Origin of the sequence: Spirabiliibacterium falconis, assembly GCF_014885015.1 — a bacterium.
In the GTDB taxonomy this organism is placed as follows: Bacteria; Pseudomonadota; Gammaproteobacteria; order Enterobacterales; family Pasteurellaceae; genus Spirabiliibacterium; species Spirabiliibacterium falconis.
Map to the genome: position 1 here is coordinate 1 of NZ_JABMIJ010000016.1, position 57,671 is coordinate 57,671.

The following is a 57,671-nucleotide window of genomic DNA, read 5'->3' on the forward strand; positions in this document are numbered from 1 at the left end:
TAAGTGGCTTTTTTATTATGAGAAAGTCAAAGCATAGGGCGTTTTTGGTGAATTAAATTCGATATGTTGTTAGAGCAAACATTAAAAAGTTTATCAACGCAAATACCTTGATCGAGATATTATAAAGTGCGGTTTTTTATTCGGAGCAAACACGCTATACTAGCATCAACAACAAGAGAGGTTATTTTGAGCGAAATTTTACAGAGAACATTTACCCTTGATGAACAAGATAACGCACGTTTGCAGTCGCTTTGCGGTGCGTTCGATGCTCATTTGAAACAGATTGAAGAAAGTTTTTCGATTAGTGTAGCACGTTTTAATTTCACATTTACGCTGAAAGCCCATTCGGATGCACAGAATTATATCTTAAGTGCGGTTGAGGATTTGATTAAACAGCTCTACCTCGAAACTGCACCTGTAAAAGGTAAAGTAAAAGAGCTGGATATGGAAGATATTCATATTGCGATCCAAGAAAGTCGTATTTTGTTGCAAGATAATACGACGATTTCGCGTAATGAAACGCCGAAAGTCTATGCCACGACCATTAAAACTAAGCGTGGCGTCATTAAGCCGCGCGGTGAAAATCAAGTTAACTACTTACATAATATTTTGCGCCACGATATTACTTTTGGGATTGGTCCAGCGGGCACGGGAAAAACATATCTAGCGGTTGCAGCAGCAGTGGAGGCATTGGAACGGCAAGACATTCGCCGTATTTTATTAACCCGTCCTGCGGTTGAGGCTGGGGAAAAACTGGGCTTTTTGCCTGGTGATTTAGGGGCAAAAATTGAGCCTTATTTGCGTCCATTATATGATGCGCTATTTGAAATGCTTGGCTTTGAAAAAGTGGAAAAACTGATGGAACGCAAGATTATTGAAATTGCGCCGTTGGCATATATGCGAGGGCGTACATTGAATGATGCGTTTATTATCCTTGATGAAAGCCAAAACACCACGATAGAGCAGATGAAAATGTTTTTAACTCGTATCGGTTTTAATTCAAAAGCAGTGATTACAGGAGATGTAACCCAAGTGGATTTGCCTCGGGGTCAAAAATCGGGTTTACGGCATGCGATGGAGGTTCTCAGTAACGTTTCTGAACTGAGCTTTAACTATTTTGAAAGCCGTGATGTGGTGCGCCATCCAGTGGTAGCGAAGGTCGTGCAAGCGTATGAAGTCTGGGAGCGAGAAGATGAACAACGCCGTGCAGCGTTAGCCGAAGAACGCCGTCGGCAACGAGAGATGGAATAAGCATATGATCGAGATTGATTTGCAAGTTGCTTGTAGCGATGAGCAGGGGCTGCCGAGTTGTTCGCAAATTCAGATGTGGGCAGAAAGTGCGGTCAGCAAAGAGGGGTTAGAGGTAACAGTGCGTATTGTCGATGAAGCAGAAAGCCAACGGCTTAACCGAACTTACCGTGGAAAGGATTACCCAACCAATGTGCTTTCTTTTCCATTTGAGAGCCCGCCCGAGGTACAATTACCGCTACTTGGCGATTTGGTTATTTGTCGCCAAGTAGTGGAACGAGAGGCGCAAGAACAAGGTAAAACCGCACTTTCACATTGGGCGCATATGGTCGTGCATGGTTGCTTGCATTTACAAGGCTATGATCATATCAATGATGCTGAGGCGCAGGAAATGGAAAATTTAGAGCGAGAGATTATGGCTCGCTTAGGTTTTGCTGATCCCTACCTGGTGGAGAAGGCATGAGTAAATTCGCACGTCGGTGCGTTATTGCTTATGGCAGTGATAACGCACTTGATGCGGCACGGACACATATTTTGACACAATCTAATGCAACATGCTTATTTTGTGCTGCCCAATTAGATCGCTCTTTGCCTGATAATGTCCATTTTTATCCATTTAATCAAAGCCGTAATGTTCTTGGGCAAGAATTTGATATGGCAATATTGGATTTTGCACCACAGCATACGTTGCATTTTCATTTAGACAGCTTGGCAATAGTATCAGCCTGCATTAAGGCAGGCGGGACGTTGCTTATTCTTCTGCCAGCATGGGCAACCTTAGCCGAGATGCCTGATCATGATAGCTCTCGTTGGAATAACCAGTGTACTATTGCCACACCGCACTTTATCCATTTTTTTCAAACAAGCGTAGCAGATTATGATTGGCAAGTGCTTGATTTAGATACGAATACATTGCCAAGACTTACTGCTAGTCATGGGGTTCCCCCGCCAGAAGCTGCGATACGCGATCAACGCAATGTGCTGGCTCAACTGAAGCAAGATAAGACTCCTATCACACTGATCACTGCAGCACGTGGACGTGGCAAGTCGGCGTTATTAGGGCAGCTGATTACGCAGTTGGGGGAGAGTGTGGTTGTCAGTGCTGTAAATAAACGTGCAGTAACTACACTGTATCGTTTCACAACGCAGAAACCGCACTTTATTGCCCCCGATGCTTTGCTTGAACAGTATAAAAAATCTGCAGAGCCACCATTGAATTGGTTAATTATTGATGAAGCCGCTATGTTGCCAATGGCTATGCTGGAACAATTGGTTTTTTGTGCTAAACAGTGTGTGCTTGCCACGACGCTTGATGGCTATGAAGGCACAGGGCAAGGCTTTAGCATAAAATTTATGCAACGTTTCCCATTGGCACAACACATTCAGCTACACACACCACTGCGTTGGATTGAAAACGATCCTTTGGAACGATGGGTCAATGAAATGCTGTTGGGGGGGCATGCGTCAAGAGAATCTCACTCTGCGATTGGGGTTGGAGTGGCGCACAGTATGGTAGAGAAAATAGCCTGTTATCAATTACTGCGTCTTGCACATTACCGCACAACGCCATTGGATGTGCGTCGCATAATGGACGCAACGGGGCAGCGACTTTATCAGTATCAGCAAGATAACCGCTGTGTAGGGGCATTGTGGGCGGTAAATGAGGGCGGTTTGCCATCAGCCTTAGTACAGGCGATTTATCGTGGTGAACGTCAGCCTGCGGGGAATTTGGTGGCGCAAATGCTTTGTTTTCAAGCCGCATTGCCTGAAGGTGCAAAACTGATGAGTGTTCGCATTTCACGCATTGCTGTGTGTGAGCAGTATCGTCAGCGTGGTTTTGCGCGTGCGTTGATTGTAGCGTTGCATACGATGTCAGTGGATTTTCTCTCGGTGAGCTTTGGTTACACTCCTGAACTTGCGACATTTTGGCAAAAGTGCAGTTTTGAGGTCGTTCACATCACACGATTTAAAGAAGCAAGCAGTGGATTATTTAGTGCGGTGGCATTGTGTGGGTTATCACAGGCTGGGCAAATATTCGTGCAAAAAGCGAAAGTGCGGTTTATGCGTGATTTTCCACTTACAGAGCATCCATTGTTATTCCATTTTTCTTTACCACAAAATTGGGCGTTGACGGACGATGATCGTAGGATGCTATGGGATTTTGTGCAAACTAACCGCACTTTTTATGCCATCTTGCCCGCATTAAAACGGTATTTAAACGCCTTTCCTGATCAAGCATTGGCGGCAGCGTTGCGGAATATTCAACAAGCTACGCATCATCAAAAAGCTGCGTTGAAACAATTAAAAGTGCGGTTGCTTCACTGTTTACAGGCATAAAAAATCACGAACCGAGATTCGTGATTTTTTTTGCATTTAATGGCTTTTATAGGAATAAATTGGCAAATAGAAAGCCAAATACCAGACTAAATACCATACTTAATAGACCAGGGATCATGAAACTATGGTTGAAAATGAACCGTCCAATTTTGGTGGTACCAGTGGTATCAAAGTCAATTGAGGCGATAATTGGACCGTAGTTTGGAATGAAGAAATACCCGTTAACCGCCACAAAGGTGGCAATGATGACATGGGCAGGCAAGCCTAATGCAATACCAACAGGTACTAAAACCACGGTAGTTGCCCCTTGACTATTGACCATTACAGACAATGCAAATAACGCCAATGCAAATGTCCAAGGTGCAGCGTGTACTAAGCCTTGTACCGCTTCGATAATTTCAGGTTTATGGGCTGCAACTAATGTGTCACCAAGCCATGCAATCCCGAAAATCGCAATAATAGCACGCATACCAGCATGGAATACGGAGCCTTGTGTGATTTCGTTACCATCTGGTTTACAGGTTAAAATAATCAATGCACCGATGGTTAGCATCACGATTTCAATGGTGTGCGCCATCCCCATCGGTTGACCATCAAAGTGCGGTCGAATGCCAGGGAATGCCCCCATGATAACCACTAACAATGCACCGAATAAGAATAGTGCTACAGAGCGCATAGCTGTCGGTGTTACTTGCATGGTTTCAATATCGGTGGTTTTGGTCGTATTGTGTTTTTGATAGTTAGGATCTTGTAACAGGCGTTGATAATTTTCATCTTCGCTAAGTTCTTTACCCATTTTATTTACAAACACACACGCCAACGCTAAGCCTAAAACAGTGGCAGGAATGGTGACCATCAGAACGTCAGTCAGTTTGATGCCTTGTGGTTCAAGTAGTTTCACAATAGTAACCACCGCTGCCGCGATTGGGCTGGCAACAATTGCAAATTGTGATGCAATAACCGCCATGGATAATGGGCGTTCTGGGCGAATGCCATTGTGGCGGCTGACTTCAGCAATAACAGGTAATACAGAATAGGCTACATGCCCAGTTCCTGCGAGAAAAGTGAACACGTAGGTTACAATTGGGGCGACGAAGGTAATGTGTTTTGGATTTTTATGCAAAATTTTTGTGGCGATTTTAATCATATAATTTAAACCACCAGCAGCTTGCATCGCTGCCGCCGCAGATACGACAGCCATGATCATAAACATCACATCAATTGGTGGGCTGCCTGGTTTTAAATCAAACACAAAGGCAAGTACGGCAAGCCCCATTCCGCCCATTACACCAAGACCGATTCCGCCGATACGCGCACCGATCAAGATACATAGTAATACTATTGCAAATTGAATCAGAAACATAATTGCTCCGTTGAATACATAAAGAAAGTTGAACGCTGATTGTTCAATTGATTTGATACCCTAAAATTTTCTCATAAGAGAAACGAGCGTATTTTAGCAATTTGTAGGAAAAAAATAGAGTAAAAAAATAGCTAAAAAGGCGTTTTAAATCAAAATTAAGTGAAATTAATAATAAAAAAGGGGCGAAAGCCCCTTGAAAGCGAAAAAAGTGCGGTCTATTTTGCCGTGTTCCGAGGCTTTTTCTTACGCAATTCATATACATCTTTACGGCGGTCTTTCAGATTACGCACACTACCAAATTGGTGTAGCTCTCGTAAATCATCAATATTCACATCTGCAATCAGTACCATTTCGGTATTTGGGGTGGCTTCGCTTTTAATACCATTAGTTGGGAAAGCAAAGTCGCATGGCGTAAAGATCATGGATTGTGCATATTGAATGTCCATATTATGCACATTTGGGAGATTTCCCACCGAACCTGCAATCGCAACAAAGCATTCATTTTCAATGGCACGAGCCTGCGCACAATAGCGTACACGTGAGAAACCATTTTGTGTATCAGTTAAAAATGGTACGAACAGAATATCCATTCCGTCATCAGCTAAAATACGACTGAGTTCAGGAAATTCAGAATCATAACAAATTAAAATCCCAATTTTACCACAGTCGGTATCAAAAGATTTTATCTGATTGCCGCCAACCATACCCCAAACACGTTCTTCATCTGGCGTGACGTGAATTTTTTCATAGCGATCTTGTGTACCATCACGTTTACACAAATACCCTACATTGTATAGGCTTCCATCGCGTAACTCTGGCATTGAGCCTGTGATGATGTTGATGTTGTAAGAAATGGCAAGTTCAGCAAATTTATCAACAATTGGTTGCGTATATTTTGCTAATTTGCGAATAGCTTCAGGTTCGGATAAATGGTTGTATTTCGCCATTAATGGTGCGTTGAAAAATTCAGGGAATAGGGCAAAATCACATTGATAATCTGAGACGGCATCAATGAAATATTCTGCTTGTTGCATTAATTCATCGACGTTTTTATATGACCGCATTTGCCATTGAATTAGCCCTAAACGAATATCTTTTTTATTTGTAGTTGCCTCATCCGTTGGTTTTTCGTAATAAATGTTATCCCAGCGTAATAGCACCGCATAGTCATTAGAGCCAGTATCGCCTGGAAGATAGCGACGCAAAATTTTACGCGGGTGAAAGTCATTGGCAAGTTGAAAGTTAAACACAGGATCGTGAATTTCTTTCATTTTGACTTTTTCAATATATTGTTTCGGTGTCAGTTCATCACTGTATTTATGGTAGTTTGGAATACGACCACCGAAAGTAATGCCTTTCAGATTGAGTTTTTCACATAGCTCCTTACGATAATCATATAAGCGACGACCTAGGCGTAGCCCACGAAATTCGGGGCGTACAAAAATATCAATGCCATAGAGCATATCACCATCGTTGCTGTGAGAATCAAAGGTTTCATTGGCGGTGATTTGGTTATAAGTATGGTTATCGTCATATTTTTGATAATCGACAATAATGGATAATGCACACCCTGCTAAATCGCCATTAACCTTAATAATCGCTTGCCCTTCTGGGAATTTTTCAATCAATGCTTCAATTTGTTCTTCTTTCCAGTAAGCGTCTTCCAATGTGGCGTAGGATTCGATCATAGCTTGTTTGAGCTGGGGATAATCGTCCATCGTGAGATAAGTGAGTTCAATATTTTCAATTTCTTGATAATTCATGGATTCTCCTGTTTTTGAACGACAAAGTGCGGTTAAACCGCACTTTTGTGTATGAGATGGCATCAAACATGCCAGTAGATATGCTTAAATTGTTAAAAATAGTTTACAATTAAATGCGTATAATTGCAAATCACGGACAAAAAGTGGCGAACGTGGTCGGATTCGAACCGACGACCTATCCCTTAGGAGGGGATTGCTCTATCCAGCTGAGCTACACATTCGCAAATATTATTTTTGGTGATGTTTGAGTGAGCGATGTTGAATTTGCACCTGTTTGCCACGCCCTTGAAAATATTCACCAAGTTGTTGGGCAATATATACAGAACGATGCTTGCCGCCAGTGCAACCGATGGCAATGGTTAAATAGCTACGATTATTTTGCTCAAGCATCGGCAGCCACGTTTCGATGTAATTACGTGTGGTGTAAATAAAATTGTGCACTTCACTGTGACGGTTTAAAAAATCAATAACGCCGTCATCTAGCCCCGTTTGTGGACGTAAGACGGGATCCCAATGGGGATTGGGTAAAAATCGTACATCGAAGACATAATCTGCATCAATTGGAATCCCATATTTAAAACCAAATGATTCAAAAACAATATTGAGTGGTTTCTCGCCAGATCCTTGAACAAATTGACGCAATTTTTCTGCTAAATCGTGTGTCGAAATCGCACTTGTATCAATCACTAAATCAGCGTGCTGAAAGAGAGGTTCAAGACGCTCGCGCTCAAGGGCAATCGCACTATCAAGCGGAATATTTTCAAGGGATAATGGATGTAGGCGACGAGTATCACTATAACGGCGCACCAGAACATTTTTGTCTGTATCAAGGAAAATAACCTTGAGTGCCACGCTTTCAGGCAGTTGCGAAAGCACATGATGAAGGGTGTCTGGTGATTGTGGCATATTGCGAATATCAAGGCTAATGGCAACCGCACTTTGGGTTTTTGCGAGAATATCCACCAGCTGATTAAGCAATGAGAGCGGTAAGTTATCTACGCAGTAGTAGCCGATGTCTTCTAATGCCCGTAGTGCAACCGATTTGCCCGAACCTGAACGTCCACTAATAATGATTAATTCCATATTATGCCTCGCTTGCTTGTGAACGCTGTTCATCGTAGTTCTCGCTTGTTGCCAAGTGATGATCGAGGTTTTCGAAAATATGCCATAATTCATCGTCTGATGTCGCACTACGAAGCTGTTTAGCGATTGTTTTTTGACAAAGTTGTTTAGCAATCTCAGGCAATAAAGGGGCATAGTGGTGTGCATTTTCTTCGGGAAGAAAAAGGGCGAAGATTAAATCAACATCTTTATTATCATTGGCGGCATAATTAATGCCATTAGCAAGTTGTAAAAATACCCCTTGTGGTGCACTGAGGTGCTCTATTTTGATATGCGGTAGTGCAATGCCAGCGCCAAGTGCGGTGCAACCGACTTTTTCACGCTCACATAATGCTTCTAGCAGCGGATATTTTTCTTGTGCTTTGTCTTGCTGAGAGGCAAAAATGTCGCAGACAATTTCCATCAAGCGTTTTTTGCTTGATGCTAATACACCTTGGCGTACCGTTTGAGGGCTGAGTAGTTGCGTAAATTGCATTGTCTTGTCCATTACAATTTAAATTGGTCACCAAGATAAAAGCGTTTTACATCTTCGTTCGTAAGCACTTGTTCTGGTGTGCCTGTTGCCATCATTTGCCCTTCACGGACAATGTAGGCTCGTTCGCACACATCCAGTGTTTCACGCACATTATGATCGGTAATCAAGACACCCAAACCACGCTCTTTGAGATGCAAAATAATCTTTTTAATATCGATGACCGAAATGGGATCAACGCCAGCAAATGGTTCGTCGAGTAAAATAAATTTCGGGTTGACAGCCAATGCGCGGGCAATTTCAACGCGACGACGTTCACCGCCAGAGAGCGATTGCCCAAGGTTGTTACGAATATGCTCAATATTAAACTCATTGATTAGCTCTTCTGCTCGCTCTTTGCGTTCAGAATGATTCAGATCGTTGCGCACTTGTAACACTGCCATCAGATTATCATATACACTTAAACGGCGAAAAATTGAGGCTTCTTGTGGCAGATAACCAATGCCTTTTTGCGCGCGATTGTGCATCGGCAGTAGTGTAATATCTTGCCCATCGATGTCAATTAGCCCACTGTCGCTTTTGATTAAACCGACAATCATATAAAATGTGGTGGTTTTACCTGCGCCATTTGGCCCCAATAATCCGACAATTTCGCCAGAGTGAATATCCAAACTCACATTTTGCACAACTTGTCGCCCTTTATAGGCTTTAGCGAGATTTTTTGCGGTTAAAATAGCCATCGTTGCGCCCTATTTCTGTTGGAGTTGCGCTGGGTAAAGTACGGTTTTTACACGCCCTTTGCCGCTATTTTTTGCAATCATTTGCTGTTTTTGCACATCATAGGTAATGATTTGTGCTGTAATTTGGCTATCTTGCTGTTTTAACGTGGCATTTCCAGTTAATTTTAGAAATTGTGCATTTACATCATAATTCACTTGATTGGCACTGCCACTGATGAGTTTTCCATTGTCTAGTTTTTGTTGGAATGTTACAGGCGAGCCGTATGCAGCCACTTTTTCTTGCCCATTTTTTTCATTTTCACCTGGGCGAGTGATGGTTACTTTACCTGCTTTGATTAAAATAGATCCTTGGGTGATCACGACATTATCAGAAAATGTTGCCACGTTATTTTCAAGATCCAATGATTGATTGTCAGATGTTACATTAATGGGTTGTTTGGTATCGTCTTTCAATGCGAAAGCTGACACCGAACACAGTAACGCAAAAGCGAGAGTAATGGAGTTATTGAGTGTTAATTTCATATTGTGTTTTAACCTGCTCTTTTAATGTCGCAATTTGTTGGCGCAAATTCCCCGTTAGCACATTGCCCGTGGTGGTGAATTGTTGCCCTTGAATACTGACCATTGTATCAGATGTTATATCTTGTGTCGTTATATTGACAACCGCACTTTGTGTTTTTAAGGTTTGAATACGACTGTCAGGCAATAAGCTTTGTACCAACACATTGTCTTTGAGATATAAAATCTTATCTTTGCTTAATGTTGCAACATCAGCACGTAACCGCCAGCTTTTTACCAGTTCACCCGTTTGTTTATTTTTTTGATACAAAAATACCTCGGGCGATGTGAATTGCGTTTCGCCATTGGTTTGAAAATAGGTTACGTTGTCGGCATCCGCCACATATTGCTTCGTGCCGTCAATCGCATAAACGGTGGTTTGCATGGCAGTGGCGATATAATCTGGCGCATCTTGTGGCTTGATTTTAGCAAGTGCGGTATCGTCATCTTGTTGATTTAATGTGAAATACCATCCGCCTAGCCCAAGCGCAATGATAAATAAAAAAATGTTCCAGCGCGAGCTCACATGATTTTCCTTTCACTAATTCATTTTCGCCCCATTCTAGCACAAAGCATCCCAAATGTGCGTAGTACTTTTATGAAATGATGTGTGATTAAGTTGACATTAATGTTTATTTCATAGAATATCAACGCACATTTTGCCTAATGCGTGCTTTATGAAATAATAGACGCAGGCAGACAAAGGAAAACTATGGCAGATTATTTAGTGGAAGTGAACAATCTCAGCTTCAACCGTGGTGAGCGTGTGATTTATGACAACTTGAATTTAAAAGTTGAAACGGGAAAAATTACCGCCATTATGGGACCGTCAGGGATTGGAAAAACCACACTTTTGAAATTGATTGGAGGGCAAATTGCCCCTGATTCAGGGACTATTTTATTTGATGGTGTGGATCTGAGTTCACTTTCAACCCGTAAACTCTATCAGCTACGCAAGCGAATGGGCATGTTGTTTCAATCGGGAGCATTGTTTACAGATATGACCACATTCGATAATGTTGCGTTTGCGTTACGGGAGCATACGAATTTACCAGACGAATTGATAGCCCAACTTACATTGATGAAATTACACGCGGTAGGGTTGCGTGGTGCAGCACACTTGATGCCGTCTGAACTCTCAGGAGGAATGGCGCGGCGGGTAGCATTGGCTCGTGCAGTTGCTCTAGATCCTGATTTGGTGATGTATGACGAACCATTTACAGGACAAGATCCCATTAGCATGGGAGTGATTTTAAGTTTGATCAAACGTTTAAATCACACGTTGAAGTTAACCTCAATAGTCGTGTCTCATGATGTACAAGAAGTATTGAGTATCGCTGATTATGCTTATATTGTGGCAGACAAAAAAGTGATTGCCGAAGGCACGCCTGAACAATTAACGCGAAGTGATGATGCGCGGGTAATTCAGTTTTTAGCTGGGAACGAAGATGGACCAGTGCAATTCCACTATCCTGCTGCATCATCTTATACAGATGAGTTATTTTTATGAAACATGTAATCGCCATGCTCGGGCGTTGGGCAATTAACTCGCTAAAATCACTAGGGCGTTCAGGTATGATGCTATATGGAGCCCTAATTGGTGTACCTAATCCGAAAATCTATGCGCCACTGTTTATCAAGCAGCTTTATGTGCTTGGGGTGCAGTCTATGTTGATTATTCTGCTCTCAGGGCTATTTATTGGAATGGTGCTCGGGTTGCAGGGCTATGTCGTTTTATCGGGATTTTCTGCTGAAACAAGCCTTGGGCAATTGGTGGCGTTATCCTTATTGCGTGAGCTTGCACCTGTTGTGACCGCACTTTTATTTGCAGGGCGTGCGGGCTCGGCGTTGACAGCAGAAATTGGTTTAATGAAAGCGACCGAACAATTATCTAGTATGGAAATGATGGCAGTCGACCCATTACGACGTGTGATTGCCCCTCGTTTTTGGGCAGGTGTAGTCAGTATGCCATTATTAACATTATTATTTATGGCTGTTGGTATTTGGGGCGGTGCGTTGGTCGGCGTGGATTGGAAAGGTGTGGACAGCGGCAGTTTCTGGTCGGTTATGCAAAGTGCGGTGAGTTGGGGCACGGATATTGGCAATGGCATGATTAAAAGTGCGGTTTTTGCAATTACTGTGGTATGGATTGCCCTCTTTAATGGTTATGATGCCCTCCCCACTTCTGAGGGCATTAGCCGTGCAACAACGAAAACCGTCGTGCAGTCATCCTTGGCGGTGTTGGCATTGGATTTTATTTTAACCGCCATGATGTTCGGCGGGAATTAAGACGAAGGATAAAAAAATGCGTCAAGCAGTAAAATATGAATTTTGGGTTGGATTATTTCTATTGTGCGCTATTGCAGCACTCGTATTCTTAGGCTTAAGAGTTGCTAATGTGCAAGGATTTGGAGAAAATAAAACCTATACGATACAGGCAACCTTTACCAATATTGGTGGTCTAAAATTGCGTTCACCCGTTAAGGCGGGGGGCGTTGTGATTGGGCGAGTGAGCGACATTAGCCTTGATGCGCAAACGTATCAACCGTTAGTCAAAATCAACATTGATCAAGCCTATAACCATATTCCTGAAACCAGTTCATTGTCGATTAAAACCGCAGGTTTACTGGGAGAGCAATATATTGCACTCAATATTGGTTTTGACGATGGCAGTGTTGCTATGTTAAAAAATGGTGATACGATCCATGACACCACCTCGGCAATGGTTTTAGAAGATTTAGTCGGGCAGTTTTTATACGGTGATAAACAAGCCAGCCCTGATACTGATGAAAAATAAGACAAGAATTTAAAGGAGAAGTTATGTTAAAACATGCACAAACATTATTGAAACTTGGGGTGTTGCTATTGGCAGGCTTGCTTGCATTAAATGTGGCACAAGCACAAGAAACACCGTATTCGCTGATGAAAAATGCAACAGATAAATTATTTAATGACATTAATTCAAATCAAGCCAAAATTAAGCAAGATCCAAATTATTTACGTACAATCGTTCGCAATGATTTAATGCCATTTGTGCACGTCAATTATGCGGCATCACTGGTGTTAGGGCAACATTATCAAAGTACAACGCCAGAGCAGCGTACACGCTATTTTAATGCGTTCGGACAATTTATTGAGCAAACCTATGCACAAGTATTAACGCTTTATAAAGGACAAAAAATTCAGTTGGAAAAAGAAAAACCACTAGCAAATCAAACTATTGTGACCCAGCGTGTCAATATTTTACAACAAAATGCTGCACCGATTCGCTTGGATTTTAAATGGCGTAAAAATACGAAAACAGGGCAATGGCAAGCCTATGATATGGCAGCCGATGGCGTGAGTATGGTTGAAACGAAGAAAAATGAATGGAGTAATATTTTACGCACCAAAGGTATTGATGCCCTTATTAGCCAAATTGAAAAAAGTGCGGCACAGCCGATAGTGATTAAGTAGGCATATTTTGGTATTGCAATGGCGTACAGCCCCAACAGCGATTGGGGCGAAATTGACATTAATAGGTGATTTGACGCGTGATAGTTTGCTACCGCTATGGCAAGCACGTGAGACGTTGACCGACACGGTTGAATGTTTAGATATTGAACTTGCAGAACTTGCTACGCTGGATTCGGCGGGGTTTGCTTTGTTATGTGATATTATTCATTTTTATGCGCAAAAAAGCCAAGTGCGGTTACACCATGCACCTGCGATTTTGCGTGATTTAGCATTATTATATGAGTTAAATAAATGGCTAGATGCCTTTATTGTGGAGTAAAAATAAATGGATGCCTCTGAGATTGAACAGCTTTTGCGCCAATCATTAAGCCTTGATGAAGTGTATGTAGAGGGTGAAAATGCACACTTTAATGTGGTTGCGGTTAGCGATCAATTTGCCCAAATGAGCAAAGTGAAGCAGCAACAGCTCATTTATGCACCCTTGATGGAACATATTGCGCGTAATGATATTCACGCATTATCAATAAAAACATATACTAAAGCAAAATGGAAGCAGGCTTGCATGCTTAACGGTGTGAAAGCGTAATTAACACGTGTAAGGATTGAAAATGGAAAAGTTTCGGGTTTATGGAAAAAGTTGTTTAAGTGGTGATGTTGAAATATCCGGTGCAAAAAATGCAGCATTGCCTATTTTATTTGCGGCGATTTTAGCCGAAAAACCTGTAACCTTAAGTAATGTACCGGATTTGCGTGATGTAACCACAACATTAAAAATTTTAACAACCCTCGGGGTCAACGTTGAAAAACGGGATCGCAATACCATCACACTGGATGCAAGTGCGGTCAACCATTTTGTGACCCCCTATGAACTCGTAAAAACGATGCGGGCATCAATTTGGGCGTTAGCGCCATTAGTTGCACGTTTCGCCCAAGGACAAGTTTCCTTACCTGGCGGTTGTAATCTCGGTGCGCGTCCTGTGGATATGCACATTTCTGGATTGGAAAAATTAGGCGCAGAGATTAAACTGGAAGACGGTTATGTTAAAGCCACTCGTCATGCGCGTTTAAAGGGTGCGCATATTATTATGGACAAAGTCAGTGTTGGTGCGACGCTATCTATTATGATCGCAGCAACATTAGCAGACGGAAAAACCGTCATTGAAAATGCCGCACGTGAGCCTGAAATTGTTGATACGGCTGATTTTTTGAATAAACTGGGTGCGAATATCCAGGGTGCAGGCACGGATATGATTACTATTGTTGGCGTGGAACACCTTGGCGGCGGCGAGCATAGTATTATCCCAGATCGCATTGAAACAGGAACATTTTTAATTGCAGCAGCAGTATCTGGCGGCAAAATTACCTGTCATGGTACGCGTGCAAATACGTTAGACGCTGTGTTGGCAAAGTTACAAGAAGCAGGTGCGAAACTTGAGATCAGTGATGATACGATTACGCTCGATATGCAAGGTAAACGCCCAAAATCTGTTAATGTACGTACAGCACCACATCCAGGATTTCCAACGGATATGCAGGCACAATTTACGTTATTAAATATGGTGGCTGACGGCACAGGCATTATTACTGAAACGATTTTTGAAAACCGTTTTATGCATGTTCCAGAATTGGTACGAATGGGGGCAAAAGCGGATATTGAAGGGAATACCGCTATTTGCCATGGCGTAACCGATTTGCAAGGCACAGAAGTGATGGCAACCGATTTACGTGCGTCTGCAAGTTTAGTGATAGCAGGCTGTATTGCGCAAGGCGAGACAGTTGTGGATCGAATTTATCATATCGATCGTGGTTACGAGCGCATTGAAGAGAAATTACAAAAGCTCGGCGCACGAATTGAGCGTTTTAGTTCGTAAGAATGAAAAATATTAAAAGTGCGGTCATCACCGCACTTTTTACATTAATCGCTATCAATTTCTCAAAAGCACATTAAACTACGTAAAAATCACACTATAGGCTTGAGATTACAATCTTAGCCCCCATATAGCCTTAACTAACGACCATTTTTAAGAGAGAAGAATAATGAGTGCAAGAACAACCACCAAAAAACAGATTCCCGTTCTACCACTGCGTGATGTTGTGGTATTTCCCTTTATGGTGATGCCATTATTCGTCGGGCGCGATAAGTCGATCAATAGCCTTAAATATGCGATGGATAATGGCAAAGAATTACTATTAGTTGCACAAAAAAATGCCGAACAAGAGAACCCACAGCGTGATGATATTTATGATTACGGCACATTGGTACATGTTATTCAGTTGCTTAATTTGCCTGATGGTACTGTAAAAGTACTTGTTGAGGGCAAAAGTCGTGCAAAAATCAAACAATATTATGATGACGATGAGCGTATTAGTGCTGATGTTAGCATCTTAGCTGATGAATTAGGCGATGAGCAAGAGCTCGCTGTACTCAGTAAAAGTGCGGTTGATGAATTTGAATCTTACATTGCCATCAACAAAAAAGTGCAACCTGAAGTTGTGGCAGCATTGCGTAAAATAGATGATCCTGTGCGTTTAAGCGATACGCTATCTGCACATATGCCGATCGCATTAAAACATAAGCAAACATTGCTTGAGAAAAACAGCGTTATAGCACGTTTTGAATTTCTTATTGCGACAATGCATTCTGAGTTAGATATTTTGCAAGTGGAAAAACGTATTCGTAATCGCGTCAAAAAACAAATGGAAAAGAGTCAGCGAGATTATTATCTTAATGAGCAGATGAAAGCCATTCAAAAAGAGTTAGGCGACAGCGAGGGCGGTAGTGACGAAATAGACACGCTTCGTCAAAAAATTCTTGATGCAAAAATGCCGAAAGATGTGCAAGAAAAAGCAGAAACTGAATTGCAAAAATTACGAATGATGTCGCCAATGTCGGCAGAAGCAACCGTGGTACGCAGCTACATTGAATGGTTGATACAAGTGCCATGGCATAAGCGAAGCAAAGTTAAAAAAGATTTAGATAACGCTCAAAAAGTGCTTGATGCTGACCATTATGGCCTAGAGCGTGTGAAAGAGCGGATCTTGGAATATCTTGCCGTGCAGACGCGTTTAAACCAAGTGAAAGGACCTATTCTTTGCCTTGTGGGACCACCGGGCGTTGGGAAAACATCTTTAGGGCAGTCTATTGCGAATGCAACAGGGCGAAAATATGTGCGTATGGCACTTGGTGGGGTGCGTGATGAAGCGGAAATTCGTGGGCATCGTAAAACGTATATCGGATCGTTACCAGGTAAATTAATGCAAAAAATGGCGAAAGTCGGTGTGAAAAATCCGCTCTTTTTGCTTGATGAAATTGATAAAATGTCATCAGATATGCGTGGTGACCCAGCGTCTGCGTTGCTTGAAGTGCTAGATCCTGAACAAAATAATGCTTTCAGTGATCACTATTTAGAAGTGGATTATGATTTATCCGATGTGATGTTTGTGGCCACATCTAATTCAATGAATATTCCAACGCCACTGCTGGATCGTATGGAAGTGATTCGTCTTTCAGGTTATACCGAAGATGAAAAGCTGAATATTGCGAAACAGCATTTGCTTGCGAAACAAATGGAACGTAATGGATTGAAAAAAGGTGAATTGAGTGTGGACGATAGTGCCATTTTAGGCATTATTCGTTACTACACGCGAGAAGCTGGTGTACGCTCATTAGAGCGTGAAATTTCTAAAATTTGTCGTCGAGCAGTGAAAACGCTGCTATTGAATAAGAAGAAAAAATCATTGCGTGTCAGTGAGAAAAATCTACATGATTATCTCGGTGTGAAACGCTTTGAATACGGTAAAGCAGATACCGAAAATCGTATTGGAGAAGTCACTGGATTGGCGTGGACAGAAGTCGGGGGGGATTTGCTGACGATTGAAACAGCCAGTGTTGCTGGAAAGGGCAAATTGGTTTATACCGGCTCGCTTGGCGATGTCATGAAAGAGTCTATCCAAGCGGCGATGACCGTGGTGCGAGCCCGAGCGGAGCGATTGGGCATTAATGCTGATTTTTACGAAAAACGTGATATTCATGTGCATGTGCCAGAGGGAGCAACACCAAAAGACGGCCCTAGTGCAGGGATTGCAATGTGTACCGCACTTGTATCAAGTTTAACAGGAAACCCTGTACGCGCTGATGTGGCTATGACGGGTGAAATCACGCTTCGTGGCAAAGTCTTGCCAATTGGAGGACTAAAAGAAAAATTATTAGCTGCCCATCGCGGTGGTATTAAGACGGTGTTAATTCCAAAAGATAACGTCAAAGATTTGGAAGACATTCCAGACAACGTCAAAGCCCAGTTGGTTATTCATCCTGTAGAAAATATTGATCAAGTTCTGTCTTATGCGTTGGCGAATCCACCTGAAGGCATTGAGTTGGTTAAACCTGTGATCGCAACAGCGAAAAAGCGTGTGCGGAAAACACCAAGCCCAAAAATGGTAAATTAATCTTGTTCGCCAAGCCGTGTGCTTGGCGTTTTTATAAAGTGCGGTCGCCTAGTTGACAGTATCGGTAAAGTAGCCGATCATAGGGCTTTTAAGAAAAGCAGCTTAAGCATTAAAATTAAAGGTGGTAAATCTGTTATGATGGAAAAATTGAGCAGCGGTGTTGGTGGCTGGGTTTGGAAAGTCATTTTCGCGTTGATATCTGTATCTTTTGTATTAGGTGGTGTTGGTACCTATTTGGTGGGGCGAGTCGATACCTCTGCGGCGAAAGTAAATGGGGAAGAAATTAGCCAGCATACGTTTCAAACTGCATTGCAACAGCAAACACGTTCAATGGGGGAGCAGATGGGGCCGCAGTTCGCACAACTGATGGATTCTCCTGAATTTGTGGCGAGCCTTCGTAAAAATGTCATTGATAATTTAATTGATGAAGCCCTGTTAGTGCAATACGTTAATGCCTTAGGCCTAGTTGCCAGTGATGAGCAAATTAAGCGTTATATTATTAGCCAGTCCGCGTTTCAAAAAGCGGGTAAATTTGATAATGAACTTTATCAACAATTTTTGCGTGTTAATGGGTTGAATTCAGATTACTATGCTCAAAGTTTACGCAGTGGTATTGTGATGAACCAATTACAGCAAGGATTGCTTGGTTCGAAAACAGTCAGTGATGCCCAACTGGCTATACTCAATGAGCAGCTTTATCAAACGCGTGAAGTAAATTTAACACCTTTGCCGATAGTGGGATTGTTGGATAAGCAAGAGATTAGCGAGCAAGAGATCAGCGAGTATTATGATGCCCATAAATCGGCTTTTGCCGTGCCAGAGCAGGTAAAAGTAGAATATATCGACATTGCAAAACCTGATATTGAAAAACATATTAAGGTCAGTGATGTCGAAATCGCACAATATTATCAAGACCACAAAAGTGATTTTGCACAAAATCGTCAGCATTTAGCCCATATTCAAGTTAGCACTGAAGCACAAGCGAATCAACTTTATCAGCAACTTGAACAAGGAGCGGATTTTGCCGAACTGGCTAAAGCACATTCAAACGATAAGCTAAGTGCGGTTAATGGTGGCGATTTAAGCTGGAGTAAAGCAGGTGCATTCCCTGCAAAATTTGAACAAGCAGCTGATAATACTGCCGTAGGTGAAGTGAGTAAACCTGTTGAAGTAGATGGTGCATATCACATTATCAAAGTGCTTGCGCGTGAAGATAATGCGCCGAGCTTGGAGCAAGTTAAAGGGCAAATTGAGCAAGCGATTCGTAACGAACTATCCGCAACAGATTTTTATCGCATAGAAAAAGAAGCGGCTGAAAAGGCCTTTGAAAATCAAGCATCGCTGGATGATGTTGAAAAAGTCGTAGGTAAAACAGCACAGACCACGGCATTTTTCACCCGTCAAGACGTGCCAACAGCACTCAATTTTTCCAATGTGGTATATAACATTTTCGATACTGATTTATTACAAGGTGGTGTGAATTCAGAGGCGATTAATGTTGGGGATCAACACTCAATTATACTGCGAGTCGTAGAACATAAACCCGCTGGCACGCGTAGTCTAGATGATGCAAAAGCCGACATAATTGCTTATTTGAAACGTGAAAAAGCCTATGCAGAGCTGATGAGTCAAGCTAAAAGTGCGGTCGAAGAGCTTAATCAAGGCAAACATCCTACCTTGCCTGAGGGAGTAACATTAAGTCAGAAAATACAAGCATTTGTCTATGTCAACACCCAAGACGTACAATTGCGTGATGGTATTTTTAGTATCAAACCAACGCAAGATAAGGCTGATTATGCGGTGATTGAAAATGGACAAGGCGATGTGTTCATTGCCAAGTTGATTCGTGTTAGCCAAGGTAAGGTTGATGAAAAACAAGTGCAAGCGATTCGTCAGGCTTATTTACAAAATGAGCAAGCACAAGCATACCGTCGCTTAATTCAGGCATTGCGTGAGCAAGCCAAAATAGAAATTAATAATGAGTTTATCGCTCAGCAAGAAAATTAATCATAAATCCCCACGATTGTGGGGATTATTTTTAGAAAAAACCGACAATTTTATTGGCTATTTGGTTTGATTTATGGTATAAATTGCGCCGTCTATGCCTTTAGGCAAGATATTTTGATTAATTTAAACATCACACACATATCTCACACTGCTTGTCGGGGTGCCAAACGGTCGATAAAGCAGGATATGTGGAGGCTAAACCCCAATATAAGGATTATTATTATGGCACAAGTTTCAATGCGCGATATGCTTCAAGCTGGCGTACATTTCGGTCACCAAACTCGTTACTGGAATCCAAAAATGAAATCATACATCTTTGGACCACGCAACGGTGTTCACATTATCAACCTTGAAAAAACCGTACCAATGTTTAACGAAGCTCTTGCAGAGTTAACGCGTATTGCAGGTAATGGCGGTAAAATTTTATTTGTTGGTACAAAACGTGCAGCGACTGAAGCAGTGCAAGAAGCGGCAGTAAGTTGTAACCAATATTTTGTAAATCACCGCTGGTTAGGTGGTATGTTGACTAACTGGAAAACAGTGCGTCAATCAATCAAACGTTTAAAAGATTTAGAAGCACAATCTCAAGACGGCACATTTGATAAATTAACCAAAAAAGAAGCGTTGATGCGTACTCGTGAAATGGAAAAACTTGAGCATAGCTTAGGTGGTATCAAAGATATGGGTGGTTTACCAGATGCGATTTTTGTAATTGCAGCAGATCACGAACATATTGCCATCAAAGAAGCTAACAATTTGGGTATTCCAGTGTTTGCAGTCGTTGATACCAATACCAACCCAGATGGTGTTGATTACATCATTCCAGGTAACGATGATGCAGCGCGTGCAATTCAATTATATTTAACAGCAGCAGCGGCTGCGGTGAACGAAGGTCGCGAGCAATCAAAACCACAAGTTACCGAAGAGAGCTTTGCTGGCGAAGCACAAGAAGAAGCACCAGCAGCAGAATAGTATTGTCACGTGATGTAATAAGGCAATACGCCCTTATTAACCACACAATAACGAATTGGTTAGCAGGGGGCTTAAAAGTTCCCTGCTTTTTTATATAAAGTGCGGTTGAGGCACTGAAAAGAGGATTAAAATATGGCTGAGATTACAGCGTCATTAGTAAAAGAACTTCGTGATCGTACTGGTGCAGGTATGATGGAATGTAAAAAAGCATTAGTTGAGGCAAACGGTGATATTGAACTGGCTATCGACAATATGCGCAAATCAGGTCAAGCCAAGGCAGCGAAAAAAGCGGGTCGTGTAGCGGCTGAAGGTGTTATCATCGCACGTATCGACGGTGGCTTTGGTGTGCTGGTTGAAATGAACTGTGAAACGGACTTCGTTGCTAAAGATGCAGGTTTCCAAGCATTGGCGAACAAAGTAGCAGACTACGCACTGGCTAACAAAGTGAGCAATGTTGAAGAATTAAAAGCACACTTTGAAGATGAGCGTGCGGCATTAGTGGCCAAAATTGGCGAAAACATGAATATCCGTCGCGTTGCTACTATCAGTGGTGATGAAGTGGGTTCATACTTACACGGTGCGAAAATTGGTGTGTTAGTTGCTGCACAAGGTGCTGACCAAGAATTATTAAAACACATCGCTATGCACATCGCAGCAAGTCGCCCAGATTATGTTAACCCAACAGATGTACCTGCTGATGTAGTTGAGCATGAGCGTCAAATCCAAGTGGATATCGCAATGCAATCAGGTAAACCGCGTGAAATCGCAGAAAAAATGGTTGAAGGTCGTATGAAGAAATTTACGGGTGAAGTATCACTGACAGGACAACCATTCGTGATGGATCCATCTAAATCTGTAGGCGATTTACTCAACGAAAAAGGTGCAACCGTGACTTCATTCATTCGTTTAGAAGTGGGTGAAGGTATTGAGAAACAAGAAACTGATTTTGCAGCAGAAGTGGCTGCTATGTCAAAAGCATAATAGGCAATCAGTAAAAAAGGCGAGGTAACTCGCCTTTTTAGTATAAAGTGCTGATGAAATAGGTTATTTCATCAACATTTTTGAAAGGAGAAGCAGATGAGTGAGAAACCCGTTTATAAACGCATTTTATTAAAATTAAGTGGCGAAGCGTTACAAGGTGAAGAGGGCTTTGGGATTGATCCGTCGATTTTAGATCGTATGGCAAAAGAAATTGATGAGCTGGTCAAACTGGGTGTTGAGGTAGCTGTCGTACTTGGCGGTGGGAATCTATTTCGCGGTGCAAAATTAGCTAAAGCGGGTATGAATCGCGTAGTGGGCGACCATATGGGTATGCTTGCCACAGTAATGAATGGATTGGCAATGCGAGATGCAATGCACCGTGCAGACATGAATGCGAAGTTGATGTCAGCTTTTCCACTCAATGGTGTATGCGATACGTATAGTTGGGCACAAGCCATTCGTTTGTTGCGTCAAGGGCAAGTAGTGATTTTCTGTGCGGGTACAGGTAATCCCTTTTTTACAACAGACTCTGCTGCCTGCTTGCGTGGCATTGAAATTGAAGCAGATGCTGTATTAAAAGCCACGAAAGTGGATGGTGTTTACGATTGCGATCCCGCTAAAAATCCACAGGCGAAACTCTATACACATTTAAGTTATCAAGATGTCCTAGAGCAAGAGTTGCAAGTGATGGACCTGGCGGCATTTACCCTCGCACGCGATCACGGCATGCCAATTCGTGTCTTCAATATGAACAAACCAGGCGCATTAAAGCGTGTGATTTTAGGTAAAGATGAAGGCACTTTAATTGACGATAAAAAATAGGTCGAACAAGTCTAAAAATTACAGTAAAATCAGTAAGACCGACTGTTAAGTAAGGATAATTATGTTAAACGAAATTAGAAAAGAAGCTGAAGATCGTATGGAAAAGAGCGTTGAGGCATTCCGCTCTCAAATTGCAAAAGTACGCACTGGGCGTGCGCATCCAAGCCTACTGGATGGTATTATGGTAGAGTACTATGGCTCACCAACGCCATTACGCCAAGTGGCAAACGTGGTAGCAGAGGATGCTCGCACATTAGCGATCACCGTGTTTGACCGCACTTTGAGTGGTGTAGTAGAAAAAGCCATCATGAGCTCTGATTTAGGGCTTAATCCATCATCGGCTGGAACGGTTATCCGTGTGCCATTGCCGCCATTAACTGAAGAGCGTCGCCGTGATTTAGTAAAAGTGGTGCGTGGTGAAGCAGAACAGAGTCGCGTTGCTGTGCGTAATATCCGCCGTGATGCCAATGATCAAATCAAAGCATTGTTGAAAGATAAAGAAATTAGTGAAGATGATGATCGTCGTGCACAAGATGAAATTCAAAAACTGACCGACACTTACGTCAAAAAGGTTGATGATGTGTTAGCCGATAAAGAAAAAGAACTGATGGAGTTCTAGCGATGAAAAAGCGACTTAGTCATAATATTTGATAGGTCGCTTTTTTATAACATGGTCACAATAGGCGTTAAATGAAGGAAACAATATGAAAAAAATGATGAGATATTTTTTAATGTTTATTGCATTATTTGTTTCCCAGCATACTATTGCTTATCCCATCTTTTTTTGCTCTGTGCAAGGTAAGCCAACAAAATTGATGGTGGATCTCGATGAAAAAACGGATTTGTTGACATATAGTTATGGTCAAGATTTACGTACGCCCGAGTTAACACTACAAATTCCACGAGAAGTTATTCAACGCGAACGTGATCAGAATAAAAAATATTTCCTCAAATTTTCCAATGGGTGGCATTATCATGTGTTTCATCAACGTGAGCCAGAACAAGCCGGTGTGGAAATATTAAATCCAGAGGCTAAATTGGAACACGTTGAGTGGTGTAACTTAATGCAACCGCACTTTTTTGAGCTACACACTAGCTTTGAGGCTTGGTGATGCGGTTATTATTCACATTGTATCTTATGTGTTGTGTACCACTGGCATCGGCTGAGGTTATTTTCTGGTGTGATATAGAACACAGAAAAAATATTTCAATTGATTATGATAAAGCAACGGATTTATTGACGTTGTCTATTGGCTATAAGGAGGAGAGCATCAAAGCTGAAGTGGATGCCCAAATTCCTGTATCACTTGCATTGCAAGCATATTACCCACTGCGTTTTGATGAGCTAACATCATTAAAGATTTATTTGCTCGGCATACCCAATAATGACGTGATCTATGTTGCCAGTGAGTTTATTTTTCCTAAAAGAGGAAAATTTGGTGTGTCGATAAGATCGCAACATTCGCCTGAACAGGAAATAGATTTTTTACCTTGTCAGGGACCTGTCATTTCAAAACTGGATGAATTTATTAGTCATAAAAATAACTTGCCACTATAATAGCGTTAATTATTCTTAATAATGCGATTTCTCTATGCAAAATATAACCCTTCTTGGCTCAACGGGCTCTATTGGCAAAAGCACCCTTTCGGTGATTGAACACAATCCTGATAAATTCCGTGCGTTCGCCCTCGTGGGCGGGCAAAATGCGACACTGATGACACAGCAATGCCAACAGTTCCAACCGCACTTTGCCGTGATGGCAGATGAACGTGCGGCACAAATCTTGCGTGAAAATGTCGCAAATTTGGGGCTGAAAACGCAAGTGCGGTCAGGCGAACAAGCAATGTGTGACGTTGCAGCTTCCTCAGAGGTGGATCAAGTCATGGCGGCGATTGTCGGTGCGGCGGGGCTTGCGCCGACGCTGGCGGCAATTCGTGCAGGTAAAAAAGTCTTGTTGGCCAATAAGGAATCGTTGGTCACCTGTGGGCAATTATTTATTGATGAAGTAGCAAAGTGCGGAGCGCAGTTACTGCCAGTGGATAGCGAACACAATGCCATTTTTCAAGCGTTACCACCATCGGAGCAGGCACGAATTGGGCATTGTGATTTAGCGAAAGCAGGCATCAAACGCATTTTGTTGACTGGCTCTGGCGGTCCGTTTCGCCAAACCGCACTTTCACTGTTCGATGACATCACGCCAGCACAGGCGGTGGCGCATCCGAACTGGTCGATGGGGCAGAAGATCTCCGTGGATTCCGCTACTATGATGAACAAAGGGCTGGAATATATTGAAGCGCGCTGGTTATTTAATGCTAGTGCGGAGCAGATGGAGATTATTATTCATCCGCAATCGATCATTCATTCCATGGTGCGTTATGTGGATGGCTCGGTGATCGCACAAATGGGCAACCCTGATATGCGCACGCCGATTGCACATGCGATGAGTTACCCTGACCGTATGCTATCAGGTGTAAGTGATCTTGATTTTTTTAAACTCAGCGAGCTGACTTTTATTGAGCCCGATTTTGCTCGTTATCCTTGTTTGCAATTGGCAATAGAAAGTTTTGCGGCGGGGCAATATGCCACCACAGCAATGAATGCCGCTAATGAAGTTGCCGTGGAGGCATTTTTAAATGGCAAAGTGCGGTTCACCGACATTGCTAAAATTAATCGTCGTGTCGTAGAAAATATGCGCCCAAGCACAATTAATGACATTGAGGATGTTTTTGCCATTGATCAGCAAGCACGAGTTGATGCACGTAATTGGGTTGCCATTTAAATCATTCTCACCGCGGGGTGCTTATGATATAGTAGGCGAAAAGAGTGAATTGGAAAGGCAATGACATCAATAGCTGAACGGGTAATGCCACAACACGTCGCGATTATTATGGACGGCAATGGACGCTGGGCGAAGCAGCGGGGAAAATTGCGCATCGCTGGGCACAAGCGAGGCGTGCAGGCGGTGCGAAGTGCGGTTGCGTATGCTGCGAAAAATGGTATTCATGCGTTAACATTATATGCGTTTAGCTCTGAAAATTGGTCTCGACCTGCCGCAGAAGTAGATCATTTAATGGATTTATTTATGTGGGCGTTACAGCGAGAAGTGAAAAAATTGTGCGAAAATAACATCCAGCTGCGTATTCTAGGTGATACATCTCGCTTTAGTGTGGCATTGCAGAAAAAAATTGCTCATGCTGAAATGCTTACTCAAGGCAATTCAGGGCTGATTTTAAATATTGCGGCAAATTATGGTGGGCAATGGGATATTGTGCAGGCAGCACAGCGGTTGAGTGAAAAAGTGCGGTTAGGCGAGTTAAAACCCGAGCAGATTGATGATAATCTCTTCAATGCACATTTAGTTACCGCTAATCAGCCGAGTGTGGATTTGGTGATTCGCACCAGTGGTGAGCAGCGTATTAGCAACTTTCTATTGTGGCAAATTGCATATGCGGAGCTGTATTTTACGGACTGCTTATGGCCAGATTTTAATGAAGATGAATTTGCTAAAGCCATTGTGGCGTTTAACCAACGCGACCGTCGTTTTGGCGCAACTCAAGAGCAAATAAAAGGAGCGCAACATGCTTAAGCAACGTGTGATATCTGCTATTGTCTTACTTGCCTTTGTATTACTTGCTTTATTGTATTTTTCGCCTTACGCGTTTGCCTTAACAATTGGCGTTATTGCGATACTTGGCGTGTGGGAATGGTGTCAATTTGCCAAACATAAGCGTGATATTTGGCGTTATATCGTCACAGGCTTGAGTGCTTGCTTGCTCTATTTAACGTTGTATGCCTATCAGGATAAAATCAGTGCAGGTATTGTGCTGACGAACAATAATAGTTGGCTGTTATATGGGGCTATGCTGTGGTGGTTGACCGCACTTTTGATGGTGTTAAGTTATCCGACATCAGCTAAATTTTGGGATAAGCCTGCTTTATGGCAGTTACTTTTTGGCTTTTTCACCCTTGCGCCGTTTGTGCTTTCACTGCTCAGTTTGAGATTATATAACTACAATCTTAATCCTTACAGTGGTTTGATTTTATTACTGTATGTCTTGGTGTTGGTGTGGGTTGCTGATTCAGGGGCTTATTTCTGTGGTCGTGCGTTGGGCAAACATAAACTCGCCAGTCTCGTATCGCCGAAAAAAACGTGGGAAGGATTGATTGGTGGCGTGATTTGTGCTCTGATCGCTGGCGTAATCTATGTGAAACTGACACCAGATGATTTCATTTTACGTCAACTTCCTATTGCGACATTACTGCTGGTGTCTCTAGGAACAATATTGATTTCGATTTTAGGCGATTTAACGGAAAGTATGTTCAAACGTGATGCGGGCATTAAAGACAGTAGCCAATTAATCCCAGGGCATGGCGGTGTGTTGGACCGTATTGACAGTTTAACAGCGGCATTACCATTTTTTTGTTTAATGTTTTATCTATTAACCTAAGCGTAAATAAGGATAAGAATGAATGTGTTGTGGTCGCTAATCTCATTTTTTGTTGTTATTAGCGTATTGGTATTTGTCCATGAGTTTGGGCATTTTTGGGCGGCACGCCGTTGTGGCATTAAAGTGCTGCGTTTCTCTTTAGGTTTTGGAAAAGTATTATTACGCCGTAAAGATAAACAGGGCACGGAGTTTGTCGTGTCGCTTATCCCGCTTGGTGGCTATGTGCGAATGCTGGATAGCTCCGCAGAACCTGTACCTGCTTATTTGAGTCAATATGATTACAAACAAAAATCAGTGCTACAACGGGCTTTTGTGATTGCCGCTGGTCCATTGGCAAATTTTTTATTTGCTATTTTCGCCTATTGGGTAATCTTTATGGTGGGTATTCCGTCGGTTAAACCAGTGATTGGGCAAGTCGCACCGCACTCTATTGCGGCGAATGCAGCGTTGCCACATGATTGGCAAATTCACGCAATTGATGGGCAAAAAGTCCACGATTGGAATGAGATTAATATGCTCTTGACCGCAAAATTAGGCAAGTCTGAGGTTAAGCTAAGTGTTGCACCTGTGGGGTCAGAACAACTGCGTGATCGCACATTAAATCTACGACAATGGCATTATGATCCACAAAAAGAAGCAGCATTTACTTCGCTTGGTATCACACCCGTGCATAACGAAGTGCAATTAATTGTCAGTAAAGTGATAGAAAATTCGCCAGCACAACGAGCAGGGCTACATATTGGTGATGAGATTTTAAGCATTAATGGGGCTGAGCTAGATTGGCAGGGTGTGGTGAATGCGATTGAGCAAAATCTCAACCGCACTTTGGCTGTTCAAGTGCGCCGCAATGGTAGTGTATTACAGTTAGACATTACCCCTGAATTGAATAGTCAGAATAAACCATATATTGGTTTTGCACCGACCGTGAAGCCATTGCCGGCGCAGTATCGCAGCGAATTAAAATATGGTATGCTAGACGCACTTTTGCATGCGGCTGAGAAAACGTGGCAGCTAAGTGCGGTTACGGTGAAGTTGGTCGGCAAATTAATTACAGGGGATATTTCGCTAAAAAATATTGGCGGGCCTATTGCCATTGCACAAGGTGCAGGCATTTCATCTGAAATTGGTTTGTTGTATTACTTAAGTTTTATGGCATTGATCAGCGTCAATCTTGGTATTATGAATTTGATTCCTTTGCCAGTATTAGACGGCGGACATCTGCTATTTTTAGCCGTTGAAGGGCTACGTGGGCGACCTGTTTCAGAGCGGGTGCGAGAACTTTTTTTCCGTATTGGCGCAACCGCACTTTTAATGTTGACCGTTTTTGCTGTATTTAATGATATTATACGCTTTATGTAAGGCAATTGCCGAAACTCAGATTAACTCTTTTGGATAGGACTAAGCTACAATGAAAAAACTCTTAGCAACCAGTTTACTATTAGCCAGCAGCTCAGTTATGGCTGCGCCTTTTACGGTACAGGACATTCGGGTTGAAGGCACCGATCCTGTTACGGCAGAGCGTATTCGTTCAGCGTTACCCGTGAAAGTCGGGCAGCGCGCTAATGATCAAGATTTATCAAATATTGTGCGTACACTGTTTCAACGTAACAATATTGAAAATGTTGTAGCACGTCGTGATGGCAATACATTGGTTGTGGAAGTCCAGCCACGTCCATATATTACCGAGCTTGAAGTTAAAGGTAATAAACAGATTCCTAAAGAAGCATTAGAAAGCAATTTGCGTGATAATGGCATTGCGAAAGGCGAGATTTTGCAGCGTGAAAAATTAGAAGCATTTCGTGCGGAGCTAGAAAGACATTATCACACGATGGGATATAACAACGTAGAAGTGAAAACCGTGATCGATGATTTAGGACAAGGGCGTGCAAAATTAACCTTGGATATTAAAGAAAATAAATCATCATTGGTAAAAACCATTAAGTTTGACGGTAATCATGCCTTTAGTGATAACAAATTGTTGCAACAAGTTGATATTCAGCCAGATGTATCGTGGTGGAATATTTTTGCCAGCAGCCGTTTCTCAGAACCCAAATTTGAAAAAGATTTGAATACATTGCGTGATTTTTACCTCAATCAAGGCTATGCAAAATTCCGCATCTTAGATACTGATGTAAAACTGAGTGATGATAAGAAAAATATTGATATCACCATTAAAATGGATGAGGGTGAGAAATATACGATCAATGATGTGAAAATCATTGGCGATACTGCGGGAATGAATAAAGAGTTAAATCAACTATTGGTCAATGTAAAACGAGGTGAGCAGTTCCGTGGTAGCACAGTGCGTCGTATTGAAGATGGGATTAAATCAACACTTGGTGAACGTGGTTATGCTAATCCACAAATCCATGTGCAGCCAGAATTTAACGATGCCCAACATTCGGTTGATTTAATTGTGGTGGTTGAAGCAGGACGTCGTTATTATGTACGCAGTATCCGCTTTGAAGGCAATGATGTAAGTGCAGACTCAACGTTACGTCAAGAAATGCGTCAACCTGAAGGTGCATGGCTCAATACCGCACTTTTAGATCAAGGTAAATACCGCTTAGAGCGTACAGGATTTTATGAAACCGTAGATATGCAAACGTTAGCAGTACCGAATGTTGATGACCAAATTGATGTGGTTTATAAGGTGAAAGAACGCAATACAGGTAGCATTAATTTTGGTATAGGCTATGGTACGGAAAGCGGTTTGAGTTATCAGGCAAGTATTAAGCAGGATAATTTCCTCGGCATGGGGTCATCTGTGAGCTTGTCAGGGACGAAAAATAAATATGCTACCAGTGTTAATCTTGGCTACAACGAACCCTACTTTACTCGTGATGGGGTAAGCCTCGGTGGTAATGCGTTTTACGATAAATATGACTATTCAGATTCAAGTACCACAGCGGCATATTCACGTACAAGCTACGGACTTAATGGAACATTAGGTTTTCCTGTTAATGAAAATAATTCATACTACTTAGGTCTTGGCTGGGTACGTAATAAATTGAAAGATATGTATCCTGAATATAATCGTGCACTCTATTTACAATCAATGAATATTGATAAGTGGACAGTGAAAACAGATGACTTTGAATTTAGTGCAGGCTGGAACTATAACACACTAAATCGTGGGTTCTTACCAACAGATGGAACACGCGCTAGTCTTGGTGGGAAAATCACAATTCCAGGCTCAGATAATAAATATTACAAACTGAATGCGGATGTCGTAACCTTCAAGCCACTGAACTATGACCAAACATGGGTATTGATGGGTAAAGCTGGACTTTCTTATGCCAAAGGCTTCGGTGGCAAAGAAATGCCGTTCTATCAAAATTACAGTGCTGGCGGCATTGGCAGCCTACGCGGTTTTGCTTATGGTGCGGTAGGGCCGAAAGCGATTTATCCAACCTGTGGCGAGCAAGATCGTAATACACCGGTTTCAGCGGGTAAAAACGCTTATCATTGTATAAACAATGATGTAATTGGTGGTAATGCAATGGCTACTGCAGGGGTAGAATTAATCATGCCAACCCCGTTTGTGAGTGATAAGCATCAAAACGTGGTGCGGACATCGGTATTCTTAGATGCGGCCAGCGTGTGGAATACAAAATGGAAAAAAGGAACGCGTAAAGAGTTTGCTATTCAGCAAGGGCAAATTGCTAATTACGGTAACCCGAAACGTGTTCGAGCCTCCGCTGGGCTTGCATTCCAATGGAATTCACCGATTGGGCCATTGGTATTCTCTTATGCGAAACCAGTTAAAAAATACGAGGGTGATGAAATTGAACAATTCCAATTTAGCATTGGTGGTACGTTCTAATTCATTAATAAAAAAGAACTTTTTAATAAAAGTGCGGTCTTAATACTGCGGCAGATGAAAATCTGCCCTTAAATAATATACAAGAAGGATTTACTATGATGAAAAATACAATGAAAGTGGCAGGATTAACGTTAGCATTAGCCTTAACTTCAGCATTTGCACACGCAGAAGAAAATATTGCGTATATTGATTCAGGTGCTATTTTCCAAAATCACCCCGATCGTGAAGCGGTAGCAAAAAAAATCGATGATGCTCTCAAAGGTCCTGCGGAAAAGCTACAAGCAGCAGAGAAAAAAATCGTTGATAAAATGAAAGCGTTGGAAAAAGAAGCACCAAAATTGCGTCGGGCAGACATTCAAAAGCGTGAGGATGAAATCAACAAACTTCGTCAAAGCTATCAAGAGGACCTAAATGCGTTCCAACAGCAAAATGACAAATTACAATTTGAAGAACGTGCAAAATTATTGCAAAGCATTCAAGAAGCAACGAATGAAGTCGCAAAAGAGAAAAAATATACTTATGTTATTGATGCGAATGCCTTGGTCTATGCCGCAGACGGTAAAGATATAACAAAAGAAGTCTTAGATCGCATCAAACCTGCGGAAAAAGCACCAGCAAAAGTGGAAGAGAAAAAAGCAGGGAAGTAATGTAGATGGCAAGTTATAGCTTAAAGCAACTTGCAGAGCATGTAAAAGGACGCTTGCGTGGAGATGCAAGCGTTACCATTACGAGCATTGCACCCCTTGAAAAAGCCAGAGCCAATGAGCTGAGTTTCATAACGAATGCGAAATATCGTGATATATTAGCCCAAAGTCAAGCGGGTTGCTTATTGGTCAAGGAAGAAGATGTACCATTTTGTGCAGAGCAGAGTAATCTGATTATTATTGCAGATCCTTATGTAGCGTATGCTAAAATTGCACAACTTATTGATACAACCCCTTCACCCGCTTCAGGTATTGCACAAAGTGCGGTCATTTCATCAAGTGCGGTTTTAGGCAATAATGTCAGTATTGGTGCTAATGCCGTGATTGAAGAGGGTGTTGTACTGGAAGATAATGTGGTCATTGGTGCGGGCTGTTTTCTAGGTAAGCACTGTCGCATTGGTGCTAACACAAAATTGTGGGCGAATGTGAGTATTTATCATCATGTACACATTGGTCACGATTGTTTGATTCAATCAAACACAGTCATTGGTGGCGATGGATTTGGTTATGCCAATGAACAAGGACAATGGGTGAAAATTCCACAAACAGGCAGTGTTAAAATAGGTAATCGTGTTGAAATTGGTGCGTGTACTTGTATTGATCGTGGTGCACTTGATGATACGATTATTGAAGATAACGTGATTATTGATAATTTATGTCAAATTGCACATAACGTACATATTGGAACGGGCACTGCGGTAGCGGGTGGCGTAATTATGGCGGGAAGTTTAACGGTCGGACGTTATTGCCTTATCGGTGGTGCTAGTGTAATTAATGGACATATGAGTATTTGTGATGGTGTAACGATAACTGGCATGGGCATGGTGATGCGCCCTATTGATAAGCCAGGTGTTTATTCATCAGGTATTCCATTACAAAGCAATAAAGAGTGGCGCAAAACCGCAGCATTAACGCTTAATATCAGTGATATGAATAAACGCTTAAAAGCATTAGAGCGAAAAAAAGAAAAATAGCAAGTAGAGTCATACTTTTAGTTGAACGTAAGGAAATCACAGTGACAGAGCAAGTGGAAAAAACAAAAGAACAGAAAATAGTGGATATTAACGAGATTATGCAGCTTCTTCCGCACCGTTATCCTTTTTTATTGGTTGATCGTGTCATTGACTTTGAAGAAGGTAAATGGCTGAAAGCTGTTAAAAATGTATCAGTAAACGAACCTTGTTTTACGGGTCATTTCCCGCAAAAACCTATTTTCCCTGGCGTGTTAATACTTGAAGCGATGGCACAAGCAACAGGTGTGTTAGCGTTCAAAACGTTGGCATTACCGAAAGATGAGCTTTTTTATTTTGCAGCCATTGATAACGCACGTTTTAAACGCCCGGTTGAACCGGGTGATCAAATGATTTTAGAAGTACATTTTATCAAAGAACGTCGTGGCGTGACGCGTTTTACAGGGGTTGCGACCGTTGATGGTAAAATTGTGTGTGAAGCAGAGCTAATGTGTGCCCGTCGGGGTATGTAAGGAGCAAGCATGATCGATCCATCTGCTAAAATTCATCCTCAAGCTATTGTTAGTGAGGGGGCAAAAATTGGTGCAGAAGTTGAAATTGGACCATTTTGTGTTATCGGCCCAGAGGTTGAAATCGGTGATCGTACGAAATTGCATTCTCATGTCGTTGTGAATGGCAATACGAGCATTGGATGTGATAACCAGATTTTTCAATTTGCGAGCATTGGTGAAGTCAATCAAGATTTGAAATATCAAGGCGAGCCCACTAAAACCATCATTGGTGATCGAAATCGAATCCGTGAAAGTGTCACCATTCATCGTGGTACAGTACAAGGTGGTGGGGTTACACGCGTAGGTAGCGATAATCTTTTAATGATCAATTCGCATATTGCACACGATTGTCAGATCAAAAATCACTGTATTCTTGCGAATAATGCAACCCTTGCAGGGCATGTGGAACTTGATGATTTCGTGATTGTTGGTGGTATGTCGGCCATTCATCAGTTCGTGATCGTTGGCGCACATGTGATGTTAGGCGGTGGCTCTATGGTAAGCCAAGACGTACCACCTTATGTCATGGCGCAGGGGAATCATGCTCGTCCTTTCGGCGTGAACTTGGAAGGGTTGAAACGCAGAGGGTTTGATAAGACAGCAATGCGAGCGGTACGTAGCGTGTATAAATTAATCTATCGTAGCGGTAAAAGTTTAGAAGAAGTGATCCCTGAAATCGAGCAACTTGCAGAAAAAGAAGCGGCGGTGAGTTTCTTCCTATCGTTCTTTAAACGTTCAACGCGCGGCATCATTCGTTAATCTTTTTTCCTTCCTCAGACCGCACTTTGCATACCAAAGTGCGGTTTTTTTATTTTAAAATGTAAAGAATACAATAGCATTACAAATGATTGCTTGTTTAATAGCCAAAACTCGCTCATCTCTTAACCGCACTTTTTTGATTTTCTTGCATAAAAAACACATAAAAACCTTGCAACAAAGGGGCTATGATAATAAACTTAGCTAAAAGGTGGGAAAAAGTGGGATTTAGTGGAAATTTTTCCTAAAAATTGACGTAAGGTAAAAGAGCAAGCAATGTTTCGTGGTGCCACATCAATTAGCTTAGATAGTAAAGGGCGGTTTTCTATTCCGACGCGCTATCGTGCTGAAATTTTGGCGCAGAACGAAGGACAAATGGTATGTACTGTTGATATTCGTCAGCCTTGCTTGTTGCTCTATCCGTTAAATGAATGGGAAGTGATAGAGCAGCGTTTATTGCGTTTGTCTAATTTCGATCCAAATCAACGCCGCTTGCAGCGTGTAATGCTGGGGTTTGCGACAGAGTGCAGTTTAGACAAAAATGGACGCATACTGTTAAGCCCAACGTTGCGAGAGCATATTCATCTTGAGAAAAATATCAAACTGGTAGGACAACTTAATAAGTTTGAGCTGTGGAGTGAAGCCCAGTGGCTTACACAAATTGATGAAGATATTGCTATCGGTAGCAGTGATACCTTTGCCGCCTCAGAAGAATTAAAGACGCTATCATTGTAACAAAAAAGAGAAAGACTTATCTTTCCAGCAATGGTAGTAGCACTAGCAGGGCGAGCGGCGTATGTTGGATACGCCGCGAACCCATTTAATCTTAAATGCTTAAATAATGAGTTCACTACTATGAGTTCGTCGCCAAATGTAAACACAGGTCATATTACGGTATTACTAAATGAAGCCGTAGCGGGGCTTGCTATAAAAGAAAATGGCGTTTACATTGATGGCACATTTGGGCGGGGCGGACATAGCCGTACTATTCTCGCCAAGTTGGGGGATCAGGGGCGATTAATTGCCATTGATCGTGACCCGCGTGCGATTGCTGAAGCGAATACCATTCATGATCCGCGTTTTTCTATTATTCATAGTCCTTTTTCGGCAATTACTGAGATTTGTGCACAGCATCATTTAATCGGCAAAGTTGATGGAATCTTACTCGATCTTGGGGTTTCTTCCCCCCAGCTAGATGAAGCTGAGCGCGGTTTTAGTTTTATGCACGATGGTCCATTAGATATGCGAATGGATCCGACACAGGGCGTAAGTGCTCGTGAGTGGCTCGAACACGTTTCAATTGAGGATTTAACGTGGGTGTTAAAAACCTTTGGCGAAGAGCGTTTTGCGAGGCGTATTGCAACGGCAATCGTCAACTTTAATCAGCTAGCTAAGCAAACGGGTGAACCGACATTAAACCGCACTTCGCAATTAAGTGAACTCATTGCACAAACGGTACCGTTTAAAGATAAGTACAAACACCCTGCAACCCGTACATTTCAGGCGATCCGAATTTATATCAATAGTGAATTAGACGAGTTAGAAACAGCTTTAAATTCTGCGCTCAGTGTATTATGTGCGGGCGGACGACTGTCTATTATCAGCTTTCATTCTTTAGAAGATCGTATGGTTAAACATTTTTTGAAAAAACAAAGTAAAGGCATAGATATTCCGAAAGGTTTGCCTGTGCGTGATGATGAGTTTGACCGTAAGCAAACGCTTCGTATAGTGGGGAAAGCCATTAAACCCTCTGAAGATGAAGTCCATCATAATCCGCGAGCACGAAGTGCGGTTTTACGCGTGGGAGAAAAGTTATGAACACGACAGTACGCCATCCACTGCGTAAAATTATTATTGATGATATGTTGTCGTCCAACAAAATTGCGTTGGCACTGTTATTGATGGTCATCGCAAGTGCGGTTGCGACAATTTACATTATTCACCAAACACGTCAGCTGAATGCACATAACGGCGAGCTGATTTTAGAAAAGCGTGCGTTAGAAAATGATTATGTCAATCTAAAACTGGAAGAGCACGCATTAAATGATAATGTTCGCATTACAAGTGTAGCGCGAAAAATGCGAATGGGCGGCATAACGAACGAACAGCAAGTGATTATTATTGAGCAAGGGCATTAGGGCAGCACGATGAAATTTTTCTCGAAAAAAACGCAGCGAAAAGGGGCGCATATTCATAAAAAAGCGTCTGCGACAATTAAGCAAAATGCCACGCCAGAAAGTGCTTTTATCAAATGGCGTTATTATATTGTGATTGGTGCCATTTTTATTGCAATGTTTTTTCTTGTGGCACGCGCAGTAGATTTGCAAATTAATAATGCAGATAAAATGAATTATGAGGCGGATAAACGATCGCTGCGTACGCAAGCACTGCGTTCAGCACGGGGAATGATTTTGGATCGCAATGGTAAATGGCTTTCCGTGAGTGTGGAAATGTATTCTTTGGTTGCCGATCCTAAAGTGATTTTTGAAAAAGGCTCATTGCAGGATGAGGCACGCTGGAAAGCATTGGCGGATGCGTTGAAAATACCCTATAAAAAAATCAAAGCTAAAATCAGTAAAAATCCAAAAAGCCGTTACATCTACCTTGCTCGTCAAATTACGCCAGAGGTTGCGAAATATGCGCGTGAATTAAAAATTCAAGGGATTCAGTTGACCCCAGAATTTCGGCGTTTTTATCCAAAAGTGGAAGAAACAGCCCATTTAATCGGTTTTACTAACATTGATGGCGAAGGTATTGAGGGAATTGAAAAAAGTTTTAACAAATTATTACTTGGACAAGACGGCTCTCGAACTTACCGCAAAGATGGGCAAGGCAATATGATTGAGGCAGTAGATGATACGAAAAAGTATGATGCGCATAATGTCACGCTCAGTATTGATGATCAACTACAATCAATGGCATATCGCTATATTAAAGAAGCTGTGATTGAGAATAAAGCGGAATCGGGCACGATTGTGTTGGTCGATATTCGCACAGGTGAAGTATTAGCGATGGCAAATGCGCCATCTTATAACCCAAATAATCGTAATACCACTGTAAAAGCCGATTTGCGTCGCAACCGCGCTATCACAGATACATTTGAACCTGGTTCGACCGTGAAACCATTTGTTGTTTTGACCGCACTTCAACGTGGTATTGTCAATAAAAACTCTGTGTTAAATACTCGTCCATTCACAGTCAATGGGCACACGATTCATGACGTGGCGAATTATGACAAACTCTCCATTGCAGGCATTCTACAAAAATCCAGTAACGTAGGGGTCAGTCATCTTGCACTTGCTATGCCGCCAACAGCATTAGTGGAAACGTATGAAAAAGCAGGGATTGGCAAACCCACAGATCTCGGTTTGGTTGGGGAACAACAAGGGATTTTGCCACATCGTAAGCGTTGGGCCGATATTGAACGTGCTACCATTTCCTATGGTTATGGTTTAATGGTGACGCCGCTACAATTAGCACGTGCTTATGTAACGTTGGGCAGTTTTGGCATTTATCGCCCATTATCGATCACAAAAGTGGATCCTCCCGTTATTGGTACACGCGTATTCCCTGAAAAAACAACACGCGATGTTATTCATATGATGGAAACGGTTGCCTTGCCAGGCGGTGGTGGGGTGGCGGCTGCGGTCAAAGGCTATCGTGTTGCGGTGAAAACAGGAACTGCTAAAAAAATCGAAGATGGTAAATATGTGAATAAATATATTGCTTATACCGCAGGGGTTGCGCCTGCGAGCAATCCTCGTTATGCGCTAGTGGTATTAATTAATGAGCCGAAAGGCGGTAAGTATTACGGTGGGGCAATTTCTGCACCTGTGTTCTCTAAAATGATGGAATTTACCCTAAGATCACAAAATGTGAAGCCTGATGCCATTAGTGAAAATGACACCGCAACACGCATTATCCGTCTAGATCAACAACAATCTGCGGTCACAATGCCAACACAGCCAATCAATTAGGGGAGATTATGCAACGTTTAGCAAATTGGCTCGACATAGAAAAATTACCGAAAGTGCGGTTAAACGCAATGCAGCTTGATAGTCGTGCAGTGAATGCCGGCGATGTATTTGTTGCGCTTAAAGGGCATCATAGTGACGGACGCAATTTTATTGCTAATGCAATCGAAAACGGAGCTGTGCTTGTGTTGGCACAAAGCGAAAAGCGTGATGAGCATTTACATATAACATACGAGCACACTGTGCCTGTGGTGCATTTTTACCAGCTTGACCGTCTGCTAAGTCAAATTGCTGGCGATTTTTATGGGAATCCAAGTAAAGAAATGTGCTTAATTGGAGTAACTGGCACCAATGGCAAAACAACCGTTGCACACTTATTGACCCAGTGGGCAGCCTTATTGGGAAAAACCGCCGCCGTTATGGGCACAATCGGTAATGGACTTTATGGCAACGTGAAAAGTGCGGTCAATACCACAGGTTCGGCAGTTGAAGTGCAAGCGAATTTGCATGATTTTTGCACTCAAGGTGCACAGATGGCGGTAATGGAAGTGTCATCTCATGGTTTGGTACAACATCGTGTTGAGGCATTACAGTTTGACGCAGCGATTTTTACCAACTTAAGTCGTGATCATCTTGATTACCATCACACAATGCAGGCTTATGCTGATGCGAAATATCGCCTGTTTTCTGAGCTGAATGTACAACATCGTATTATCAATTACGATGATCCAATCGGTAAACAGTGGCTTGAAAAATTACCCAGTGCGGTTGCAGTAAGTTGCCAACCCATTAACCATATTGACCGCACTTTTGTGTATGCAACGCATATTGATTTTCACAGTGAAGGTGCGCGCATTGAGTTCGATTCTAGCTGGGGTAATGGCGTGCTGGAAAGCAATTTGATTGGACCATTTAATGTCAGTAATTTATTACTGGTCACGGCGACATTATTGCAATTAGGTTACCCACTGACCGCACTTTGCGAAACGGTTACACAACTCTTTGGTGTATGTGGGCGAATGGAAATGTTTGGCGCGCCACTTCAGCCAACCGTGATTGTGGATTATGCGCATACGCCAGATGCGTTGGAAAAAGCGTTACAAGCCGCCAAAATGCACTGCGAGGGGCAATTATGGTGCGTATTTGGTTGCGGGGGGGATCGCGATAAAGGTAAGCGACCATTAATGGCGCAGGCAGCGGAACGCTTTGCTGACAAAATTGTAATTACGGATGATAATCCACGCACAGAAGATCCTGAGCAAATTCTATCTGATATTCAAGAAGGCTTAAAAGATAGCCGTAATGCGGTTTGTATTAGCGGGCGTGAACAAGCCATTTATTATGCAATTACCCAAGCGACGTTTGAAGATGTGGTGGTGGTGGCAGGCAAAGGGCACGAGGATTACCAAATTATTGGCACAGAGAAATACCATTTTTCCGATCGTGAAGTGGTTTGCACTTATTTAGAACCTAAAACATATGATGAAACTAACAACGGCGCAACTTGCGAACATTTTAAATGCTAACCTCATAGGGGCAGAGAATGTCACGGTTTCGTGTGTGAGCACAGATACACGCAAAGCGTGCTCAGACGCATTATTTTTTGCTCTCAAAGGGGCGAATTTTGATGCCCACCAATATTTAGAAAATGCGGTTGCACAAGGGGCAAATGCACTGGTTGTAGAGCAACCTGACCGCACGTTAAACGTGCCACAATTAGTGGTAGATAACCCCCAAATGGCACTGGGGCAATTAGGGCATTGGTTGAAAAAAACACTTGCGCCGAAAACCGTGGCTATGACGGGGTCATCAGGCAAAACGACAGTAAAAGAGATGACGGCAGCCATTTTAGCCCAAAAAGGCAAGGTACTTTTTACGCAAGGAAATTTTAACAACGATATTGGCGTGCCGTTGACCTTATTGAATTTAACCGAACAGCACGAATTCGCTGTGATTGAGCTGGGGGCGAATCATAAAGGCGAGATAGCCTATACCACCGCCTTAGTTGAGCCTGATGTTGCCTTAGTCAATAATGTTGCGCCTGCACATTTAGAAGGCTTTGGCTCTCTGGACGGTGTTGCACAGGCGAAAGGTGAAATTTACCGTGGATTACCAGCAGATGGCGTTGCGATTATCAATGCTGATTGTAATTATAAAGATAGTTTTTGGCGTGACGATATTGGCACGCGTCGCTGTTTATCGTTCGGATTAAACAATCCAGCCGACTTTACAGCGCGCGATATTCGCTTGCACGCTAACGGGGCTGAGTTTGAACTGGTAACCCCACACGGTAGTATGACAATTCATTCGCCTTATCTTGGTCGTCACAATGTTAGCAATGCCTTGGCAGCGAGTGCACTGGCGATGCAAATGGGGGCAAGTCTGGCACAGATTAAAGGCGGGCTTGAGCAGCGTAATCGTGTGCCAGGACGGCTATTCCCCGTTCAACTGAGTGAGCATGTTTTGGTAATTGATGACAGTTACAATGCGAATGTGGATTCACTTAAAGCGGCAATTAGCGTATTGTCAGCGTCTAATGGTAAGCGCATTTTAGTGGTTGGCGATATGGCTGAGCTCGGTGAAAATACGCGTGCATGTCATACAGAGGTGGCGACATTTGCACGAGAGGCGAAGTTGGACGGCGTATATAGTTTTGGACATGAAAGTGCGGTCATCAGCCAGCGTTGTGCTGGACAACATTTTCAAGATAAAACCGCACTTTGCACGGCACTATTGGCACAGATTAATCAGTATGTGGCAGAGCAGCAGCCGGTGGTAATTTTAGTTAAAGGATCACGCTCACAGCGTATGGAAGAGGTGATCGCACGATTAAAGGATAAAGTATGTTAGTTTGGTTGGCAGAACAGTTGGTTCAATATCACACGATTTTTAATGTGGTGTCTTATCTTACGTTTCGCTCCATTGTGGCGTTGTTGACCGCACTTATGATCTGCTTATGGATTGGACCGAAAGTCATTCGCCGTTTACAAATGTTGCAAATTGGGCAAGTGGTGCGCCATGACGGCCCTGAAAGCCATTTTAGTAAACGGGGTACGCCAACGATGGGCGGTGTGATGATATTGTTTTCCATCGGTGTGAGTACATTGTTGTGGGCCGATTTAAGTAATAGCTATGTCTGGTGTGTACTCTTTGTATTGTTCGGGTATGGCGTAATCGGTTTTTGTGATGATTACCGAAAAGTGGTTCGCAAAAATACCGATGGATTAATTGCACGCTGGAAATATTTTTGGCTTTCAGTGGTGGCGTTGATTGCCGTTTTTTGGATGTATGCGATAGGAAAAGACACTGCGGCGACACAGCTTGTTGTACCTTTTTTTAAAGATGTGATGCCGCAGTTAGGCGTGTTCTACATTGTGTTAGCGTATTTTGTGATTGTTGGCACCAGTAATGCTGTGAATTTAACCGACGGGCTAGATGGCTTGGCGATTATGCCAACCGTGCTGGTGGCGGGGGCATTTGCCTTGATTGCGTGGGCGACAGGTAATGTCAATTTTGCTGACTATTTGCACATTCCTTATATCAAATTAAGTGCAGAGCTTGCCATTGTATGTACTGCCATTGTCGGTGCGGGGTTAGGTTTTTTATGGTTTAACACCTATCCTGCTCAAGTTTTTATGGGTGATGTAGGCTCGCTGGCACTTGGTGGTGCGCTGGGCGTTATCGCGGTATTAGTACGACAAGAATTTTTATTGGTGATCATGGGGGGAGTTTTTGTGATGGAAACTCTGTCGGTGATTTTGCAAGTGGGGTCATATAAAATTCGTAAACAACGCATTTTCCGCATGGCACCGATTCACCACCATTTTGAATTAAAAGGTTGGCCTGAACCACGCGTGATCATCCGCTTTTGGATCATTTCCTTGGTGCTGGTCTTGATCGGCTTAATTACGTTGAAATTGCGTTAAGGGTTGACGATGGATTATCAAGGAAAAACCGTTAGCGTCATTGGGCTTGGGCAAAGTGGGCTGTCTTGCATTCATTATCTAACAAAGTGCGGTGCACAGGTGTATGCTATTGATACTCGCACGCAAGACAAATTCAATGTGCCGTTGCCACAAGGGGTAAAAACGCACTTTGGCAGTATGCCGCAAGCGTGGCTACTGACAAGTGACTTGATTGTCATCAGCCCTGGTGTGCCTGTTGCCAGTGCCGAAATTCAGCATGCAATCAATGCTGGTGTTGAAGTGGTTGGAGATATAGAGCTTTTTTGTCGTGCTACCGATAAGCCGATCATCGCTATCACAGGCTCAAATGGCAAAAGCACGGTAACAACTTTAGTGTATGAAATGGCAAAAGCAGCAGGGATAAAGGTAGGACTGGGCGGAAATATTGGCATTCCTGCACTTTCGCTACTGGATAGCGACTATGAGTTGTTTGTGCTTGAGCTTTCCAGCTTTCAGTTAGAAACGACCACCTCCTTGCGTGCAGCGGCAGCAACTATCCTGAATGTTAGCCCAGATCATCTGGATCGTTACAACGGCAGTCTAACGTTATATCAGCACGCTAAGCTACGTATTTATGACGGGGCACAACACTGTGTTTTCAACGCACAAGACGTGCTTACCACACCACCACAAAGTGCGGTTAATCCGATCAGTTTTGGTGACAATGCTGATTATAGTTTGAAATCAGAGGGTGACCGCACTTGGCTTTATGCAAAAGGTGAGCGCGTGCTGGCAACTGATGAATTGGGTATCGTGGGGCGACACAATGAATTGAATGCCCTTGCAGCCTTAGCGTTAGCGGATGCGGCAGGCATTGCACGCACAGGTGCCGTGCAGGCCTTGAAAATGTTTAAGGGGCTTGCTCATCGCTTTCAGTTAGTACATCAACACAATGGGGTGCGTTGGGTTAATGATTCTAAAGCCACCAATATTGGCAGCACCCAAGCGGCGTTGCATGGGCTAAAACTCAATGGCAAATTGCATTTATTACTGGGTGGATTAGGCAAAGGGCAAGATTTTAATGAACTAAAAAGTGCGGTTTCGCCTGACTTTATTCACCTGTATTGCTTTGGCAAAGACGGTGATTTAATGACCGCACTTTCACCGCGTACTCAGCGGTTCGACACCATGGCGCAAGCGATAGACGCTATTCGTGCGGTATTACAGCCAGGGGATATGGTTCTGCTATCACCAGCGTGTGCCAGTTTTGATCAATTTAACGGCTTTGAGCACCGTGGAGAGGTGTTTACGGCGTTGGCAAAACACGAGGTGGCGTGATGAGTTTTGGTGCACGCATTCGCACACAAGCTGATAAATGGCTTAAGTTAACACCCGATTATTTACTCTATGACCGCACGCTATTATGGCAATTTATCTCGTTGATGGCCATTGGGTTTGTGATTATCACCTCCGCCTCCATTTCCGAAGGTAGCCGACTGTATAATGATCCTTTTTATTTTGCGATTCGTGAAATGATCTATATTGCATTTGCGTGTTTTGTGGCATTTGCTTTTGTGTTTGTTCGGGTAGAGACGTGGGAAAAATATAGCCCGCATATTCTAGGTGTAACCATCTTTTTATTACTGATAGTGTTGGTGCCTGGCATAGGAAAATCTGTTAATGGCGCACGCCGTTGGATTGGGTTAGGAATTTTTAATTTTCAGCCCGCTGAGCTTATTAAATTTGCAATGATCTGCTATCTCTCCAACTATTTTGTACGCCGCTATGAACAAGTGCGTGAAAAGCAGCTAAGTGCGGTAAAACCCTCCATTGTATTAATCTGTATTGCGGCATTTTTACTCTTGCAACCTGATTTAGGTAGTGTAATCGTGTTAGCGGTGATTATGCTGATTATGCTGTTTTTAATGGGGGCAAAATTAGTCCAATTCGTGATAGTCGCAGGCGTGGGGTTAAGTGTGATCTATTTTCTGATTTTAAAATCAGCTTACCGCTTAAAACGCTTAACCTCATTTGCTTCGCCGTTTGATGACCCATTTGGAGCGGGTTTTCAGCTAAGTAATTCACTTATTGCCTATGGGCGGGGGGAATTTTTGGGCACTGGGCTTGGCAATTCTATCCAAAAGTTAGAATATTTGCCTGAAGCACACACAGACTTTATTATGGCGATTTTAGGGGAAGAATTTGGATTAATCGGGATTATTTGTGTATTAGTGCTGTTTTCGCTAATGCTATTACGGATGTTGAAAATTGGTAAAGAATCTCTCTTGCTTGGGCAACGATTTGGTGGCTATTTTGCATTTGGTGCAGTGGCGTGGTTCTTTTTCCAAGGGTGTTATAATTTAGGTATGACAATGGCATTGTTACCTGTTAAAGGCTTTACCTTTCCGTTTGTGAGTTATGGCGGATCAAGTTTAATTATTAGTGCCCTTGTGATAGCGGTGATTTTGCGCATAGATCATGAAAACCGTCTTGCTCGTGCGCATGCCCATTTGCGAGAAGATTGAGGAGTTGCAATGGAACAAAAACGCTTATTGGTTATGGCTGGCGGCACAGGTGGGCATGTTTTTCCAGCAATTGCGGTAGCACGCAAGTTGCAAGCACAGGGATGGGATATTTGCTGGCTAGGCACTCGCGATCGTATGGAAGCAGAATTAGTGCCTAAACACGGTATCAATATTCGATTTATTAAAATTTCTGGGCTGAGAGGAAAAAAATTAACCGCACTTTTGGGCTCGCCATTTGCGATCACCCGAGCAGTGTGGCAGGCAGTTAAGATTATTCGAGAATATAAACCCCATGCTGTGCTTGGTATGGGCGGCTATGTGTCAGGTCCAGGTGGCATTGCTGCCAAATTATGCGGTGTGCCAATTGTGCTACACGAGCAAAATGCTGTGGCTGGGTTGACAAATGCGTGGCTGGCGAAAATGGCAACACGTGTGTTACAAGCCTTTCCTCAGGCGTTTAAAGACGCCCAAGTGGTGGGGAACCCCGTGCGTGATGAATTTTTCCAACAAGCCGATCCTAAAGTGCGGTTTGAGACACGCCAAGGTGCGCTAAAAGTATTGGTCGTTGGTGGCAGTCAAGGTGCACGGGTGTTAAACTTTTTGATGCCAGAAGTCGCAAAAAAAATGCCAGAATTGCATATTCGTCATCAAGTCGGTAAAGGCAATGTCGAGGCAGTACGTGCATTTTATCCAAAAGATGCCAAGGTAGATGTGAGCGAGTTTATTGATGACATGGCAACAGCTTATGCTGATGCTGATGTGATTATTTGCCGCAGTGGGGCATTAACAGTATGTGAGATTGCCGCAATTGGTGCAGCAGCAATTTTTGTGCCGTTCCAACATAAAGATCGTCAGCAATATCTCAATGCGAAATTTTTAGCAGATAGTGATGCCGCAGAGATTATTGAGCAAGCTGAGCTCAATTCTGAGCGAATGGTGGGGCTGTTAGAGCAATTAGATCGTGCGAAGCTGGTTCAAATGGCGGAAAATGCCAAAGCAAAAGCAACCCCTGATTCAGCCCAGCAGGTGGCGGATGTGATTATCAGTGTGGCAAAAAATTAAGTAGGAAATGATGAATAATAACGAATTACATAAAAAGATCCGTGAGATTGTTCCGAGTATGCGTCGAGTGCGACAAATTCATTTTGTGGGCATCGGCGGTGCAGGCATGGGGGGGATTGCGGAGGTCTTGCTCAATGAAGGATACCAAATTACAGGCTCGGATATTAATCAAAGTGCGGTCACTGAGCGATTACAAAAATTGGGCGCAACGATTTATTTTCAACACGCACCTGAAAATGTTACTAATGCAAGTGTGGTGGTGGTTTCCAGTGCCATTAAAGAGAGTAATCCTGAAGTGCAAGCAGCACGTCAAGCACGTATTCCTGTGATTCAACGGGCACAAATGTTAGCGGAGATTATGCGTTTTCGTCATGGTATCGCCATTGCGGGAACACATGGTAAAACCACAACCACGGCAATGGTTGCAATGATTTATGCACAAGCAGGGCTTGATCCGACGTTTGTGAATGGCGGCTTGGTAAAATCAGCAGGTACAAATGCCCATTTGGGCGCAAGTCGTTATTTGATTGCTGAAGCCGATGAGAGTGATGCGTCATTTTTACATTTGCAACCGATGGTATCGGTAGTCACCAATATCGAACCCGATCATATGGAAACATACCAGGGTGACTTTGCACGCATGAAGCAGACTTATATTGATTTTATGCATAATTTGCCGTTTTATGGGTTAGCGGTGGTTTGTGCAGATGATCAGGTTATCGAAGAATTAATTCCGCAAATTGGGCGGCAGGTGATAACCTATGGCTTTAGCGAAAAAGCAGACTACCGCATTCAGAATTATCGCCAAACGGCCTTTCAAGGATTATATGATGTTGTCTTCCCAACGGGCGAGGTGTTGAGCGTTGTCCTTAATGTGCCTGGCAAACACAATGCCTTAAATGCTACGGCAGCGTTGGCCGTGGCGAAAGAAGAAGGTATTGATAATGTAGCAATTTTGACCGCACTTTCAGATTTTCAAGGTGCAGGTCGTCGTTTTGATCAGCTTGGAACGTTTAAGCGACCGTGTGGTTCGGTCATGTTAGTTGATGATTATGGACATCACCCAACGGAGGTGGACGTAACAATTCAAGCTGCACGAGCGGGATGGGAAAATAAACGCGTGGTAATGCTGTTCCAGCCGCATCGCTATTCACGTACACGTGATTTATTTGATGATTTTGTGCAAGTGCTGTCTAAAGTTGATGTATTGTTAATGCTGGATGTCTACTCTGCGGGTGAAGAGCCTATTGCAGGAGCGGATAGTCGGGCATTATGCCGCTCTATTCGGAATTTAGGCATGGTTGACCCGATTTTGGTATCTGACGTAACCAAATTGCCTGAAATTATGGCACAAGTCTTGCAAGATGGCGACTTGGTGCTTGCACAAGGTGCGGGCAATGTGAGTAAATTATCGCGTCAATTAGTTGAATTGTGGACAAATGAACAATAAGAGTAAAACGATGAAAGCATTAGAACAACAAAAAATTGCCGTTTTATATGGCGGTACATCGGAAGAGCGTGAAGTTTCGCTTGCGTCAGGCAGTGCCATTATTGCAGCATTACGGGAAGAAGGTCTTGATGCCCATGGTGTTGATCCTAAAACATATCCGATTGTCAATTTAAAACAAGATGGTTTTGATCGGGTATTTAATATCTTACACGGTCGTGGTGGTGAAGATGGTACCGTACAAGGGCTGTTAGAGAATCTCGGCATACCTTATACTGGCTGCGGTGTGTTAGCGTCGTCGTTAAGTATGGACAAGTTGCGTACGAAATTATTATGGCGAGGGCTAGGTTTGCCTATTGCTGATATGGAAGTGGTTACCCGTAATAGTATTCATGAGCTTGATGCCGATGCAGTTGTTGCACGGTTAGGATTACCATTAATGGTAAAACCATCGCTTGAAGGTTCAAGTGTGGGATTAACCAAAGTCGATCGCATAGAGCAACTTAAAAGTGCGGTTGAGTATGCCTTAGAATTTGATCAAACCGTATTGATCGAAGAGTGGCTTTCAGGGGCAGAGTATTCTGTGCCTGTGCTAGGTGATGAAGTCTTGCCTGCGGTAAAAATTGTGCCACAAGGAGCGTTTTATGACTATGAAGCGAAATACCTTTCAGACACAACACAATATTTTTGCCCAGCAGGCTTAAGTGACGAGCGTGAGTGTGAAATCCGTGCATTGGTAAAACGTGCCTACGATAGCATAGGCTGTCGAGGTTGGGGACGTATTGATGTCATGGAAGATAGCAAAGGTCAATTTCGTTTGATTGAGGCGAATACCAATCCAGGTATGACTAGCCATAGTCTGTTTCCAATGTCGGCTAAAGTACATGGTTATACGTTCGGACAATTAGTCGTGAAAATTTTACAACTGAGCGAATAATATGGCTGTTAAACCGCGTCCAAAACCAAAGAAAGCAAAAATAAGTATCACCGAAAGTGGTTTTAAGTTTTTTCCGCTTAAGTCGCTATTTGTGATATTATGCATCGTGCTTGCATATTATACTTATTCGCATTGGGACGATTTTTTAGAAAAATTAGATGATAAACCGATCAGCGCATTTGGTTTAATTGGGCAGCCCAAATATACGACATTTGATGATATTCGTAGCAGTTTAACGCAATTTGGTGAACTTAAAGGTTACTTCTCCCAAGATGTCAGCAAAATTAAGCAACAGATTGAATTAATGCCTTGGGTGCGTGGTGCATTAGTACGCAAAATTTGGCCTAATAAATTAAGCATAGCTGTTGCGGAATATTCGCCTGTAGCCTATTGGAATGACAATCAATTATTGGCGGCAGATGGTTCGATTTTTAGCCTGCCACAAGAAAAGCGGCAAGATCTTGTGTTACCTATCTTGCGAGGCAATGATTTTCAAAGTCGTGATGTGTTGAGCGCTTGGCATCAAATTAGCCAAGCATTAAAAGCAAAAAATATGACGTTACAGTCATTAACGATTGATGATCGTGGTGCGTGGCAAGTAGGGCTTGATAATGGCATTATCTTGAAGCTCGGACGTGGTGAGTGGAAGCAAAAAATTGATCGTTTAGCAACGATTTATCCACAAATTGAAGTGCCTGAAAATCAGGCTATTGATTATATTGATTTGCGCTATGCAAGTGGTGGAGCAGTCGGTTTTCGCCCCGTTAGTGCACCAGAACAATTAACAGAATAACTCATTGGCAAGAAGTGATAAATATGGCAAAAATTGTTGATTCAAAAATAAAAGTGGGTTTGGAAGTCGGCACGTCCAAAGTCGTTGCCGTAGTGGGTGAAGTGTTGCCCGATGGCGTTGTCAATGTGCTTGGTGTTGGCAGCAGCCCGTCAAAAGGAATTGATCGAGGCAGTATCACAGACCTTGATGCCGTGGTCAACTCGATCCAGCGTGCAATTGAAGGTGCGGAATCTATTGCAGATTGCCAAATTATGAGTGTGTCGTTGGCAATCACAGGCGATCACATTTGTAGCCTCAATGAGAGCGGTTGGGTACCAATCGGTAATGGAGAAGTGACGCAAGATGAAATTGATGATGCAATGACCATTGCCCAATCGGTGAAAATTGGCGAGGGGCTGAGTATTTTGCATGTGATTGAGCAAGAGTTTTCAGTCGATAATCAACCTAATATTAAAAATCCACTCGGCTTGCAAGGCGTTCGTTTGCAAGCTCAAGCACACTTAATTGCGGCTAATCAAAATTTACTGAATAATTTGAAAAAAGCGGTAGAGCGAGCAGGCTTAAAAGTCGATGAAGTCGTATTTTCAGGGCTTGCATCAAGTTATTCCGTGTTAACCGAAGATGAAAAAGAGCTTGGCGTATGCCTAATTGATATTGGTGGTGGTACCATTGATCTTATAGGTTATACCAATGGCGCATTACGGTTTAGTAAAGTCATTCCCTACGCAGGAAGTCGCGTAACGGATGATATTGCCTATGTGTTTAGTACGTCACGCGTTGAGGCAGAGAAAATCAAAGTTGCATTTGGTAGTGCCATTGATTTAAGCAAAGATGATGAAATGCGTAGTGAAAGTGAGAAAAAAATTGAAGTGCCAAGTATTGGTAACCGTCCGCCTCGCGCTCTCAAACAAGGTACATTGTCGCAGGTCATTTCATCACGCTATGAAGAGTTATTGCAATTAGTTAATCATGAGCTGAAAAAACTGAAGTCTGAATTAGATGCGAAAAATATCAAGTCTGATATGATTGCAGGTGTAGTGTTGACGGGGGGCGGGGCACAAATTAATCATATTGTACAATGTGCCGCCAATGTGTTTGGACCACAAGTGCGGGTGGGAACTCCGCTCAATTTAACGGGTCTAACAGATTATGTTAACAAGCCACAGTATGCGACAGTGCTGGGATTATTACACCATAATTACGGCGCACCAGATGATTTAATGCGACACGACAAAGGTGGAAATTCATTAAATGTGATTTCGGGCGTCAAAAAAATGTTCGCTTGGGTGAAAAATCAGTTTTGATAATTGACGCATTTAGCTTAGAATAGAAACAATTAGCAGAAATTTAGTAAGCAAACATATTAGGGAGAATCTATGTTTGAGCCAATCGAGTTTGAAGATATTACCGATGCTGTCATTAAAGTCGTCGGTGTTGGCGGTGGTGGCGGTAATGCCGTAAACCACATGGTGCAAGAAGATATGCACGGTGTGGAGTTTTTTTCAATTAATACCGACGCTCAAGCATTGCGTAAAAGCCTTGTACAGCAAACGATTCAAATTGGTGGAACAACAACCAAAGGGCTAGGTGCAGGTGCTAACCCAAATGTAGGTCGTCAAGCAGCAGAAGATGATAAAGATGCCATTCGTAATTGCCTTGAAGGTGCAGATATGGTCTTTATCGCTGCTGGCATGGGCGGTGGCACGGGAACAGGTGCAGCACCTGTGGTTGCACAAATTGCAAAAGAGCTTGGCATTTTAACCGTTGCGGTGGTGACCAAACCATTTGGTTTTGAAGGCAAACGTCGTATGCATTTTGCGGAACAAGGTATTAAAGCACTTTCTCAGCATGTGGACTCACTAATTGTTATTCCTAATGATAAATTATTGAAGGTACTAGGCAAAAATATCTCCCTAATTAATGCCTTTGCCACCGCTAATGAGATTTTGCGGAATGCCGTGCGTGGTATTTCCGAACTAATTACCTCCCCAGGGTTGATCAATGTAGACTTTGCCGATGTGCGTACCGTGATGCAAGAAATGGGTAATGCCATGATGGGCACAGGTATTGGTCAAGGTGAAGCAGGCAGTGGGCGTGCTGATCAAGCGGCTCAAGAGGCTGTTGCTAGCCCATTATTAGAAGATATTGATCTTTCTGGTGCACGTGGCGTATTAGTGAATGTGACATCAGGTCCTGATTTAAGTTTAGATGAATTTTATACGATCGGGGATACTGTTCGTGCTTTTGCTGATCCTGAGGCGACTATCGTTGTGGGGTCAAGTTTAGTGCCTGAAATGGAAAACGAAATTCGGGTGACTATTGTCGCTACTGGTATAGGTGGTGTGCGTACAGCGGAAGAGGTTGTCGTTGTCAATAATACAGGTTTTGACGCGAGCAGTGGAAGTACGCCAGTGAGTGGGTTTTCAGGGCATCATAATAATAAAAGTGCGGTTGGTGCGGAAGTACCTGCGCCAAAAGAAGAAAAAGATCTCTTTGATGTGCCGTCTTTCTTAAGAAAGCAAGCAGATTAAAAATAATGACCGCACTTTTAAGTGCTAAGTGAAACGGTTATGTTAAAACAAAGAACGTTAAAACAGAGTATTAAAGTCACAGGTATCGGTTTGCACAGCGGCAAAAAAGTTACCCTAACGATGCGTCCTGCGCAAGAAAATACAGGGGTAATTTACTGCCGCACGGATCTTAATCCGCCAGTGAGTTTTGTTGCAAATGCGGATGCTATTCGTGATACGATGCTTTGCACTTGTTTGATTAATGATGATGGTGTGCGCGTTTCGACGGTGGAACACATCAACGCCGCACTTGCAGCACTTGGCATTGATAATATTATTATTGAAGTGGATGCACCTGAAATTCCGATTATGGATGGCAGTGCGGCACCATTTATCTACCTGTTGTTAGATGCTGGCATTGAAGAACAAAATGCAGCGAAAAAATTCCTACGTGTGACGAAAACAGTACGCGTAGAGGATGGTGACAAATGGGCTGAATTAAAACCGTATAGCGGTTTTCGCCTCAATTTCACCATTGATTTTAAACATCCTGCCATTGCAGAGAATGTAACCCATTATGCGTTAGAATTTTCAAGTCAAGCCTTTATTCAACAAATCAGTCGTGCTCGTACATTCGGGTTTATGAAAGATATTGAATATTTACAATCTCAAGGCTTAGCCTTAGGTGGCAGCCTTGACAATGCAATTGTGCTTGATGATTATCGCATCTTAAATGAAGACGGCTTGCGTTTTGAAGATGAACTTGTCCGTCATAAATTGCTTGATGCAGTAGGCGATCTCTACATGGCAAGTCATAATATTATTGGCGAATACAGTGCGTTTAAATCAGGGCATGGATTAAATAACAAATTGTTGCGAGCCTTGCTTGCCGACAGTCAAGCGTGGGAATTTGTAACCTTTGATGAAAAAACGCATATCCCTCAAGGCTATGTCGCCCCTGCACAAATTATGATTTAACAACATTAAGCCATATTTTCAAATATGGCTTTTTTATTGGCAAAAAAGAGTAAAGCAAATGGACATCAGTTTAACTAAAATTTATTCAGGCAAAGTGCGTGATCTCTATGCGATTGATGACAAGCGAATGTTAATGGTTGCAACAGACCGCCTAAGTGCATTTGATGTCATCTTAGATGATCCTATTCCGAAAAAAGGCGAGATTTTAACCCAAATCTCCAATTTCTGGTTTAAAAAATTGGCGCATATTATGCCCAACCATTTTACGGGTGAAACGGTATTTGATGTCTTACCCAAAGCTCAAGCGGACGTATTACAATATCGCGCAGTCGTCTGTAAACGCTTAGCACCAATTAAAATTGAATCGATTGTGCGTGGCTACCTTACTGGTAGTGGTTTGAAAGATTATCGTCAAACAGGCGAAATTTGTGGCATAAAACTGCCAGCAGGCTTGATGGAAGCCAGCAAATTGCCACAACCCATTTTCACGCCGTCGAGCAAGGCTGCGGTGGGGGATCATGATGAGAACATCACATTTGCGCAATGTGAACAGCTTATTGGCAAAGAACTTGCCGCTCAAGTGCGTGAAAAAGCGATTGCCCTTTATACTGCTGCGGCAGACTATGCGTTGAGTAAAGGCATTATTATTTGCGATACCAAATTTGAGTTTGGGCTGGATGAAAACGGCACATTGACCTTGATGGATGAAGTGCTAACGCCAGATTCTAGTCGTTTTTGGGCGATTGAGCATTATCAGGAAGGCACAAATCCGCCTTCATTTGATAAACAATTTGTCCGTGATTGGTTAGAACAAAGTGGTTGGAACAAACAACCTCCTGCACCAAAAGTGCCAGCTGACATTATTGAAAAAACAGTCGCAAAATACCGCGAAGCACTGGATATTCTCACCAAATAGCAGTTGACCGCACTTTGGGTTTTCAAAGTGCGGTTTATCGGGCAAAGGTTGCTTTATCTGTCGCCATTGCCTACAATCGGTGTAATGTCAATTACACATCATCCTCATGAAAAATGTAAAAACCTATCTGCAACACTATATCGATTGGATTATCCGTATCGGTAAAATTCGCTTTTCGATACTCGGTGTTATTTTTCTCGCGGGTTATGCCTTAATTATTCAAGCTATCACTACCTTGCTATTTACAGGGAACCTGTATTGGCAGGATATTATCCGCTCTGTAGTCTTTGGACTATGTTCGGCACCATTTGCAATTTATTTTTTCTCGGCAATCATTGAACGGCTTGAACTGGCTCGCCAAGACAGCGAAAAAACATTAATGCAATTACAAATTCTAAGAGCTCATGATAACCAGTTAAATCGTGAACTGAATGAAAAAAATCAGCAATTGAGTGAAGAAGTGCGTGAGCGTGAGCGAGTGCAATTCGAGCTTGAACGCAGTGCGCAGTTGTTACGTTCGTTTTTTGATGCTTCTCCCGATTTGGTGTTTTATCGTGGCGAAGATAACCGTTATCGAGGGGCAAATAAAGCGGTGGAGCGATTAACGGGAAAAACAGAGGCAGAGCTACGCCACCTTACCCCAATGGATATTTTTGATGCTGAAAACGGCGAACAGGCACGCATTAGTGATGTTGAAGTGCGGCGAAATATGCAAAAGGTGAGTTATGAGCAGCAGTTAACCTACCCTGATGGGCAGCAAGCGTGCTTTGAGATTGTTAAAGTGCCTTATTATGACAAAGCCAGCCAGCAATGTTTGGTGATCGGCTTTGGGCGTGATATTACCGAGCGGTTAAATTATCAGGCGATGATAGAAAAAAACAGCCGTGATAAAACGCAAATGATGACCACCATCAGCCATGAGTTAAAAACCCCTCTGAACGGCATTATTGGACTCAGTCGCATTCTGCTTGATGGGCATCTCACAGAACAGCAGCGTGATTATCTACAAACGATTAAGGTAAGTGCGGTTTCACTAGGGCATATTTTTAATGACCTTGTGGATTTAGAAAAAATCGAAACGCAACGAATAGAGCTTTATGAAAAACGTTGTGATTTCAATCAACTGCTAAATGATATTAACAACATTGCGTCCGTTATGGCAGCACAAAAACAGTTACAGTTCACACTTGAACTTGCACCGAATTTACCCGATTGGATTTTAGTAGATGCCATTCGATTAAACCAAATTTTGTGGAATGTGATCAATAATGCGGTGAAATTTACGCAAAAAGGGTGGGTAAAATTGCGTGTTTCTCAGCCTGACGATAACCGCCTAACGTTTGCGATTAGCGACAGTGGCATAGGCATTGCGAGTAGTGAATTGGATAATATTTTTGCAATGTATTACCAAGTGCGAGGCAATGATAATATGCGAGCCTTAGGCAGTGGCATCGGCTTGAATGTGGCAAAAACACTGGCGCAGTTAATGCAGGGCGATTTAACGGTTGAGAGTTCACTTGGCATCGGCACGACCTTTACGCTCACGATTCTTGCGCCTACGTTAATGCCTGATATGGATGAAACTCATTTGCCACAGATTGAAGCGTTACGCATTTTGTTGGTCGAAGATATTGAAGTGAATATCATTGTGGCGAAATCCATCCTTGAGAAAATGGGCTACCATGTCGATGTTGCGATGACAGGGGCGCAGGCATTAGAAAAATTTGAGCAAGACAGTTATGATCTCTTATTGCTTGATATTCAATTACCAGATATGAGCGGCTTTGATATTGCTCAAACTTTGCGACAACGTTATGAAAATGATGAAATTGATTATTTGCCACCACTGGTGGCTCTCACAGCAAATGTCATGGGCAATAAACAATATTATCTTGACCAAGGCATGGACGATGCTCTCGCTAAGCCCCTTTCGCTTGAGGCATTAAACACCACGTTGCATGCACTCTTTGATGGCATAGCCTCCCAAGCAACGGATACAACTAAAACACATTCACAAACAGAATTTGACCAACATTTATTACACCAATTATTAGAATTACTTGGTAAAACACAGGTATTAGAAAGTTTAAAGCTATTTGAGCGTAGTATGCCAAGCTATATTGATGAATTAAATGCCCATTATCGCCGTTATTTAACCGACAACACGCATAAAAGTGCGGTTGGCGACAGTGCACATAAAATCAAAGGTGCGGCTGCGTCCATTGGATTGGCACAACTGCGTGACGTGGCAGAGCTGGCACAACATTGTGAACGAGAACATTGGCACGAACACATCGCAGATTGGGTGCAACAAATGCAACACTGGCGTGCAGACCTAACTCGGCTATATGACTGGATCGAACAACAAGTAAAAGGATAATTATGAAACACGACAATACGTCGCCCTGTATAGCTATTGTGGCAGGGGAAGTGTCAGGCGACATTTTGGGCGCAGGGTTGATTCATGCCTTAAAACAGTATTACCCCAATGCCCGTTTTATAGGTGTGGCGGGCTCTCAAATGCAGCAGGCAGGTATGCAAACGTTATTTGATATGGAAGAACTTGCGGTCATGGGCTTGGTTGAAGTGCTAAAACATTTGCCTCGCCTACTAAAACGACGCAAAGAGCTGATCACCTATCTATTAGCGGAAAAACCCGATATTTTTATCGGTATTGACGCACCTGATTTCAATTTAACGGTAGAAAAGGTGCTGAAACAAAACGGCATTAAAACCATTCACTATGTTAGCCCCTCCGTGTGGGCATGGCGGCAAAATCGCATTCATAGCATAGCAAAAGCCACAAATTTGGTATTAGCTTTTTTGCCATTTGAAAAAGCCTTTTATGACCGCTTTAACGTGCCTTGCCGTTTTGTGGGGCATACCATGGCAGATGCTATTTCCCCCGATGTTGACCGCACTTTTATCGCACAAAAACTGGGGCTTAACCCTACTCAACGTTACATTGCCATATTGCCAGGCAGTCGCAGTGCAGAAGTGGCATTTCTCACACCGACGTTTTTGCACGCCGCCGAACAACTCAAGCAGCGTTTTCCTGATGTGCAATTTCTTGTGCCATTGATTAACGCTAAACGTCGTGTGCAGTTTGACGCGATTAAAGCACAGCTTGCACCGAATTTAGATCTCATCATGCTCGATGGCAATGCCCGTGCGGCAATGCAGTTAGCCAGTGCGACGATACTTGCATCAGGCACGGCAGCACTGGAATGTATGTTGTGTGGCTCGCCTATGGTGGTGTGTTACAAAATGAAACCGTTAACCTATTTCCTCGCAAAACGACTGGTGAAAACGCCGTATATTTCTTTACCTAATTTGCTGGCAAACGAACCGCTCGTGCCAGAACTGATTCAAGATGACTGCACTCCAGAGCGAATTACTCAAGAAATCGCCACCATGCTTGAGCATCAGGATATGGCGGAAAAACTCAAAGTGCGGTTCAAACAGCTACATCAATATATTCGCTGTAACGCTGATGAACAAGCCGCCCTCGCGGTGGTGGAGGTGCTCAATGGCACAATTTGAATACCCGAAAAATGTTGAGTTAATTGCGGGCGTTGACGAAGTGGGCAGAGGGCCGCTTGTTGGTGCGGTGGTTACCGCCGCCGTGATTTTAGACCCTTCTCGCCCGATTGCAGGGCTGGCGGATTCCAAAAAGCTCAGCGAGAAAAAACGCCTAATGCTGGCGGAGAGTATTAAAGAAAATGCACTGGCATGGGCGTTAGGGCGAGCCGAACCTGCCGAAATTGATCAACTCAATATTTTGCACGCAAGCCTATTGGCAATGCAGCGTGCAGTGGAAAATTTACCCATCCAACCGCACTTTGTCTTAATTGATGGCAACCGCATACCGCCCAATCTTGCTTTGCCAGCACAAGCGATCGTCAAAGGCGACAGCCTCGTGCCTGAAATTTCTGCTGCCTCGATTTTAGCCAAAGTGGCGCGGGATGCTGAAATGTTGGCTCTTCATCAACGTCATCCTGATTACGGCTTCGATCAACACAAAGGCTACCCAACCGCATTGCATCTTGCCAACATTCAGGCACTCGGTGTATTACCAGAACATCGGCGATCATTTACACCCGTGCGTAGGGTGCTTGAGCAAAGTAAAGTCAATTTTTAACTATTCATTAACGGCAAAGTGCGGTTCAGAGTCTTGTAAAAATGTCTTTGCTGACCATAATTTACAAAACAAACAAACAAACAAACAAACAAACAAACAAACAAACAAACAAACAAACAAACAGTAATTATTTTTATTTATCAAATAAAATAAATTAATAAAATCAACAGGGTTATAATTTCAAGCGTGAGTTGCAAGTGATATTTTAATTGGTGATTTTTGTAAATATTTTAGATTTTTAGTTTACGAATGCGACTTTTTTGTGCTAAGGTGTCGAAAGTTTTAGTCGTAACTAGCAGTAATAAATAGGAAAAAATATGAATAGCATTTTTAAAATCATTTGGAACCAAGCTACACAATCTTTTGTTGTGGTATCGGAGTTGGCTAAGGGACGCACTAAGTCCAGCACACGCTCACCACGTCGTATGTTAAAACTGACACGCATAGGTTCAGCTCTAAGCCTTATCTTAGGTTCAAGTGCGGTTATGGCCGCCTTACCAATTTCTGGTACAGGCACTACTTGTGTGGTTGAAGGTCTTACAGTAGCTTGTGCTGACGGTTCGCAAGCGGTTACCGAAGGCTCTATCGCTATTGGTGATAAAGCCATTGCAGGTATGGCGAGCATGGAAACATCTGATTCAGCCGACGTTACATTTTCTGGCAAAGAAGCCAAGGATATGAAAACCAACGATCCTGACTATCGCTACCGTGTAGGTAAACGCAACAACATCGCTGTTGGTTCTGGCGCAGAAGCTGTTGGTGGCCGTGTGATTTCAATTGGTCAAGGTGCAGGTGCGGGTATCACCAACAACTGGAATACCCACAACGTCAATATCGGCTCAGCGGCGGGTGTCCGCTCAATGGGTACGGACAATATTTTCTTGGGTCGTAACGCGGGTGGTATTGGTCTTCAAGACACGCAAGCTCCTAGTAGCAATC

The 57,671-nt window shown here is 42.8% G+C and carries 55 protein-coding genes and 1 tRNA gene (1 of these 56 running past the window's edge); 48 read left to right on the top strand and 8 right to left on the bottom strand.

Annotated features, from left to right (window positions below; all coding sequences use genetic code 11):
* Window positions 1-186 precede the first annotated feature (186 nt).
* The 3 genes from HPC40_RS07980 to HPC40_RS07990 are packed head-to-tail and all read left to right on the top strand — an operon-like array spanning window position 187 to window position 3,585.
* Complete coding sequence (locus HPC40_RS07980; RefSeq protein ID WP_208118965.1) at window positions 187-1,251, top strand: PhoH family protein; 1,065 nt, start codon at window positions 187-189, stop codon at window positions 1,249-1,251.
* A 4-nt stretch (window positions 1,252-1,255) separates the two neighbouring features.
* Window positions 1,256-1,711 carry an rRNA maturation RNase YbeY gene (gene ybeY, locus HPC40_RS07985; protein ID WP_208118966.1) on the top strand — a complete coding sequence of 152 codons (456 nt, stop codon included), beginning with the start codon at window positions 1,256-1,258 and terminating at the stop codon, window positions 1,709-1,711.
* Window positions 1,708-3,585 carry a GNAT family N-acetyltransferase gene (locus HPC40_RS07990; RefSeq protein WP_208118967.1) on the top strand — a complete coding sequence of 626 codons (1,878 nt, stop codon included), beginning with the start codon at window positions 1,708-1,710 and terminating at the stop codon, window positions 3,583-3,585. The genes ybeY and HPC40_RS07990 overlap by 4 nt, the downstream gene beginning before the upstream one ends.
* Window positions 3,586-3,631: 46 nt before the next feature.
* Here the strand turns inward: HPC40_RS07990 and HPC40_RS07995 are convergent, their stop codons facing one another.
* From HPC40_RS07995 to lptC, 8 genes are all read right to left on the bottom strand, one after another.
* The gene (locus tag HPC40_RS07995; RefSeq protein ID WP_208118968.1) at window positions 3,632-4,948 is read right to left on the bottom strand and encodes an anaerobic C4-dicarboxylate transporter family protein; all 1,317 of its coding nucleotides are present in this window, start codon (window positions 4,946-4,948) and stop codon (window positions 3,632-3,634) included.
* 215 nt (window positions 4,949-5,163) lie between these two features.
* On the bottom strand, window positions 5,164-6,774 hold the full coding sequence (locus tag HPC40_RS08000) for a carbon-nitrogen hydrolase family protein (protein ID WP_208118969.1): 1,611 nt from the start codon (window positions 6,772-6,774) through the stop codon (window positions 5,164-5,166).
* A gap of 81 nt (window positions 6,775-6,855) precedes the next feature.
* Window positions 6,856-6,932 (bottom strand) — tRNA-Arg (locus HPC40_RS08005).
* Window positions 6,933-6,939: 7 nt separating this feature from the next.
* Window positions 6,940-7,794: an RNase adapter RapZ gene (gene rapZ, locus HPC40_RS08010; protein WP_208118970.1), complete on the bottom strand. Its 855-nt coding sequence runs from the start codon at window positions 7,792-7,794 to the stop codon at window positions 6,940-6,942.
* Between the two features lies 1 nt (window position 7,795).
* On the bottom strand, window positions 7,796-8,308 hold the full coding sequence (locus tag HPC40_RS08015; protein WP_208118971.1) for a PTS sugar transporter subunit IIA: 513 nt from the start codon (window positions 8,306-8,308) through the stop codon (window positions 7,796-7,798).
* An 11-nt stretch (window positions 8,309-8,319) separates the two neighbouring features.
* The gene (gene lptB, locus HPC40_RS08020; protein WP_208118972.1) at window positions 8,320-9,045 is read right to left on the bottom strand and encodes an LPS export ABC transporter ATP-binding protein; all 726 of its coding nucleotides are present in this window, start codon (window positions 9,043-9,045) and stop codon (window positions 8,320-8,322) included.
* A 9-nt stretch (window positions 9,046-9,054) separates the two neighbouring features.
* Window positions 9,055-9,567, bottom strand: coding sequence for a lipopolysaccharide transport periplasmic protein LptA (lptA, locus tag HPC40_RS08025; protein ID WP_208118973.1), 513 nt, complete (start codon window positions 9,565-9,567; stop codon window positions 9,055-9,057).
* A complete protein-coding gene (gene lptC / locus HPC40_RS08030) occupies window positions 9,548-10,129 on the bottom strand; it encodes an LPS export ABC transporter periplasmic protein LptC (protein ID WP_208118974.1) in 582 nt (193 codons plus the stop codon). The genes lptA and lptC overlap by 20 nt, the downstream gene beginning before the upstream one ends.
* 186 nt (window positions 10,130-10,315) lie before the next feature.
* Here lptC and HPC40_RS08035 point away from each other — a divergent pair, with 186 nt between their 5' ends.
* The 45 genes from HPC40_RS08035 to HPC40_RS09470 all read left to right on the top strand — a co-directional run.
* On the top strand, window positions 10,316-11,113 hold the full coding sequence (locus HPC40_RS08035; RefSeq protein WP_208118975.1) for an ATP-binding cassette domain-containing protein: 798 nt from the start codon (window positions 10,316-10,318) through the stop codon (window positions 11,111-11,113).
* The gene (mlaE, locus tag HPC40_RS08040; protein ID WP_208118976.1) at window positions 11,110-11,892 is read left to right on the top strand and encodes a lipid asymmetry maintenance ABC transporter permease subunit MlaE; all 783 of its coding nucleotides are present in this window, start codon (window positions 11,110-11,112) and stop codon (window positions 11,890-11,892) included. The genes HPC40_RS08035 and mlaE overlap by 4 nt, the downstream gene beginning before the upstream one ends.
* A 16-nt stretch (window positions 11,893-11,908) precedes the next feature.
* Complete coding sequence (gene mlaD, locus HPC40_RS08045) at window positions 11,909-12,400, top strand: outer membrane lipid asymmetry maintenance protein MlaD (RefSeq protein ID WP_208118977.1); 492 nt, start codon at window positions 11,909-11,911, stop codon at window positions 12,398-12,400.
* Window positions 12,401-12,423: 23 nt separating this feature from the next.
* Window positions 12,424-13,059: a phospholipid-binding protein MlaC gene (mlaC, locus tag HPC40_RS08050; protein ID WP_208118978.1), complete on the top strand. Its 636-nt coding sequence runs from the start codon at window positions 12,424-12,426 to the stop codon at window positions 13,057-13,059.
* Window positions 13,060-13,072: 13 nt separating this feature from the next.
* Window positions 13,073-13,378 (top strand): STAS domain-containing protein, encoded by a 306-nt coding sequence (locus tag HPC40_RS08055; protein WP_208118979.1) that lies wholly within the window; start codon window positions 13,073-13,075, stop codon window positions 13,376-13,378.
* 6 nt (window positions 13,379-13,384) lie between these two features.
* Window positions 13,385-13,645 (top strand): BolA family protein, encoded by a 261-nt coding sequence (locus HPC40_RS08060; RefSeq protein WP_208118980.1) that lies wholly within the window; start codon window positions 13,385-13,387, stop codon window positions 13,643-13,645.
* Window positions 13,646-13,667: 22 nt separating this feature from the next.
* Complete coding sequence (gene murA, locus HPC40_RS08065) at window positions 13,668-14,930, top strand: UDP-N-acetylglucosamine 1-carboxyvinyltransferase (protein WP_208118981.1); 1,263 nt, start codon at window positions 13,668-13,670, stop codon at window positions 14,928-14,930.
* A 166-nt stretch (window positions 14,931-15,096) separates the two neighbouring features.
* On the top strand, window positions 15,097-17,505 hold the full coding sequence (gene lon / locus HPC40_RS08070; protein ID WP_208118982.1) for an endopeptidase La: 2,409 nt from the start codon (window positions 15,097-15,099) through the stop codon (window positions 17,503-17,505).
* A 135-nt stretch (window positions 17,506-17,640) separates the two neighbouring features.
* Window positions 17,641-19,512 carry a SurA N-terminal domain-containing protein gene (locus HPC40_RS08075; protein ID WP_208118983.1) on the top strand — a complete coding sequence of 624 codons (1,872 nt, stop codon included), beginning with the start codon at window positions 17,641-17,643 and terminating at the stop codon, window positions 19,510-19,512.
* 222 nt (window positions 19,513-19,734) lie between these two features.
* Window positions 19,735-20,484 (top strand): 30S ribosomal protein S2, encoded by a 750-nt coding sequence (gene rpsB, locus HPC40_RS08080; protein WP_208118984.1) that lies wholly within the window; start codon window positions 19,735-19,737, stop codon window positions 20,482-20,484.
* Window positions 20,485-20,616: 132 nt separating this feature from the next.
* Complete coding sequence (gene tsf, locus HPC40_RS08085) at window positions 20,617-21,465, top strand: translation elongation factor Ts (protein ID WP_208118985.1); 849 nt, start codon at window positions 20,617-20,619, stop codon at window positions 21,463-21,465.
* 96 nt (window positions 21,466-21,561) lie between these two features.
* Window positions 21,562-22,287 carry a UMP kinase gene (pyrH, locus tag HPC40_RS08090; RefSeq protein ID WP_208118986.1) on the top strand — a complete coding sequence of 242 codons (726 nt, stop codon included), beginning with the start codon at window positions 21,562-21,564 and terminating at the stop codon, window positions 22,285-22,287.
* A 61-nt stretch (window positions 22,288-22,348) separates the two neighbouring features.
* Window positions 22,349-22,906 (top strand): ribosome recycling factor, encoded by a 558-nt coding sequence (gene frr / locus HPC40_RS08095; protein ID WP_208118987.1) that lies wholly within the window; start codon window positions 22,349-22,351, stop codon window positions 22,904-22,906.
* Between the two features lie 85 nt (window positions 22,907-22,991).
* Window positions 22,992-23,399, top strand: coding sequence for a hypothetical protein (locus tag HPC40_RS08100; RefSeq protein ID WP_208118988.1), 408 nt, complete (start codon window positions 22,992-22,994; stop codon window positions 23,397-23,399).
* Entirely contained in the window at window positions 23,399-23,845 is a 447-nt protein-coding gene (locus tag HPC40_RS08105; RefSeq protein ID WP_208118989.1) for a hypothetical protein, read from the top strand. Before HPC40_RS08100 ends, HPC40_RS08105 begins: the two co-directional genes overlap by 1 nt.
* 34 nt (window positions 23,846-23,879) lie before the next feature.
* Window positions 23,880-25,067 (top strand): 1-deoxy-D-xylulose-5-phosphate reductoisomerase, encoded by a 1,188-nt coding sequence (ispC, locus tag HPC40_RS08110; protein ID WP_208118990.1) that lies wholly within the window; start codon window positions 23,880-23,882, stop codon window positions 25,065-25,067.
* A gap of 60 nt (window positions 25,068-25,127) precedes the next feature.
* The gene (uppS, locus tag HPC40_RS08115) at window positions 25,128-25,874 is read left to right on the top strand and encodes a polyprenyl diphosphate synthase (RefSeq protein WP_208118991.1); all 747 of its coding nucleotides are present in this window, start codon (window positions 25,128-25,130) and stop codon (window positions 25,872-25,874) included.
* Window positions 25,867-26,736, top strand: coding sequence for a phosphatidate cytidylyltransferase (locus tag HPC40_RS08120; protein WP_208118992.1), 870 nt, complete (start codon window positions 25,867-25,869; stop codon window positions 26,734-26,736). Before uppS ends, HPC40_RS08120 begins: the two co-directional genes overlap by 8 nt.
* An 18-nt stretch (window positions 26,737-26,754) precedes the next feature.
* A complete protein-coding gene (gene rseP, locus HPC40_RS08125) occupies window positions 26,755-28,095 on the top strand; it encodes a sigma E protease regulator RseP (protein ID WP_208118993.1) in 1,341 nt (446 codons plus the stop codon).
* 49 nt (window positions 28,096-28,144) lie between these two features.
* Window positions 28,145-30,562, top strand: coding sequence for an outer membrane protein assembly factor BamA (gene bamA, locus HPC40_RS08130; RefSeq protein WP_208118994.1), 2,418 nt, complete (start codon window positions 28,145-28,147; stop codon window positions 30,560-30,562).
* Window positions 30,563-30,660: 98 nt separating this feature from the next.
* Entirely contained in the window at window positions 30,661-31,209 is a 549-nt protein-coding gene (locus HPC40_RS08135) for an OmpH family outer membrane protein (protein ID WP_208119019.1), read from the top strand.
* Window positions 31,210-31,214: 5 nt separating this feature from the next.
* On the top strand, window positions 31,215-32,240 hold the full coding sequence (gene lpxD / locus HPC40_RS08140; RefSeq protein ID WP_208118995.1) for a UDP-3-O-(3-hydroxymyristoyl)glucosamine N-acyltransferase: 1,026 nt from the start codon (window positions 31,215-31,217) through the stop codon (window positions 32,238-32,240).
* A gap of 41 nt (window positions 32,241-32,281) precedes the next feature.
* Complete coding sequence (gene fabZ / locus HPC40_RS08145; protein WP_208118996.1) at window positions 32,282-32,749, top strand: 3-hydroxyacyl-ACP dehydratase FabZ; 468 nt, start codon at window positions 32,282-32,284, stop codon at window positions 32,747-32,749.
* 9 nt (window positions 32,750-32,758) lie between these two features.
* Window positions 32,759-33,547, top strand: coding sequence for an acyl-ACP--UDP-N-acetylglucosamine O-acyltransferase (gene lpxA / locus HPC40_RS08150; RefSeq protein ID WP_208118997.1), 789 nt, complete (start codon window positions 32,759-32,761; stop codon window positions 33,545-33,547).
* Window positions 33,548-33,820: 273 nt separating this feature from the next.
* Window positions 33,821-34,279 carry a division/cell wall cluster transcriptional repressor MraZ gene (gene mraZ / locus HPC40_RS08155; RefSeq protein ID WP_208118998.1) on the top strand — a complete coding sequence of 153 codons (459 nt, stop codon included), beginning with the start codon at window positions 33,821-33,823 and terminating at the stop codon, window positions 34,277-34,279.
* Window positions 34,280-34,399: 120 nt separating this feature from the next.
* On the top strand, window positions 34,400-35,362 hold the full coding sequence (gene rsmH / locus HPC40_RS08160) for a 16S rRNA (cytosine(1402)-N(4))-methyltransferase RsmH (RefSeq protein WP_208118999.1): 963 nt from the start codon (window positions 34,400-34,402) through the stop codon (window positions 35,360-35,362).
* Window positions 35,359-35,682, top strand: a complete 324-nt coding sequence (gene ftsL, locus HPC40_RS08165) for a cell division protein FtsL (RefSeq protein ID WP_208119000.1) — start codon at window positions 35,359-35,361, stop codon at window positions 35,680-35,682. Before rsmH ends, ftsL begins: the two co-directional genes overlap by 4 nt.
* 9 nt (window positions 35,683-35,691) lie before the next feature.
* Window positions 35,692-37,521, top strand: a complete 1,830-nt coding sequence (gene ftsI / locus HPC40_RS08170; RefSeq protein WP_208119001.1) for a peptidoglycan glycosyltransferase FtsI — start codon at window positions 35,692-35,694, stop codon at window positions 37,519-37,521.
* A gap of 8 nt (window positions 37,522-37,529) precedes the next feature.
* Window positions 37,530-39,044 (top strand): UDP-N-acetylmuramoyl-L-alanyl-D-glutamate--2,6-diaminopimelate ligase, encoded by a 1,515-nt coding sequence (gene murE / locus HPC40_RS08175; RefSeq protein ID WP_208119002.1) that lies wholly within the window; start codon window positions 37,530-37,532, stop codon window positions 39,042-39,044.
* Window positions 38,998-40,368, top strand: coding sequence for a UDP-N-acetylmuramoyl-tripeptide--D-alanyl-D-alanine ligase (murF, locus tag HPC40_RS08180; protein ID WP_208119003.1), 1,371 nt, complete (start codon window positions 38,998-39,000; stop codon window positions 40,366-40,368). The genes murE and murF overlap by 47 nt, the downstream gene beginning before the upstream one ends.
* A complete protein-coding gene (gene mraY, locus HPC40_RS08185; RefSeq protein ID WP_208119004.1) occupies window positions 40,362-41,444 on the top strand; it encodes a phospho-N-acetylmuramoyl-pentapeptide-transferase in 1,083 nt (360 codons plus the stop codon). Before murF ends, mraY begins: the two co-directional genes overlap by 7 nt.
* Before the next feature lie 9 nt (window positions 41,445-41,453).
* Window positions 41,454-42,761 (top strand): UDP-N-acetylmuramoyl-L-alanine--D-glutamate ligase, encoded by a 1,308-nt coding sequence (gene murD / locus HPC40_RS08190; RefSeq protein ID WP_208119005.1) that lies wholly within the window; start codon window positions 41,454-41,456, stop codon window positions 42,759-42,761.
* Window positions 42,761-43,948 carry a putative lipid II flippase FtsW gene (gene ftsW / locus HPC40_RS08195; protein WP_208119006.1) on the top strand — a complete coding sequence of 396 codons (1,188 nt, stop codon included), beginning with the start codon at window positions 42,761-42,763 and terminating at the stop codon, window positions 43,946-43,948. The genes murD and ftsW overlap by 1 nt, the downstream gene beginning before the upstream one ends.
* Before the next feature lie 9 nt (window positions 43,949-43,957).
* A complete protein-coding gene (gene murG / locus HPC40_RS08200; RefSeq protein WP_208119007.1) occupies window positions 43,958-45,010 on the top strand; it encodes an undecaprenyldiphospho-muramoylpentapeptide beta-N-acetylglucosaminyltransferase in 1,053 nt (350 codons plus the stop codon).
* Window positions 45,011-45,020: 10 nt separating this feature from the next.
* The gene (gene murC, locus HPC40_RS08205) at window positions 45,021-46,460 is read left to right on the top strand and encodes a UDP-N-acetylmuramate--L-alanine ligase (RefSeq protein ID WP_408021826.1); all 1,440 of its coding nucleotides are present in this window, start codon (window positions 45,021-45,023) and stop codon (window positions 46,458-46,460) included.
* Complete coding sequence (locus HPC40_RS08210) at window positions 46,450-47,394, top strand: D-alanine--D-alanine ligase (RefSeq protein WP_208119009.1); 945 nt, start codon at window positions 46,450-46,452, stop codon at window positions 47,392-47,394. Before murC ends, HPC40_RS08210 begins: the two co-directional genes overlap by 11 nt.
* A 1-nt stretch (window position 47,395) precedes the next feature.
* Entirely contained in the window at window positions 47,396-48,187 is a 792-nt protein-coding gene (locus tag HPC40_RS08215; RefSeq protein WP_208119010.1) for a cell division protein FtsQ/DivIB, read from the top strand.
* A 23-nt stretch (window positions 48,188-48,210) separates the two neighbouring features.
* Window positions 48,211-49,491 carry a cell division protein FtsA gene (ftsA, locus tag HPC40_RS08220; RefSeq protein ID WP_208119011.1) on the top strand — a complete coding sequence of 427 codons (1,281 nt, stop codon included), beginning with the start codon at window positions 48,211-48,213 and terminating at the stop codon, window positions 49,489-49,491.
* 72 nt (window positions 49,492-49,563) lie between these two features.
* Window positions 49,564-50,718: a cell division protein FtsZ gene (gene ftsZ, locus HPC40_RS08225; RefSeq protein ID WP_208119012.1), complete on the top strand. Its 1,155-nt coding sequence runs from the start codon at window positions 49,564-49,566 to the stop codon at window positions 50,716-50,718.
* 39 nt (window positions 50,719-50,757) lie between these two features.
* A complete protein-coding gene (lpxC, locus tag HPC40_RS08230; RefSeq protein ID WP_208119013.1) occupies window positions 50,758-51,675 on the top strand; it encodes a UDP-3-O-acyl-N-acetylglucosamine deacetylase in 918 nt (305 codons plus the stop codon).
* Between the two features lie 58 nt (window positions 51,676-51,733).
* Window positions 51,734-52,591 carry a phosphoribosylaminoimidazolesuccinocarboxamide synthase gene (locus HPC40_RS08235; RefSeq protein WP_208119014.1) on the top strand — a complete coding sequence of 286 codons (858 nt, stop codon included), beginning with the start codon at window positions 51,734-51,736 and terminating at the stop codon, window positions 52,589-52,591.
* Window positions 52,592-52,697: 106 nt separating this feature from the next.
* Window positions 52,698-54,971 (top strand): aerobic respiration two-component sensor histidine kinase ArcB, encoded by a 2,274-nt coding sequence (gene arcB / locus HPC40_RS08240; protein WP_208119015.1) that lies wholly within the window; start codon window positions 52,698-52,700, stop codon window positions 54,969-54,971.
* 2 nt (window positions 54,972-54,973) lie between these two features.
* Entirely contained in the window at window positions 54,974-56,134 is a 1,161-nt protein-coding gene (lpxB, locus tag HPC40_RS08245; protein ID WP_208119016.1) for a lipid-A-disaccharide synthase, read from the top strand.
* A complete protein-coding gene (gene rnhB, locus HPC40_RS08250; protein ID WP_208119017.1) occupies window positions 56,121-56,732 on the top strand; it encodes a ribonuclease HII in 612 nt (203 codons plus the stop codon). Before lpxB ends, rnhB begins: the two co-directional genes overlap by 14 nt.
* Before the next feature lie 317 nt (window positions 56,733-57,049).
* On the top strand, window positions 57,050-57,671 hold part of the coding region annotated (locus HPC40_RS09470; protein WP_208119018.1) for a YadA-like family protein (this coding region is incomplete at its 3' end). The annotated region continues 6,602 nt past the right edge of the window; 622 of 7,224 annotated nt are visible.

What these genes read in the sequence shown, in the direction of transcription:
- ybeY (WP_208118966.1), top strand. Translation starts at nt 1,256, where the DNA reads ATGATCGAGATTGATTTGCAAGTTGCTTGTAGCGATGAGCAGGGGCTG.
- HPC40_RS07990 (WP_208118967.1), top strand. Translation starts at nt 1,708, where the DNA reads ATGAGTAAATTCGCACGTCGGTGCGTTATTGCTTATGGCAGTGATAAC.
- HPC40_RS07995 (WP_208118968.1), bottom strand. Translation starts at nt 4,948, where the DNA reads ATGTTTCTGATTCAATTTGCAATAGTATTACTATGTATCTTGATCGGT.
- HPC40_RS08000 (WP_208118969.1), bottom strand. Translation starts at nt 6,774, where the DNA reads ATGCCATCTCATACACAAAAGTGCGGTTTAACCGCACTTTGTCGTTCA.
- rapZ (WP_208118970.1), bottom strand. Translation starts at nt 7,794, where the DNA reads ATGGAATTAATCATTATTAGTGGACGTTCAGGTTCGGGCAAATCGGTT.
- HPC40_RS08015 (WP_208118971.1), bottom strand. Translation starts at nt 8,308, where the DNA reads ATGCAATTTACGCAACTACTCAGCCCTCAAACGGTACGCCAAGGTGTA.
- lptB (WP_208118972.1), bottom strand. Translation starts at nt 9,045, where the DNA reads ATGGCTATTTTAACCGCAAAAAATCTCGCTAAAGCCTATAAAGGGCGA.
- lptA (WP_208118973.1), bottom strand. Translation starts at nt 9,567, where the DNA reads ATGAAATTAACACTCAATAACTCCATTACTCTCGCTTTTGCGTTACTG.
- HPC40_RS08035 (WP_208118975.1), top strand. Translation starts at nt 10,316, where the DNA reads ATGGCAGATTATTTAGTGGAAGTGAACAATCTCAGCTTCAACCGTGGT.
- mlaE (WP_208118976.1), top strand. Translation starts at nt 11,110, where the DNA reads ATGAAACATGTAATCGCCATGCTCGGGCGTTGGGCAATTAACTCGCTA.
- mlaD (WP_208118977.1), top strand. Translation starts at nt 11,909, where the DNA reads ATGCGTCAAGCAGTAAAATATGAATTTTGGGTTGGATTATTTCTATTG.
- mlaC (WP_208118978.1), top strand. Translation starts at nt 12,424, where the DNA reads ATGTTAAAACATGCACAAACATTATTGAAACTTGGGGTGTTGCTATTG.
- HPC40_RS08060 (WP_208118980.1), top strand. Translation starts at nt 13,385, where the DNA reads ATGGATGCCTCTGAGATTGAACAGCTTTTGCGCCAATCATTAAGCCTT.
- murA (WP_208118981.1), top strand. Translation starts at nt 13,668, where the DNA reads ATGGAAAAGTTTCGGGTTTATGGAAAAAGTTGTTTAAGTGGTGATGTT.
- lon (WP_208118982.1), top strand. Translation starts at nt 15,097, where the DNA reads ATGAGTGCAAGAACAACCACCAAAAAACAGATTCCCGTTCTACCACTG.
- HPC40_RS08075 (WP_208118983.1), top strand. Translation starts at nt 17,641, where the DNA reads ATGATGGAAAAATTGAGCAGCGGTGTTGGTGGCTGGGTTTGGAAAGTC.
- rpsB (WP_208118984.1), top strand. Translation starts at nt 19,735, where the DNA reads ATGGCACAAGTTTCAATGCGCGATATGCTTCAAGCTGGCGTACATTTC.
- tsf (WP_208118985.1), top strand. Translation starts at nt 20,617, where the DNA reads ATGGCTGAGATTACAGCGTCATTAGTAAAAGAACTTCGTGATCGTACT.
- pyrH (WP_208118986.1), top strand. Translation starts at nt 21,562, where the DNA reads ATGAGTGAGAAACCCGTTTATAAACGCATTTTATTAAAATTAAGTGGC.
- frr (WP_208118987.1), top strand. Translation starts at nt 22,349, where the DNA reads ATGTTAAACGAAATTAGAAAAGAAGCTGAAGATCGTATGGAAAAGAGC.
- HPC40_RS08100 (WP_208118988.1), top strand. Translation starts at nt 22,992, where the DNA reads ATGAAAAAAATGATGAGATATTTTTTAATGTTTATTGCATTATTTGTT.
- HPC40_RS08105 (WP_208118989.1), top strand. Translation starts at nt 23,399, where the DNA reads ATGCGGTTATTATTCACATTGTATCTTATGTGTTGTGTACCACTGGCA.
- ispC (WP_208118990.1), top strand. Translation starts at nt 23,880, where the DNA reads ATGCAAAATATAACCCTTCTTGGCTCAACGGGCTCTATTGGCAAAAGC.
- uppS (WP_208118991.1), top strand. Translation starts at nt 25,128, where the DNA reads ATGACATCAATAGCTGAACGGGTAATGCCACAACACGTCGCGATTATT.
- HPC40_RS08120 (WP_208118992.1), top strand. Translation starts at nt 25,867, where the DNA reads ATGCTTAAGCAACGTGTGATATCTGCTATTGTCTTACTTGCCTTTGTA.
- rseP (WP_208118993.1), top strand. Translation starts at nt 26,755, where the DNA reads ATGAATGTGTTGTGGTCGCTAATCTCATTTTTTGTTGTTATTAGCGTA.
- bamA (WP_208118994.1), top strand. Translation starts at nt 28,145, where the DNA reads ATGAAAAAACTCTTAGCAACCAGTTTACTATTAGCCAGCAGCTCAGTT.
- HPC40_RS08135 (WP_208119019.1), top strand. Translation starts at nt 30,661, where the DNA reads ATGAAAAATACAATGAAAGTGGCAGGATTAACGTTAGCATTAGCCTTA.
- lpxD (WP_208118995.1), top strand. Translation starts at nt 31,215, where the DNA reads ATGGCAAGTTATAGCTTAAAGCAACTTGCAGAGCATGTAAAAGGACGC.
- lpxA (WP_208118997.1), top strand. Translation starts at nt 32,759, where the DNA reads ATGATCGATCCATCTGCTAAAATTCATCCTCAAGCTATTGTTAGTGAG.
- mraZ (WP_208118998.1), top strand. Translation starts at nt 33,821, where the DNA reads ATGTTTCGTGGTGCCACATCAATTAGCTTAGATAGTAAAGGGCGGTTT.
- rsmH (WP_208118999.1), top strand. Translation starts at nt 34,400, where the DNA reads ATGAGTTCGTCGCCAAATGTAAACACAGGTCATATTACGGTATTACTA.
- ftsL (WP_208119000.1), top strand. Translation starts at nt 35,359, where the DNA reads ATGAACACGACAGTACGCCATCCACTGCGTAAAATTATTATTGATGAT.
- ftsI (WP_208119001.1), top strand. Translation starts at nt 35,692, where the DNA reads ATGAAATTTTTCTCGAAAAAAACGCAGCGAAAAGGGGCGCATATTCAT.
- murE (WP_208119002.1), top strand. Translation starts at nt 37,530, where the DNA reads ATGCAACGTTTAGCAAATTGGCTCGACATAGAAAAATTACCGAAAGTG.
- murF (WP_208119003.1), top strand. Translation starts at nt 38,998, where the DNA reads ATGATGAAACTAACAACGGCGCAACTTGCGAACATTTTAAATGCTAAC.
- mraY (WP_208119004.1), top strand. Translation starts at nt 40,362, where the DNA reads ATGTTAGTTTGGTTGGCAGAACAGTTGGTTCAATATCACACGATTTTT.
- murD (WP_208119005.1), top strand. Translation starts at nt 41,454, where the DNA reads ATGGATTATCAAGGAAAAACCGTTAGCGTCATTGGGCTTGGGCAAAGT.
- ftsW (WP_208119006.1), top strand. Translation starts at nt 42,761, where the DNA reads ATGAGTTTTGGTGCACGCATTCGCACACAAGCTGATAAATGGCTTAAG.
- murG (WP_208119007.1), top strand. Translation starts at nt 43,958, where the DNA reads ATGGAACAAAAACGCTTATTGGTTATGGCTGGCGGCACAGGTGGGCAT.
- murC (WP_408021826.1), top strand. Translation starts at nt 45,021, where the DNA reads ATGAATAATAACGAATTACATAAAAAGATCCGTGAGATTGTTCCGAGT.
- HPC40_RS08210 (WP_208119009.1), top strand. Translation starts at nt 46,450, where the DNA reads ATGAACAATAAGAGTAAAACGATGAAAGCATTAGAACAACAAAAAATT.
- HPC40_RS08215 (WP_208119010.1), top strand. Translation starts at nt 47,396, where the DNA reads ATGGCTGTTAAACCGCGTCCAAAACCAAAGAAAGCAAAAATAAGTATC.
- ftsA (WP_208119011.1), top strand. Translation starts at nt 48,211, where the DNA reads ATGGCAAAAATTGTTGATTCAAAAATAAAAGTGGGTTTGGAAGTCGGC.
- ftsZ (WP_208119012.1), top strand. Translation starts at nt 49,564, where the DNA reads ATGTTTGAGCCAATCGAGTTTGAAGATATTACCGATGCTGTCATTAAA.
- lpxC (WP_208119013.1), top strand. Translation starts at nt 50,758, where the DNA reads ATGTTAAAACAAAGAACGTTAAAACAGAGTATTAAAGTCACAGGTATC.
- HPC40_RS08235 (WP_208119014.1), top strand. Translation starts at nt 51,734, where the DNA reads ATGGACATCAGTTTAACTAAAATTTATTCAGGCAAAGTGCGTGATCTC.
- arcB (WP_208119015.1), top strand. Translation starts at nt 52,698, where the DNA reads ATGAAAAATGTAAAAACCTATCTGCAACACTATATCGATTGGATTATC.
- lpxB (WP_208119016.1), top strand. Translation starts at nt 54,974, where the DNA reads ATGAAACACGACAATACGTCGCCCTGTATAGCTATTGTGGCAGGGGAA.
- rnhB (WP_208119017.1), top strand. Translation starts at nt 56,121, where the DNA reads ATGGCACAATTTGAATACCCGAAAAATGTTGAGTTAATTGCGGGCGTT.